Origin of the sequence: Collimonas sp. NPDC087041 (assembly GCF_044745265.1) — a bacterium.
In the GTDB taxonomy this organism is placed as follows: Bacteria; Pseudomonadota; Gammaproteobacteria; order Burkholderiales; family Burkholderiaceae_D; genus Collimonas.
Map to the genome: position 1 here is coordinate 1 of NZ_JBIUZX010000005.1, position 53,979 is coordinate 53,979.

65 protein-coding genes and 2 pseudogenes are annotated in these 53,979 nt (G+C 55.8%); 38 read left to right on the forward strand and 29 right to left on the reverse strand.

Going from position 1 to position 53,979, the window contains the following annotated elements:
- The 3 genes and pseudogenes from ACIPF8_RS10465 to ACIPF8_RS10475 form a co-directional block, all read left to right on the forward strand.
- Positions 1 to 711: pseudogene (locus tag ACIPF8_RS10465) on the forward strand (glycosyltransferase); the annotation flags it as partial.
- On the forward strand, positions 708 to 1,835 hold the full coding sequence (gene vioA, locus ACIPF8_RS10470; RefSeq protein ID WP_400420565.1) for a dTDP-4-amino-4,6-dideoxy-D-glucose aminotransferase VioA: 1,128 nt from the start codon (positions 708 to 710) through the stop codon (positions 1,833 to 1,835). The pseudogene ACIPF8_RS10465 and the gene vioA, both read left to right, overlap by 4 nt.
- A 154-nt stretch (positions 1,836 to 1,989) precedes the next feature.
- Positions 1,990 to 3,120 carry a class I SAM-dependent methyltransferase gene (locus tag ACIPF8_RS10475; protein ID WP_400420568.1) on the forward strand — a complete coding sequence of 377 codons (1,131 nt, stop codon included), beginning with the start codon at positions 1,990 to 1,992 and terminating at the stop codon, positions 3,118 to 3,120.
- Positions 3,121 to 3,279: 159 nt separating this feature from the next.
- On the opposite strand, the gene ACIPF8_RS10480 is transcribed toward ACIPF8_RS10475, so the two are convergent.
- From ACIPF8_RS10480 to nadA, 8 genes are all read right to left on the reverse strand, one after another.
- Positions 3,280 to 3,972: a class I SAM-dependent methyltransferase gene (locus ACIPF8_RS10480; RefSeq protein ID WP_400420572.1), complete on the reverse strand. Its 693-nt coding sequence runs from the start codon at positions 3,970 to 3,972 to the stop codon at positions 3,280 to 3,282.
- Between the two features lie 53 nt (positions 3,973 to 4,025).
- The gene (locus ACIPF8_RS10485) at positions 4,026 to 4,775 is read right to left on the reverse strand and encodes a TylF/MycF/NovP-related O-methyltransferase (RefSeq protein ID WP_400420574.1); all 750 of its coding nucleotides are present in this window, start codon (positions 4,773 to 4,775) and stop codon (positions 4,026 to 4,028) included.
- Positions 4,776 to 4,787: 12 nt separating this feature from the next.
- Complete coding sequence (locus ACIPF8_RS10490; RefSeq protein ID WP_400420577.1) at positions 4,788 to 6,077, reverse strand: ATP-grasp domain-containing protein; 1,290 nt, start codon at positions 6,075 to 6,077, stop codon at positions 4,788 to 4,790.
- Positions 6,074 to 7,048, reverse strand: a complete 975-nt coding sequence (locus ACIPF8_RS10495) for a hypothetical protein (RefSeq protein ID WP_400420579.1) — start codon at positions 7,046 to 7,048, stop codon at positions 6,074 to 6,076. The genes ACIPF8_RS10490 and ACIPF8_RS10495 overlap by 4 nt, the downstream gene beginning before the upstream one ends.
- Complete coding sequence (locus ACIPF8_RS10500; protein ID WP_400420582.1) at positions 7,045 to 7,743, reverse strand: WbqC family protein; 699 nt, start codon at positions 7,741 to 7,743, stop codon at positions 7,045 to 7,047. The genes ACIPF8_RS10495 and ACIPF8_RS10500 overlap by 4 nt, the downstream gene beginning before the upstream one ends.
- A complete protein-coding gene (locus tag ACIPF8_RS10505; RefSeq protein WP_400420584.1) occupies positions 7,740 to 7,976 on the reverse strand; it encodes a hypothetical protein in 237 nt (78 codons plus the stop codon). Before ACIPF8_RS10505 ends, ACIPF8_RS10500 begins: the two co-directional genes overlap by 4 nt.
- 224 nt (positions 7,977 to 8,200) lie before the next feature.
- Positions 8,201 to 9,079, reverse strand: a complete 879-nt coding sequence (gene nadC / locus ACIPF8_RS10510; protein WP_400420587.1) for a carboxylating nicotinate-nucleotide diphosphorylase — start codon at positions 9,077 to 9,079, stop codon at positions 8,201 to 8,203.
- Positions 9,076 to 10,215, reverse strand: coding sequence for a quinolinate synthase NadA (gene nadA, locus ACIPF8_RS10515; protein WP_400420590.1), 1,140 nt, complete (start codon positions 10,213 to 10,215; stop codon positions 9,076 to 9,078). Before nadA ends, nadC begins: the two co-directional genes overlap by 4 nt.
- Positions 10,216 to 10,530: 315 nt before the next feature.
- On the opposite strand from nadA, the gene ACIPF8_RS10520 reads away from it, so the two are divergent.
- Positions 10,531 to 11,094, forward strand: a complete 564-nt coding sequence (locus tag ACIPF8_RS10520) for a hypothetical protein (protein WP_400420592.1) — start codon at positions 10,531 to 10,533, stop codon at positions 11,092 to 11,094.
- A 119-nt stretch (positions 11,095 to 11,213) separates the two neighbouring features.
- Here ACIPF8_RS10520 and ACIPF8_RS10525 read toward each other — a convergent pair whose 3' ends face one another.
- A complete protein-coding gene (locus ACIPF8_RS10525) occupies positions 11,214 to 12,815 on the reverse strand; it encodes an ABC-F family ATPase (RefSeq protein WP_400420595.1) in 1,602 nt (533 codons plus the stop codon).
- Between the two features lie 232 nt (positions 12,816 to 13,047).
- The gene (bla, locus tag ACIPF8_RS10530; RefSeq protein WP_400420598.1) at positions 13,048 to 13,959 is read right to left on the reverse strand and encodes a class A beta-lactamase; all 912 of its coding nucleotides are present in this window, start codon (positions 13,957 to 13,959) and stop codon (positions 13,048 to 13,050) included.
- 116 nt (positions 13,960 to 14,075) lie between these two features.
- Between bla and ACIPF8_RS10535 the strand changes: the two genes are divergently transcribed.
- Positions 14,076 to 14,936: a LysR family transcriptional regulator gene (locus tag ACIPF8_RS10535; RefSeq protein WP_400420601.1), complete on the forward strand. Its 861-nt coding sequence runs from the start codon at positions 14,076 to 14,078 to the stop codon at positions 14,934 to 14,936.
- Between the two features lie 110 nt (positions 14,937 to 15,046).
- Here ACIPF8_RS10535 and ldcA read toward each other — a convergent pair whose 3' ends face one another.
- The 6 genes from ldcA to ACIPF8_RS10565 all read right to left on the reverse strand — a co-directional run bounded on the left by ldcA (position 15,047) and on the right by ACIPF8_RS10565 (position 19,531).
- On the reverse strand, positions 15,047 to 15,982 hold the full coding sequence (gene ldcA, locus ACIPF8_RS10540; RefSeq protein ID WP_400420604.1) for a muramoyltetrapeptide carboxypeptidase: 936 nt from the start codon (positions 15,980 to 15,982) through the stop codon (positions 15,047 to 15,049).
- Complete coding sequence (gene tadA / locus ACIPF8_RS10545) at positions 15,979 to 16,446, reverse strand: tRNA adenosine(34) deaminase TadA (protein WP_400420607.1); 468 nt, start codon at positions 16,444 to 16,446, stop codon at positions 15,979 to 15,981. The genes ldcA and tadA overlap by 4 nt, the downstream gene beginning before the upstream one ends.
- A 24-nt stretch (positions 16,447 to 16,470) precedes the next feature.
- Positions 16,471 to 16,920, reverse strand: coding sequence for a 6-carboxytetrahydropterin synthase QueD (gene queD / locus ACIPF8_RS10550; protein WP_400420610.1), 450 nt, complete (start codon positions 16,918 to 16,920; stop codon positions 16,471 to 16,473).
- Positions 16,921 to 16,953: 33 nt separating this feature from the next.
- A complete protein-coding gene (gene queE, locus ACIPF8_RS10555) occupies positions 16,954 to 17,589 on the reverse strand; it encodes a 7-carboxy-7-deazaguanine synthase (protein ID WP_400420613.1) in 636 nt (211 codons plus the stop codon).
- A 242-nt stretch (positions 17,590 to 17,831) separates the two neighbouring features.
- Positions 17,832 to 18,413, reverse strand: a complete 582-nt coding sequence (gene thpR / locus ACIPF8_RS10560) for an RNA 2',3'-cyclic phosphodiesterase (RefSeq protein WP_400420617.1) — start codon at positions 18,411 to 18,413, stop codon at positions 17,832 to 17,834.
- A gap of 86 nt (positions 18,414 to 18,499) precedes the next feature.
- The gene (locus tag ACIPF8_RS10565; RefSeq protein ID WP_400420619.1) at positions 18,500 to 19,531 is read right to left on the reverse strand and encodes a phospholipase A; all 1,032 of its coding nucleotides are present in this window, start codon (positions 19,529 to 19,531) and stop codon (positions 18,500 to 18,502) included.
- Positions 19,532 to 19,740: 209 nt separating this feature from the next.
- Here ACIPF8_RS10565 and ACIPF8_RS10570 point away from each other — a divergent pair, with 209 nt between their 5' ends.
- From ACIPF8_RS10570 to ACIPF8_RS10585, 4 genes and pseudogenes are all read left to right on the forward strand, one after another.
- On the forward strand, positions 19,741 to 20,313 hold the full coding sequence (locus ACIPF8_RS10570; RefSeq protein WP_400420621.1) for a TetR/AcrR family transcriptional regulator: 573 nt from the start codon (positions 19,741 to 19,743) through the stop codon (positions 20,311 to 20,313).
- Between the two features lie 452 nt (positions 20,314 to 20,765).
- The gene (locus tag ACIPF8_RS10575) at positions 20,766 to 21,332 is read left to right on the forward strand and encodes a DUF3313 domain-containing protein (protein WP_400421294.1); all 567 of its coding nucleotides are present in this window, start codon (positions 20,766 to 20,768) and stop codon (positions 21,330 to 21,332) included.
- 120 nt (positions 21,333 to 21,452) lie between these two features.
- Positions 21,453 to 21,641 (forward strand): annotated as a pseudogene (locus ACIPF8_RS10580) (DUF2145 domain-containing protein); the annotation flags it as partial.
- Positions 21,642 to 22,030: 389 nt separating this feature from the next.
- Positions 22,031 to 22,435 carry a VOC family protein gene (locus ACIPF8_RS10585; protein WP_400420624.1) on the forward strand — a complete coding sequence of 135 codons (405 nt, stop codon included), beginning with the start codon at positions 22,031 to 22,033 and terminating at the stop codon, positions 22,433 to 22,435.
- 530 nt (positions 22,436 to 22,965) lie between these two features.
- Here the strand turns inward: ACIPF8_RS10585 and ACIPF8_RS10590 are convergent.
- The 6 genes from ACIPF8_RS10590 to ACIPF8_RS10615 form a co-directional block, all read right to left on the reverse strand.
- Positions 22,966 to 23,814: an aldo/keto reductase gene (locus ACIPF8_RS10590; protein ID WP_400420627.1), complete on the reverse strand. Its 849-nt coding sequence runs from the start codon at positions 23,812 to 23,814 to the stop codon at positions 22,966 to 22,968.
- A 42-nt stretch (positions 23,815 to 23,856) separates the two neighbouring features.
- Positions 23,857 to 24,285, reverse strand: coding sequence for a cupin domain-containing protein (locus ACIPF8_RS10595; RefSeq protein ID WP_400420630.1), 429 nt, complete (start codon positions 24,283 to 24,285; stop codon positions 23,857 to 23,859).
- Positions 24,286 to 24,367: 82 nt separating this feature from the next.
- Positions 24,368 to 25,195, reverse strand: a complete 828-nt coding sequence (locus ACIPF8_RS10600; RefSeq protein ID WP_400420633.1) for an SDR family oxidoreductase — start codon at positions 25,193 to 25,195, stop codon at positions 24,368 to 24,370.
- A gap of 46 nt (positions 25,196 to 25,241) precedes the next feature.
- Positions 25,242 to 26,225, reverse strand: coding sequence for an aldo/keto reductase (locus tag ACIPF8_RS10605; protein WP_400420636.1), 984 nt, complete (start codon positions 26,223 to 26,225; stop codon positions 25,242 to 25,244).
- A gap of 33 nt (positions 26,226 to 26,258) precedes the next feature.
- Positions 26,259 to 26,840: an NAD(P)H-binding protein gene (locus ACIPF8_RS10610; RefSeq protein ID WP_400420639.1), complete on the reverse strand. Its 582-nt coding sequence runs from the start codon at positions 26,838 to 26,840 to the stop codon at positions 26,259 to 26,261.
- A 9-nt stretch (positions 26,841 to 26,849) separates the two neighbouring features.
- Positions 26,850 to 27,062, reverse strand: a complete 213-nt coding sequence (locus ACIPF8_RS10615) for a hypothetical protein (protein WP_400420641.1) — start codon at positions 27,060 to 27,062, stop codon at positions 26,850 to 26,852.
- 100 nt (positions 27,063 to 27,162) lie between these two features.
- Between ACIPF8_RS10615 and ACIPF8_RS10620 the strand changes: the two genes are divergently transcribed.
- From ACIPF8_RS10620 to ACIPF8_RS10630, 3 genes are all read left to right on the forward strand, one after another.
- Complete coding sequence (locus tag ACIPF8_RS10620; protein ID WP_400420643.1) at positions 27,163 to 28,053, forward strand: LysR family transcriptional regulator; 891 nt, start codon at positions 27,163 to 27,165, stop codon at positions 28,051 to 28,053.
- Positions 28,054 to 29,165: 1,112 nt separating this feature from the next.
- Positions 29,166 to 29,336 carry a hypothetical protein gene (locus ACIPF8_RS10625; RefSeq protein WP_400420645.1) on the forward strand — a complete coding sequence of 57 codons (171 nt, stop codon included), beginning with the start codon at positions 29,166 to 29,168 and terminating at the stop codon, positions 29,334 to 29,336.
- A 6-nt stretch (positions 29,337 to 29,342) separates the two neighbouring features.
- Entirely contained in the window at positions 29,343 to 30,296 is a 954-nt protein-coding gene (locus ACIPF8_RS10630) for a hypothetical protein (protein WP_400420647.1), read from the forward strand.
- Between the two features lie 269 nt (positions 30,297 to 30,565).
- Here the strand turns inward: ACIPF8_RS10630 and ACIPF8_RS10635 are convergent, their stop codons facing one another.
- The 3 genes from ACIPF8_RS10635 to ACIPF8_RS10645 form a co-directional block, all read right to left on the reverse strand.
- The gene (locus tag ACIPF8_RS10635; RefSeq protein ID WP_400420649.1) at positions 30,566 to 31,240 is read right to left on the reverse strand and encodes an SOS response-associated peptidase; all 675 of its coding nucleotides are present in this window, start codon (positions 31,238 to 31,240) and stop codon (positions 30,566 to 30,568) included.
- 29 nt (positions 31,241 to 31,269) lie between these two features.
- A complete protein-coding gene (locus ACIPF8_RS10640; RefSeq protein WP_400420652.1) occupies positions 31,270 to 31,614 on the reverse strand; it encodes a hypothetical protein in 345 nt (114 codons plus the stop codon).
- Between the two features lie 89 nt (positions 31,615 to 31,703).
- A complete protein-coding gene (locus ACIPF8_RS10645; RefSeq protein WP_400420654.1) occupies positions 31,704 to 32,012 on the reverse strand; it encodes a DUF2471 family protein in 309 nt (102 codons plus the stop codon).
- A 265-nt stretch (positions 32,013 to 32,277) separates the two neighbouring features.
- On the opposite strand from ACIPF8_RS10645, the gene ACIPF8_RS10650 reads away from it, so the two are divergent.
- Together ACIPF8_RS10650 and ACIPF8_RS10655 are read left to right on the forward strand one after the other, a co-directional pair.
- Positions 32,278 to 32,541, forward strand: a complete 264-nt coding sequence (locus ACIPF8_RS10650; protein WP_400420657.1) for a hypothetical protein — start codon at positions 32,278 to 32,280, stop codon at positions 32,539 to 32,541.
- A gap of 63 nt (positions 32,542 to 32,604) precedes the next feature.
- Positions 32,605 to 33,450, forward strand: a complete 846-nt coding sequence (locus tag ACIPF8_RS10655; RefSeq protein ID WP_400420660.1) for a hypothetical protein — start codon at positions 32,605 to 32,607, stop codon at positions 33,448 to 33,450.
- A gap of 448 nt (positions 33,451 to 33,898) precedes the next feature.
- On the opposite strand, the gene ACIPF8_RS10660 is transcribed toward ACIPF8_RS10655, so the two are convergent.
- Genes ACIPF8_RS10660 through ACIPF8_RS10670 form a run of 3 tightly spaced genes read right to left on the reverse strand, consistent with a single transcriptional unit; the run spans position 33,899 to position 36,998 of the window.
- Positions 33,899 to 34,108, reverse strand: coding sequence for a DUF2116 family Zn-ribbon domain-containing protein (locus ACIPF8_RS10660; protein ID WP_400420663.1), 210 nt, complete (start codon positions 34,106 to 34,108; stop codon positions 33,899 to 33,901).
- Positions 34,105 to 35,166 carry a phage portal protein gene (locus ACIPF8_RS10665; protein WP_400420666.1) on the reverse strand — a complete coding sequence of 354 codons (1,062 nt, stop codon included), beginning with the start codon at positions 35,164 to 35,166 and terminating at the stop codon, positions 34,105 to 34,107. The genes ACIPF8_RS10660 and ACIPF8_RS10665 overlap by 4 nt, the downstream gene beginning before the upstream one ends.
- Positions 35,163 to 36,998 carry a terminase ATPase subunit family protein gene (locus tag ACIPF8_RS10670; RefSeq protein ID WP_400420668.1) on the reverse strand — a complete coding sequence of 612 codons (1,836 nt, stop codon included), beginning with the start codon at positions 36,996 to 36,998 and terminating at the stop codon, positions 35,163 to 35,165. Before ACIPF8_RS10670 ends, ACIPF8_RS10665 begins: the two co-directional genes overlap by 4 nt.
- 103 nt (positions 36,999 to 37,101) lie before the next feature.
- Between ACIPF8_RS10670 and ACIPF8_RS10675 the strand changes: the two genes are divergently transcribed.
- From ACIPF8_RS10675 to ACIPF8_RS10725, 11 genes are all read left to right on the forward strand, one after another.
- Positions 37,102 to 37,986 (forward strand): GPO family capsid scaffolding protein, encoded by an 885-nt coding sequence (locus tag ACIPF8_RS10675; protein WP_400420671.1) that lies wholly within the window; start codon positions 37,102 to 37,104, stop codon positions 37,984 to 37,986.
- Between the two features lie 54 nt (positions 37,987 to 38,040).
- Positions 38,041 to 39,045 carry a phage major capsid protein, P2 family gene (locus tag ACIPF8_RS10680; RefSeq protein WP_400420674.1) on the forward strand — a complete coding sequence of 335 codons (1,005 nt, stop codon included), beginning with the start codon at positions 38,041 to 38,043 and terminating at the stop codon, positions 39,043 to 39,045.
- Between the two features lies 1 nt (position 39,046).
- Positions 39,047 to 39,760 (forward strand): phage terminase small subunit, encoded by a 714-nt coding sequence (gene gpM / locus ACIPF8_RS10685; protein WP_400420677.1) that lies wholly within the window; start codon positions 39,047 to 39,049, stop codon positions 39,758 to 39,760.
- Positions 39,761 to 39,876: 116 nt separating this feature from the next.
- Positions 39,877 to 40,371: a head completion/stabilization protein gene (locus ACIPF8_RS10690; RefSeq protein ID WP_400420680.1), complete on the forward strand. Its 495-nt coding sequence runs from the start codon at positions 39,877 to 39,879 to the stop codon at positions 40,369 to 40,371.
- Positions 40,371 to 40,580 (forward strand): tail protein X, encoded by a 210-nt coding sequence (locus tag ACIPF8_RS10695; RefSeq protein ID WP_400420683.1) that lies wholly within the window; start codon positions 40,371 to 40,373, stop codon positions 40,578 to 40,580. Before ACIPF8_RS10690 ends, ACIPF8_RS10695 begins: the two co-directional genes overlap by 1 nt.
- A 14-nt stretch (positions 40,581 to 40,594) precedes the next feature.
- A complete protein-coding gene (locus tag ACIPF8_RS10700; protein WP_400420685.1) occupies positions 40,595 to 40,951 on the forward strand; it encodes a putative holin in 357 nt (118 codons plus the stop codon).
- On the forward strand, positions 40,944 to 41,213 hold the full coding sequence (locus tag ACIPF8_RS10705; protein WP_400416810.1) for a phage holin family protein: 270 nt from the start codon (positions 40,944 to 40,946) through the stop codon (positions 41,211 to 41,213). Before ACIPF8_RS10700 ends, ACIPF8_RS10705 begins: the two co-directional genes overlap by 8 nt.
- Positions 41,210 to 41,665 carry a D-Ala-D-Ala carboxypeptidase family metallohydrolase gene (locus tag ACIPF8_RS10710; protein WP_400420687.1) on the forward strand — a complete coding sequence of 152 codons (456 nt, stop codon included), beginning with the start codon at positions 41,210 to 41,212 and terminating at the stop codon, positions 41,663 to 41,665. The genes ACIPF8_RS10705 and ACIPF8_RS10710 overlap by 4 nt, the downstream gene beginning before the upstream one ends.
- Positions 41,666 to 41,920: 255 nt before the next feature.
- Positions 41,921 to 42,196, forward strand: a complete 276-nt coding sequence (gene lysC / locus ACIPF8_RS10715) for an Rz1-like lysis system protein LysC (protein ID WP_400420689.1) — start codon at positions 41,921 to 41,923, stop codon at positions 42,194 to 42,196.
- The gene (locus ACIPF8_RS10720; RefSeq protein ID WP_400420692.1) at positions 42,174 to 42,662 is read left to right on the forward strand and encodes a phage tail protein; all 489 of its coding nucleotides are present in this window, start codon (positions 42,174 to 42,176) and stop codon (positions 42,660 to 42,662) included. Before lysC ends, ACIPF8_RS10720 begins: the two co-directional genes overlap by 23 nt.
- Complete coding sequence (locus ACIPF8_RS10725) at positions 42,659 to 43,126, forward strand: phage virion morphogenesis protein (RefSeq protein ID WP_400420693.1); 468 nt, start codon at positions 42,659 to 42,661, stop codon at positions 43,124 to 43,126. The genes ACIPF8_RS10720 and ACIPF8_RS10725 overlap by 4 nt, the downstream gene beginning before the upstream one ends.
- A gap of 8 nt (positions 43,127 to 43,134) precedes the next feature.
- Here the strand turns inward: ACIPF8_RS10725 and ACIPF8_RS10730 are convergent, their stop codons facing one another.
- Entirely contained in the window at positions 43,135 to 43,407 is a 273-nt protein-coding gene (locus tag ACIPF8_RS10730) for a hypothetical protein (RefSeq protein ID WP_400420696.1), read from the reverse strand.
- Positions 43,408 to 43,655: 248 nt separating this feature from the next.
- Here ACIPF8_RS10730 and ACIPF8_RS10735 point away from each other — a divergent pair, with 248 nt between their 5' ends.
- From ACIPF8_RS10735 to ACIPF8_RS10795, 13 genes are all read left to right on the forward strand, one after another.
- Positions 43,656 to 44,303, forward strand: coding sequence for a phage baseplate assembly protein V (locus ACIPF8_RS10735; RefSeq protein WP_400420699.1), 648 nt, complete (start codon positions 43,656 to 43,658; stop codon positions 44,301 to 44,303).
- Positions 44,304 to 44,326: 23 nt separating this feature from the next.
- Positions 44,327 to 44,638: a GPW/gp25 family protein gene (locus ACIPF8_RS10740; RefSeq protein ID WP_400420702.1), complete on the forward strand. Its 312-nt coding sequence runs from the start codon at positions 44,327 to 44,329 to the stop codon at positions 44,636 to 44,638.
- The gene (locus tag ACIPF8_RS10745; protein ID WP_400420705.1) at positions 44,635 to 45,525 is read left to right on the forward strand and encodes a baseplate J/gp47 family protein; all 891 of its coding nucleotides are present in this window, start codon (positions 44,635 to 44,637) and stop codon (positions 45,523 to 45,525) included. The genes ACIPF8_RS10740 and ACIPF8_RS10745 overlap by 4 nt, the downstream gene beginning before the upstream one ends.
- The gene (locus ACIPF8_RS10750) at positions 45,522 to 46,067 is read left to right on the forward strand and encodes a phage tail protein I (RefSeq protein WP_400420708.1); all 546 of its coding nucleotides are present in this window, start codon (positions 45,522 to 45,524) and stop codon (positions 46,065 to 46,067) included. The genes ACIPF8_RS10745 and ACIPF8_RS10750 overlap by 4 nt, the downstream gene beginning before the upstream one ends.
- A 4-nt stretch (positions 46,068 to 46,071) precedes the next feature.
- Positions 46,072 to 47,484: a hypothetical protein gene (locus tag ACIPF8_RS10755; RefSeq protein ID WP_400420711.1), complete on the forward strand. Its 1,413-nt coding sequence runs from the start codon at positions 46,072 to 46,074 to the stop codon at positions 47,482 to 47,484.
- A 44-nt stretch (positions 47,485 to 47,528) separates the two neighbouring features.
- Positions 47,529 to 48,056: a tail fiber assembly protein gene (locus ACIPF8_RS10760; RefSeq protein WP_400420714.1), complete on the forward strand. Its 528-nt coding sequence runs from the start codon at positions 47,529 to 47,531 to the stop codon at positions 48,054 to 48,056.
- 30 nt (positions 48,057 to 48,086) lie between these two features.
- Positions 48,087 to 49,259, forward strand: coding sequence for a phage tail sheath protein (locus ACIPF8_RS10765; protein ID WP_400420716.1), 1,173 nt, complete (start codon positions 48,087 to 48,089; stop codon positions 49,257 to 49,259).
- Between the two features lie 39 nt (positions 49,260 to 49,298).
- A complete protein-coding gene (locus tag ACIPF8_RS10770) occupies positions 49,299 to 49,808 on the forward strand; it encodes a phage major tail tube protein (protein ID WP_400420719.1) in 510 nt (169 codons plus the stop codon).
- Between the two features lie 62 nt (positions 49,809 to 49,870).
- Positions 49,871 to 50,200 carry a phage tail assembly protein gene (locus tag ACIPF8_RS10775; protein WP_400420722.1) on the forward strand — a complete coding sequence of 110 codons (330 nt, stop codon included), beginning with the start codon at positions 49,871 to 49,873 and terminating at the stop codon, positions 50,198 to 50,200.
- An 8-nt stretch (positions 50,201 to 50,208) separates the two neighbouring features.
- Positions 50,209 to 50,325, forward strand: coding sequence for a GpE family phage tail protein (locus tag ACIPF8_RS10780; protein WP_400420725.1), 117 nt, complete (start codon positions 50,209 to 50,211; stop codon positions 50,323 to 50,325).
- A 16-nt stretch (positions 50,326 to 50,341) separates the two neighbouring features.
- Entirely contained in the window at positions 50,342 to 53,062 is a 2,721-nt protein-coding gene (locus ACIPF8_RS10785; RefSeq protein WP_400420728.1) for a phage tail tape measure protein, read from the forward strand.
- A gap of 15 nt (positions 53,063 to 53,077) precedes the next feature.
- A complete protein-coding gene (locus ACIPF8_RS10790) occupies positions 53,078 to 53,602 on the forward strand; it encodes a phage tail protein (protein ID WP_400420730.1) in 525 nt (174 codons plus the stop codon).
- A 46-nt stretch (positions 53,603 to 53,648) separates the two neighbouring features.
- Entirely contained in the window at positions 53,649 to 53,915 is a 267-nt protein-coding gene (locus ACIPF8_RS10795; protein ID WP_400420732.1) for a hypothetical protein, read from the forward strand.
- Positions 53,916 to 53,979: the final 64 nt, after the last annotated feature.

The following is a 53,979-nucleotide window of genomic DNA, read 5'->3' on the forward strand; positions in this document are numbered from 1 at the left end:
CCGGCCAGCGCAACGTTTCTGCCCAATCCCGACGCACCACCGGTCAATGCCCTGCCCGCATTCGCCAACGGCTACCTGACCTTTGGCAGCTTCAATCGCCCCAGCAAACTCAATCCCGGCGTCATCGCCCTCTGGTCACAGTTGCTACGCGCAATACCGAATGCCCGCATGCTGCTGGGCGCCATGCCGACCGATGGCGATAACACGCAATTGATCTCCTGGTTCGCTGCTGAAGGGATTGCCGTTGACCGCCTCGATTTCCATCCACGCGCCGGCATGGCTGACTATCTGGCCTTACATCAACAAGTCGATTTCTGTCTCGACACCTTCCCCTATGCCGGCGGCACCACCACCCTGCACGCATTATGGATGGGTGTACCAACCTTGACGCTGGCCGGCAACACCGTAGCAGGACGGTCTGGCGCAGGCATCCTGGCACAGGTTGGACTTGATCAATTCATCGCACAAAGTGCAGAGGAATTCGTGCGCAAGGGCCTGACGTGGGCCGGCAATCCGGCAGCACTGGCCGAGATCCGCAGCAGTTTGCGTGAACGCTTCATCGGTTCACCATACAGTCAGCCAGCAACTGTCGCCGATGGCCTGGCCGCTGCTTTGCGCACCATGTGGCGGCGCTGGTGCAAGGATGAGGCAGCTACCGTGATTCCATCAATCCCGCCAGACAATCGTCATTCAACCGAGGGAAACCCATGAACAGCCTGACAAAGCCGCCACAGATATATGTAACGCAGCCGCTGCTGCCGCCTTTGGCAGAGTTCATGCCCTACCTGGAACGGATATGGGGCAACAAGATCCTGACCAACGGCGGCCCATTCCACAAGCAACTGGAACAAGCCCTATGTGAATACCTCGGCGTCAAGCATATTTCGCTGTTCACCAATGGCACACTGGCCCTGATCACGGCCTTGCAAGTACTGCGCATCACCGGAGAGGTCATTACCACTCCCTATTCATTCGTGGCAACCGCGCACTCGCTGCTTTGGAACGGCATCAAACCGGTATTTGTCGATATCGATCCGGTGACGCTGAATCTGGACCCGGCAAAAATCGAAGCTGCGATTACGCCGCAAACGACTGCAATCATGCCGGTGCATTGCTACGGCAATCCCTGTGATGTTGAGCGTATCCAAAACATCGCCGACATCTATGGCTTGAAAGTGATCTACGACGCCGCCCATGCCTTTGGCGTGAAATCAGGCGGTCAAAGCACGCTCAACCATGGCGATCTGTCGGTGCTGAGTTTCCATGCCACCAAGGTATTCAATACCTTCGAAGGCGGTGCCATCGTTTCACAGGACGCCAAAACCAAACAGCGCGTCGATCATTTGAAAAACTTCGGCTTTGTCGATGAAGTCACCGTGGTCGCACCAGGCATTAACGGCAAGATGAGCGAAATCAACGCGGCATTCGGCATGCTGCAATTGCAAGGCATCGACCTCGCCCTGCAGCAGCGTCGAGCAATCGACCACCGTTATCGGGACGGCCTGGCACGTGTGCCGGGCATCACTTGCCTGCCGCTGATGGAAAACCTGCAGCCGAATCACGCCTATTTCCCGATCTTCGTGCAGGATGATTTTCCGCAGAGTCGCGATGCCCTGTATCTCAAACTGAAAAACCACGACGTCTATGCGCGTCGCTATTTCTATCCGCTGATTACCGATTTTCCGATGTACCGCGGGCTGTCTTCGGCAGCACACGAAAATTTACCGGTCGCACGAAAAATATCGGGCCAGGTCATCTGCCTGCCCATCTATCCAGGATTGGCCGAAGAGCATGTCGATTTCATCGTTGAACTGATCGCGGGCGAGCGTGGCTGATGCGTAGCCTGGCAATCACGCCGCAAGCGGCTCATCGGCTACATCACGATACGCTTAATTTCCGGGCGGCTCGATGACATATTTCATCAACGATTATCGGCCACCAAAAAAAGCACATACAAACCAGAGTCAGCATTTACATGGAGTACCACTCATGACAATCACTGCAGTCAACACACATGTTGGCGCCAAACCCATTCTGATTTTCCCGGCCTGCATGCCGCGTTCGCTGGAGTATTTGCGCAAGGCATTGGCCGAAGGCCGCGACGTGATCGGTTCCTCCTCACTTGGCCTGGATCCGTCACGAGACAAGTATCCGGCGTGGCTGACGCTGCCCTACATCACTGATCCCGCCTTTGCCGCAGAACTGAAGCAAGCGATTGACGACTTCGATATCGGCGGCATTTATACGCCTAATCCGGTTGTCTGGTACTTCCTGAATCGGATGCTGAAAAATTTGGCGCCGGGAGTCGTGCTGGTGAACACATCGCCAGCGGATACCGAATTGCACGGTTATCGTGCAGCGCTTCAGCAGACAGAACAGCTATTGGAAACATCGTTGCCGCTGGCGTCTAACATAGCAGCGAAAGAAGCGGCGACCACGATAGAACTTGCAGCACTGCACCGTCACGCCGATGTCATCCCCGGCATGTGCGATCATGAGAAATTACGCGCCCTGTGTGAAATTGCCCGCCACAGCCGGAGCGGTGATATCGTCGAAATCGGTAGCTGGTGGGGTAAATCTGCCTTCATCCTGGCACGGCTCGCACGCTTGTACCAGATTGGCAAGCTGCTGTGCGTCGACCCGTGGTCGAACCAGCACATGGTGCAAAATGATGAACGAGGCATGGTCGATATCGTCTCGGCACAAGTCGATGCCGACGAAGCGCTGGTCGTATTCGAGATGAATCTGCTGCCATATAACGCCAATCACGTGAATTACCTGCGCCTGCCATCGGTGGATGCGGCAACTCGATATCGTTCCGACACCAACGTCAACACTCCTGCTTTTGGCAGCACCGACTACAGCGGCAGGATCGCCATCCTGCATATCGATGGCAATCACAGCTATCATGCCGCAAGCGCCGATATTGCATCATGGAGCGGTCTGGTGCTGGCCGGCGGCTGGATCGTCGTCGACGACTATGTCTGGCCTTACGGCGACGGTCCGCAGAGAGCCGGCGACGAATTCATGGCAGCGCATCAGGACAAGATCGATAGCGCTTTCGTCATGGGCAGCGCGCTGTTCATCCAATTGTCGGCGCCGCTGGACGGCAACGCCTAGGGCGTCAGGAGCTTGACCATCGGTCGATGGTCAAGCCTGCGTGACTCACTCGATGATCCGTGACGAATAATCGATGGCCCGGACATCCTTGGTCAAACTATCGATGGAAAACCGATCAAACCCGGCTTCCACGATGGCGCACGCAGCGTCCATATTGATTCAGCGCGCTCGCAATTCATAGACGCCGAGCCAGGATGCAACTACACCAATCCGTCCGCCGGAGCCACGCCACAGCAAATCCAGCAAGCGGTTATAGATGCGTGTGAACGCCCTCCTCGCACCACTGCCGACATAAAAGGAACGCCATTGGCGCGTGCGATAAGGATCTTTGAAAAAATAGATATCGACCAGCTCAATCAAGCCCGCCTCGCCAAACGAAATCGGCATGCCGGTCGCACCGAATGCGTGGCGGATACTTTGCGGAAGATAAGGCCGGATATGCGAGAAATCGTGATAGAAGCGCTCGCCAACGGTTGGACTGATGACGATCAGACGTCCATCTTTAGCTAAATTCGCGCAGAGCCGCGGCAGCAAATCAACCAAAGCATCAGGGGCGACGTGCTCGATCAGGTGGCTTAGAAACACCACGTCAAATGGTTCATGAGCGATACTAAAAAATTCATCGGGTGTATAGGCCGCATAGCCCTTTTCCTTGGCACGCGCGACATAATCTGCGTTGGTGTCCACGCCGGTTGCCTGAAGCCCCAAAGATGCAAAACAATCGAGAAATTTTCCCAGGCCGCAGCCGAAGTCAAGTACACGCAACGGAGTGTCGCTAGACCCTTGGAATCCTTGCATCATGGATATGATGCGGTCGTATTCCAGGGACTGGTAATGGGCAGGTTTTTTCATATTAAAAATTCCTTTTTTTATAATGAGCGTCCCTTGTCAGACAGCCGGATGTCTCAGGATTGTTTAACCAGCAACGCATGCCCGTTCAGATTGTGAATAAACAGGCCATCGTCGGTACCTGCCACAATTTCATTGATGGCAAGCATGGCGCCCTCGCAGCCGAACATTCCATAGTCGTCGAATACCACGATGCCATTGGGTTGCACCCGAGGCCAGATCGAAAGAAAGGATTGCTTCACCGATTGGTAGGTGTCCACATCGATATGGGCCAAGCAAATCTCTTTCGGCAGTGACGACAGGGTATCGTCCGGAAAAATTCCGCGATGAATCTGGCATGTGGCGCCTATTCGTCGAAACAGCCCGGCGACGATATGTTCGTCGGTATCGGCATGTTCGCCACCGGCATAGAATGTGTCGAACTCAGGATCATGCTTTGCAACCCCGCTGAATGTATCGAACAAATGCACTTCCTTACCCGGCAGCGCACATGCCATCAACGCTGCAGTACCGCCACGCCAGACGCCGACCTCGACAATCGCTCCCGCTACCCGGTGCATTTGCTGGGCCAGACGATAGAGCTCGTAGCATCGATAGATGTCGACCATCGTGCAAGCCTTGACGATATCGAACGTTGCCGTGAACGTTTCGTCATCCAGCCACGGCGAATAGCCGGCAAACGGAATCACCTGGGAATAGCTGTACCCATCCTTCAGAGATTCAAAGCGGGTCTGCCTCATCCTGTTGAGCAGATCCTTTCTTTCCGCACGCAAGACACGTAAAAAATCGGGAGAGGTCTTTTCCATGATGGCTGTTCTTTATTTAATGAAAAATTCGAGTGCGTCGACGTCCAGCACCGGGATCGCGAGCTTTCTTGCAACGTCAATCCGCTCGGGGAAATGATTGTCGATGAATATCGAGGTAGCAGTAATATGGTCGGCTTTGGATTCGCCGGCCCCGACCACAATGATCTGATCGAAAATACCAGCATCGATGTGGGCGTTTTTCAGGGTCGTGGCAACGTCGAACTGATGTCGCGTAATCAATTTGATCTTTTTTCCGGATGCCATCGATTGGTAAAGAAATGCCATCGTGACCGGAACCGCATAGCCGTCCAGGATCAAAGTGTCGTCAAGATCGACAAACACGGTGTCATACTGAAAATTGAACTCGCTGCGCGTCGCAATGTTACGTTCGACCAGCTCGACATGCGAATTGCTCAGGGCAATCAGGTCGCGTCCCAGATAATCCTGAACTGCCATCAACGGCAGGTTAATCCCGCGTGCGCGTTGCGCCACCATGGTGCCGGCAACCCGGCACGATATCTCCAGCAACTTCCATTGCCCGTTCCTGTCAGCCTTCAGCTGAAAGAACCATGGTCCTCTCAGCCGCAGTCCGCGATTGATTTCATTAGCGATGGCAGCGATCTCATCCGTCAGTTCGATTACCCGCGAACGCATCGTGATTCCGGCCCTGACCCGCTCCCGAGTGCGCGGCCCGACCCAGACCAGTCGCTCTTTTTTATCTGTGAAACAGTCGACAGTTATTTCGTCGCCGGGCAAATATTCGACAAGTACCGGATGATCGATTTGCGTCTCCGCGGCGATTGCCTGCTGTCGGTCATGCACAAGCGTCACGCCGTGCCCGCCCTGTCCGAGATCGGGCTTTACGATGACCGGCCATTCCGTAATTTGTTCAACAGAAGAGTAGACACGCGGAATCCATGACGCATCTGCAAAGTGGCGATACGTCATGCTCTTTTTGCGTGCGATTGCAGCGCTTTCCGGATCGCCGTTCACCAGCATCACACCCATTTGATGCGCGCGCGTCGATAAATATTCAAGCACTGTGTCGTGAGTTGCAAACACCATGTCGATGCCAAACTCCGAGAGAAGCGCAGAGAACGCGCGATCGAACCCCTCGGCGTCAATCTTCGGCAGATCGCCGACATAGCGAGCGAAACGAAAGCGTCCATGGTCATCGACGCTAGACGCACCAAAGAGCTCAACGTGTAACGAATATCGAAGCGCCTGATGGATTTCGGCCGCATTTTCCGAACCACAGGGAAAAACCAGGACCCTGACCTTTTTAACCATGCCTGTATTCATGAGTGAATTCCGTGGTCCAGGACCTGCTCCGCGATCCGGTCCAACTGCACGTTAGAGAGCCGCTGATCACACGGCAGGAAAAGTGTATTGCTGGCGATTTGCCTTTCGAATTCAGGCACGAGCTCAGAATTCGCTACTTCCGGCCAGTAGCAAGGCGTATAAATTCGGTGTGCCGCCAATTTCGCGCGTAACCCGATCGGCGCGCCGACATACGGATAACAAAGCGGTACGTCGCCATTATCAAATTCAAACCTGCGCGCGTTGGATGATCCCAGCCGATCGTGAAGATAAGAAAAATTGGCGATGCGACGGGCACCGACTTCGGCATAGTCGAGGCTCTCGAGCACGCGTTGAGTGAGCTTCGACATGACCCTGGGTTCCTGCAATTTCAGGCTTTCTTCAGCTGCGGCGTAATCGGCATAACCGGCCTCCGCATCCATATCGATACGTTTAAGCAGATGCGAACTGCGCTGCAGCGACCCATGATCTATCTGATCCGGTGTTGCTATGGCTTGACGCGTAATCAGATAGCCGCCGTCCGGAACACCGACAAATTTTCGCGGAGAATACAGCGTCGCCAAGCACTCTTCAGGTTTGGCGAAGAAAGCCTGGGCGTTATCGATCACTACCTGTTCACGCGGGAAGCGCTTGAGCACATCAGTAACCTGAGCAGTACAGAGACCGAAGTAATTGACATACAGCAGCCATTCACCAGCCCTGAGATCCGCTGTTTTGACGCGCAGTTGTGCATCGATCTCGTAACGTTTGATCGGGATTCCGCTCGTCGCCAGCGGCTCAAGCATGCTTTCACAGATATACCAGGGCATCCATACCGCAGTTGGCCGGTGAGCGCGCAACAACGCGAGAAACGCCGCCCGCGACGATTGATAGCGCAGCGCATCGCGATGATATTCGGCGCCCGCACGCGGGATTTCAAGCGACAGATAGCCGCCGATCGCGTCCGGCCTCATGCGCCTGGTCGCCGATGCAGCATGGCTTTGATTTGATCGACGCTATTGAACATCAGCACATCAATGATCGACAAGCCGGGATGAAACCTCTTGCCGAATTGCGGGTACGGCCCCAGGTTCGGTTCGATATACGACAGATCAATGCCGGCCGCAGCGAACTCCTCTGCGTCATATAGCGCGCGCCCTCCCGGCAGATTCAGGTAGGTACTGGCCCGTTCTTGCGCGCAGATGTCCAGCACTCGCTGCGCGCCCCTCAGTTCGCTATTCCGATAAACGGTCGACGTCATCGCAAACGTCGTGCCCAAATCAAGATACCTGGAAATTTCGATCACGCCACGCGACGCAATTTGTGAAACGTGCGTAGCGTCCACATGCAATATCTCGTGAATCAATTCGCTGACACGCTGGTAATGCGGAGCCTTGGCATATGCATGGCGAATCGATTCCAGCAGTTTTCTCAGCCAGCGTTCGCGAGGTTGCATCAGTACTTCATTGATTTTTTTTGCAGGACTGGCGCCTGCGAGCGGTACCGTTATATACCGGATGTCGCCATCCAGCATCAGGCGATTGCGATTGATCCAGCCGTTCTTGATGAAATTGACATCGTCGTAAAAAACGAACTTGTCCGCCGCAGCCACCAGCTGGAAATAGCCGATGTACGGAAACAGATAAGGCTGCATGAGAGCCAATTTCATCGCCGGCTATCCACAGCAACGTGAACAAGCAGATCAAGATAATCGGCGGATTCGCGATATTTGCGGGAAGGAGCAGAATGCACGATCGGCCGACTCAGCACCATGGCAGCTGCATGGATAACCGCGGGCAGGTCGGCTCGATCTGCGGAATGCAGGACAACGGCCAGCTCCTGCCCAAAGCGGCTTGCGATTGCTGTGGCAGTGGATGGCAGCTGTGCTGGCGGCGGGTTCATGGACGCGATCAATGAGATTGTTCGCGCCATTATCTGGCGGCTTGCGCCATTCCAAAGGATGGAAATGAGCCCTAAGTTGGCTTCTGTTATGAAATAACCTGAGCCGAGCTACTTATCAACTCGAAACAATTCCCAGGAAAAACCGGCTGGTTCTTCCTCTGCGGAACCGGGCACCTTAGATTGAGGCGTCTTCGGCGTTCCGGCGTCCGCTATTCTGGCAACAATTACTCGATAATCCGCAAAGAATAATCGGTAGCCCGGATATCTTTGGTCAAACTACCGATGGAAATTCGGTCAACTCCGGTTTCAGCAATGGCGCGCAAAGTGTCCATATTGATGCCGCCGGAAGCTTCCAGCAACGCCCTGCCCGCATTCAGGTCGACTGCGTCGCGCATGGCGTCGAGGCTGAAGTTGTCCAGCAAGATCGAGGTAGCGCCGGCACGCAGCGCTTCGTCGAGCTGCACCAGGCTTTCCACTTCGATCTGGATCGTGACGCCGGCATCGAGGCTGAGTGCGGCCTTCATGGCGGCAGAGATGCCGCCGGCTGCGGCGATATGGTTTTCCTTGATCAGGATGCCGTCGTACAAGGCCAGCCGCTGGTTATGACCGCCGCCGACACGCACCGCGTATTTCTGCGCCAGGCGCAAACCCGGCAAGGTCTTGCGGGTATCGAGGATATGCGCCTTGGTGTGGGCAATCGCATTGACGTAGACACGGGTAGCGCTGGCTACGCCGGACAACAGTTGCAGGAAATTCAATGCGCCGCGCTCGCCGGTCAGCAAAGCCCGGGCCGGGCCGTCGATGATGCAGACTTCACTGTCGGCGCTCATCAGGTCGCCTTCGGCATAACGCCAGGTAATGCGGATGCTAGCATCAAGCTGCTGCATCACCGCTTCAAACCACGGCGCGCCGCACAGCACGGCTTGTTCACGTACGATCACCCGGGCCCGCACCTGCTCCTGCGCCGGCACCAGTTTGCCGGTCAGGTCGCCGCTGCCGACATCTTCGGCCAATGCAGTACGGATATTGTTGTCGAAGGCCGCTTGCAGCGCAGCGTCAAAGGGGGCGAAACGATTTTCCAAGTTGCTGGTGTGAGTACTCATGCTGGGCCGATTCCTGAAAATAGTTTTTGTTCTTGCGCCAGATCGCTGGACGGGCGCACATTGGCTTTGCGTTGCGCGGCAAAGTCGAGCATGCGGTCGATGCAGACCACCGCCTTGCGGCCGATCTCTGCGTCGACATGAATTTCATTGTTGCCGGATTCCAGCACATCGGCCAGGTTCTGCAAGCCGTTCATCGCCATCCACGGGCAATGCGCGCAGCTTTTGCAGGTGGCGCTGTTGCCGGCGGTCGGTGCATCGATGAAGCGCTTGCCGGGTGCCGCCATCCGCATCTTGTGCAGGATGCCGTTGTCGGTGGCGACGATGAATTCGTCGGCATCGAGGTTCTGCGCGGCGGCGATCAATTGCGTGGTCGAGCCGACCACATCGGCCTGCGCCACCACCGCTTCCGGCGATTCCGGATGCACCAGGATCTTGGCATGTGGGTGCTGCTGACGCAGCAGTTCCAGCTCGACACCCTTGAATTCGTCATGCACCAGGCAGGAGCCTTGCCACAGCAGCATGTCGGCGCCGGTCTGTTTCTGGATGTAGCCGCCGAGGTGTTTATCCGGTGCCCACAGGATCTTCTTGCCCTGCGCGTGCAGGTGGGCGACGATGTCAAGCCCGATAGAAGACGTCACCATCCAGTCGGCGCGTGCTTTGACTGCAGCGCTGGTATTGGCGTACACCACCACGGTGCGATCCGGATGAGCATCGCAAAATGCAGAAAACTCATCGGCCGGGCAACCCAGGTCGAGCGAACAGGTGGCGTCCAGGTCGGGCATCAGCACGCGTTTGTGCGGGCTGAGGATTTTCGAGGTCTCGCCCATGAACTTGACGCCGGCCACCACCAGCGTCTTGGCTGGATGGTCACGGCCGAAACGCGCCATTTCCAGCGAATCGGAAACGCAACCGCCGGTCTCCTCCGCCAGGTCCTGCAGATCGGCATCGACATAATAGTGTGCCACCAGGACGGCTTGCTGTTCTTTCAACAAGCGCTTGATACGCTCTTTGAGGGCGATTTTCTGTTCTGAAGAAGGGACGTCAGGGACGCGAGCCCAGGCATGAGCGGTACAGCTATTGCCTAGGTCCATTTGCGGCCGCTCGAATTCAACGGTTTTGATGGCTTGGGTTTGCATGACAGTGATGGCTGCTGTAGGTAAATGAATGTAGTGCGTGAATGTGATGTGTGAATGTAGTGCGCTAAGAGCGCAATGATACGACAGAAGGCGCAACAAGATATTTGCGACGCGGTTTAGCAACTGAGCAATCGGACAGGAATTCTACCGCCATATTTTGGAAGCAGGTGCCGACATTACCTTATTGCAACCTTGAATGAACTCCCGTACTATCATTTAACAATTGTCATAAAAGGCAGTAACTGAAAAGCCGCCGGGCAATAAATTGGAGACCGTCCGGCATTTTCGGGGCAACGATAAGAACACAGGGACATCATGATCATTTTTGACAAGACCGAATTGGGCCGCACTGAAATCGCCACCCGTAGCCAAGCCGTCGGACCGCGCCTGCGCACCTTGCTGCTGCTGGTGGACGGCAAGACCGCCGATGATGAATTACTGAGGAAAGTGGCCGGCCTGGGCCTTGGACAAGAGCATCTGGATGAACTGCTGCAGGGTGGCCTGATCCAGATCAGCAGCAACAGCAGCACGACGGTCGCAACTGCCCCCGCGCCACCTGCCGCCGCAGCCACTGCAGCGCCAAAAGCTGCACCGGCGGTTGCGCCGCTCTCCGCAGAACAGATTTTGCCGGCCGGTCAAACCCAATTCGAAGCGATTTATCATTTTTATAACGACACGATCAAAAGCATGATCGGCCTGCGCGGCTACGGTCTGCAATTGAAAGTCGAGCGCGCCAGCAGCGTCCAGGATTTCCGCGAGCTGCGTCAGGCGTATCTGGAAGCCGTGCTCAAGGCCAAAGGTGAAGAAATCGCCCGCAGCCTGCGCGGCCGGCTAGATCAGTTGCTATATCTGGGTGAGCGCGGGCCAACCGGCGCGTAGGCTGAAGCCACCGAATACACAACCATCAGCAGCACCAGCGGATATAAAAAAAGCGTGGCGGATAAAATTCCGCCACGCTTTTTTTCACCGTGCGCTAACCTTTTGCGCCGTGCTTCTATTTATTCAATACCCTGGCTGCTCAGGTAATCCTCATAGCTGCCTTGGAAATCAACCACTTCGTTTTCCTTGACTTCCAGCACCCGGGTCGCCAGCGACGATACGAATTCGCGGTCATGCGAAACGAAGATCAGCGTGCCGGCATATTTTTCCAGCGCGATGTTGAGCGATTCGATCGATTCCATATCCATGTGGTTGGTCGGCTCGTCGAGCAGCAGCACGTTATGGCGGCCCAGCATCAGCTTGCCGTACATCATGCGGCCCTTCTCGCCACCGGACAGCACCTTGACCGACTTCTTGACATCGTCGCCGCTGAACAGCAGGCGGCCCAGGCTGGAACGCACGGCCTGGTCGTCGTCACCTTCCTGGGTCCACTGGCCCATCCAGTCGGTCAGTGTCTTGTCGGTTGCGAAATCCTCGGTTGGATCCTGCGGCATATAGCCAACGTTGGCGTTTTCCGCCCACTTGACCAAACCGCTGTCGGCTTCGAGGCCGGCGATATCGGCGCCGCCGATGCTGCGCAACAGCGTGGTCTTACCGGCACCGTTGGCGCCGATGATGGCGATCTTTTCGCCTGCTTCAACCATGATGTTGAAATTCTTGAAAATCGGCCGGTCGTAGGTCTTGCTAATGCTTTGCACTTCGACTGCCAGACGATGCAATTTCTTCTCGCCGTCGAAACGCACGAATGGATTGGCGCGGCTGGATGGCTTGACATCCTCGACCTTGATTTTTTCGATCTGCTTGGCACGCGAAGTCGCCTGGCGCGCCTTCGACTTGTTGGCCGAGAAGCGGCGCACGAAATCCTGCAGTTCCGCGACCTTGTCCTTGGCCTTGGCATTCGCCGACAACTGCTGCGCCCGCGCTTGCGAGGAAGCCAGCATGTAGTCGTCGTAATTGCCCGGATAAACCTTCAATGTGCCGTAGTCCATGTCGGCCATGTGGGTGCAGACCTGGTTCAGGAAGTGGCGATCATGGGAAATGATGATCATGGTGGAGTTGCGCTGATTCAGCACATCTTCCAGCCAGCGGATGGTGTTGATGTCGAGGTTGTTGGTCGGTTCGTCGAGCAGCAGGATATCCGGATTCGAGAACAGCGCCTGCGCCAGCAACACGCGCAGCTTCCAGCCTGGCGCAACATTGCTCATCGGCCCTTGGTGCTGTTCGATCGCCACGCCGACACCCAGCAGCAGCTCGCCAGCGCGCGCTTCCGCTGTATAGCCGTCGTACTCGGCGAAGCGCGCTTCCAGGTCGGCGGCCTTCATGTAGTCGTCGTCGGTCGCATCCGGATTGGCGTAGATCGCATCGCGCTCGGACATCGCAGCCCACATTTCGGTATGCCCCATCATCACCACATCAAGCACGCGCATTTCTTCGAACGCGAACTGATCCTGGCGCAATTTACCCAGGCGTTCGTTCGGATCGAGCATCACGTTGCCGGCCGACGGCTCCAGGTCGCCGCCCAGGATCTTCATGAACGTCGACTTGCCGCAGCCGTTCGCGCCGATCAAACCGTAGCGATTGCCGTCGCCAAATTTGACGGAAATGTTTTCAAACAGCGGCTTGGGGCCGAACTGCATCGTGATATTTGCGGTGGAGAGCATCTTAAAATTGAACTTTTCTTAATTAAATCAGTAGTTTATGGTGCAACCCAACATTATACACCACAGACAAATATCTACAGAATAGCTCTATATAAAACAACGACTTACCACCGCACATCCGACAAAATCAGTCATCCGGACGGTTGCTCAAAGTACCGGAATGCTGCCACCAAAGCAGGACGGGTCTCCAGCTCGCCATCCTGCCCGCGGGCTTTGCGCATCACTTAGCACGTCAATTTCCAGTGACCATCGACGCCGCCAGACGCCCTACTTCCGCCAGCGCCGCCTCTCGCGTCGCAGGGTTGGCCTTGGTTCCGGTCAGATAGCTGACCACCAGCACCGGCGCACGATTCGGCGGAAACAGGACGCCGATATCGTTGGTCGTGCCATAGGCGCCCGAACCAGTCTTGTCCGCCACGCGCCAGCCGGATGGCAGCAATGCGCGCAGGCGCTTGTCGCCGGTTTTATTGGCGAGCAGCCAGTTTGTCAGTTGTGCACGCGAGCCCGGGGTCAACGCCGTTCCCAGCACCAACTGGCGCATGGTGGATAGCATCGCCTTGGGCGACGTAGTGTCGCGCGGATCACCGGGAGTCGACTCGTTCAGCTCCGGCTCGATGCGGTCGAGACGGGTTACCTTATCGTCCAGCGAACGGAGGTAAGCCGTCAGCAGGGCCGGACCGCCAAAGCTGTGCAGCAACAGGTTGGCGGCCGTGTTGTCGCTCAGCGTGATGGCGGCCTCGCACAGTTCTGCCACCGACATGCCGTCGCCACCAACATGCTTCTCGGTGATCGGAGAATAAGACATCAGGTCAGCCGCTTTGAAGCGGATGCGCCGCGCCAGTTGTTCCTGGCCCAGATCTACGCGTTTTAGCGTGAACCCTGCCGCCAGCAACTTGAAAGTGCTGCACATCGGAAACCGTTCGTCGCCGCGATAGGAATGCGCCTGCCCAGTTTGGGTATCGAGGATGGCGACACCTAGCCGGCCACCGCTTTGCGCTTCTATCTGACGCAATTTTTTCATGAATGAATCGGAATCGAATTTGGACGGGACAGCCGAAGAGGCCCAGGATTTCTGTATATGACCACCTACGAACAATGCCCCGATGCCTGCTGCCAGGCTTCCCGCAAACTGACGTCTTTTCATGCTTTACCTCTGAATTTGATGAACAAGGCCTCGACAATATCGGTGTTAAAGTGATCCCTCAAGCTACAATATCCAAGTGTACCCATAAGAAAAACTATCTCACTTGGAGTAACTGCATGCACCTGCCCTTGAACGCATTGCGCGCTTTCGAAGTCTCGGCGCGCTTCCTCAGCTTTACCCGCGCCGCCGCCGAGTTGAATGTCACGCAGGCAGCAATCAGCCAACAGGTCAAGAATCTTGAGGACAGAATGGGTGTCCAGCTGTTCCGCAGGCTACCGCGCGGGCTGGTGCTGACTGATGAAGGAATCGCCCTGCTGCCAGTGCTGGCCGAATCGTTTGGCCGCATCGCCGCCGTGCTGCAGCAGTTCGAAGACGGCCGTTTCCGTGAAGTACTGACGGTGGGTGCGGTCGGCACATTTGCGGTTGGCTGGCTGATCCCGCGCCTGCGCGATTTTCAGCAAGCCCACCCGTTCGTCGACTTGCGCCTGTTGACCAACAACAACCGGGTCGACATTGCCGGCGAAGGCCTCGACTACGCGATCCGCTTCGGCGACGGCGCCTGGCACGGCACCGAAGCCGAAGCACTGATGGCTGCCCCGCTGTCGCCCATGTGCTCGCCGGCCATCGCCGCGTTCCTGCGCGATCCGGCCGACCTCGCCGGACAAGTGCTGCTGCGCTCCTACCGGGCCGACGAATGGGCCAGCTGGTTCGCCGCCGCCAACCTGCCTTGTCCCTTGCTGAGAGGCAGCGTATTCGACTCATCGCTGACCATGGCAGAAGCCGCCGCCCAAGGCGCCGGCGTAGCCCTGCTGCCAACCCAGATGCTCACCCGCGAACTCCAGCAAGACCGCCTGGTACAGCCATTCAACATCGAAATCGCCAGCGGCAACTACTGGCTAACTCGCCTCAAGTCAAAACAAATGACGCCAGCCATGCAGGTGTTCCGGGAATGGCTACTCAAGACGACCAGCATCTAACCCAAACCAGAAATTAGGGTCAGAGTCGAATTAATTAAATAAAAGAATTGGGGTCAGAGTCAAATTAATTGCAAGCTGCCGGCACGCGCGTAACCGGCAGAACAATGCAATCAGGATCTCAATGTAAGGGGATGCTGGAAGCTCAGCTGAAACCCGTTCGACTCCGAACGCAGTTCGGCCTGCACGCCAACCGGCAGCGTTACTTTGTCGCGGATATGGCCGAATGGCAGACCGGTCAGGATCGGCACCGACACATGGGCGCGCAAGAATGCCAACATGGCGTCGAAGTCGTAGCCGTTGTCATGCGGCGCCAAGCGATATTCGGAAAAGTCGCCCAGCACGATCGCCTGCTGGCGGCCCAGGATGCCGGCATATTGCAACTGCAGCATCATGCGCTCAATACGATAGGGATGCTCGCCGACATCTTCCAGGAACAAAATGCCGTCTTCGATTTGCGGCAAATAAGGCGTGCCGATCAGATGCGTCAGCATCGCCAGGTTGCCGCCCCAGAGCGTGCCGCTGACGCGCACATTCGGGTTGTTGGCGACAGCGAATTGCAATACCTGATCCGGCTGGCGCACGCACTGCCAGAAATGCGACATTGTGAACTCGCTCAGCTCGGCAACGCCGAAATCGCTGCACAGCATCGGTCCGGCCAGGCTGGGCGCGCCGGTCTGCGCCAGCAACGCCAGATGCAAGGCCGTGACATCGCTATGGCCGACGAAAATCTTCTTGCTGGCGGCAAGGCGGCGCATGTCCAGCAGCGGCAACAGCCGCGACATGCCGTAGCTGCCGCGCAAGGCCAGCACGATCTGTACTTGTGGATTGTCGATCGCCTCGTAGATCTGCGCTACCCGCGCCGCATCGGTGCCGCCGAAGCGCTGGTATTTTGCCGCCGGGTCGTAGTAGTCATAGACCACGCAACCCTGATGTTGCAGAGCCAGGATGCCGCGCGCCAGCGCCTGTTCGTCGGGGGCGAAACCGCCGGGGGCAATCAGCGCCACGCCGACGGATTGTTTGGGTTGTGCTTGGGTAGATTCGGTCACGATTGTTTTTGTTGAGCTTGCCGACGTTCGGCGAAAAATTCCTTGAGTAGTGTGCCACACTCATCGGCCAGCACGCCAGCGGTCAGCTCGGTGTGATGATTCAATTTTTCCTGCTCGAACAGATTGAGCACCGAGCCGCAGGCACCGGTTTTGGGATCGCTGGCGCCGTAGATCACACGCGCCAGGCGCGCATGCATCATGGCGCCGGCGCACATCGCGCAGGGCTCCAATGTCACGTACAGTTCACAGCCCGGCAGACGATAGTTGCCGAGGATGGCAGAAGCCGCGCGCAAGGCCATGATTTCCGCATGCGCGGTCGGATCATGGTTGCCGATCGGCTGATTGAAGCCGGTCGCGATGACCTGGCCATCTTTCACCACTAGTGCGCCTACCGGCACCTCCCCCAAGGCCCACGCATTGCGGGCTTGGGAAATGGCTTGTTGCATATAAATCGCGTCACGCATGGGCAATGTGAAAATAATCAGCTATCAACGGTCTTCGGAAATCTCGGCCCAGCAATTCGGGGTTTCATGCAGCACCAGTTTCTGCAGGTGCAAGCCGGTGCCGTAGTGATCCTTGTAAGCCGCCTTGAGGATGTCGTAAGCAATGCGCGCCAGGTTCTCGACGGTCGGAATGCGGTCGATGATGACGGTTTTGTGATTCGGCAGCGTCGCCAGGAAATCGCGCACTGCCGTGTCTTTTTCGTAGACCAGGAAAGCATGGTCCCAGACATCCACCAGATGTTGTTTGGCTAGTGTCTTGATGTCCGAAAAATCCATGATCATGCCGTTGTCGGAACTGCCCTCGACTTCGATGACGGCGCCGACCAGCGTGATTTCCAGCGTATAGCGATGGCCGTGCAGATTGCGGCACTGGCTCTTGTGGTCGGGAATCCGGTGGCCGGCGTCAAATTCGAGTTTGCGGGTGATGGTAAGCATAAATAATGGGTTCTCAATAAAATCTGAATCTGTTCAAGGAATCTGCAGCAGCTTATGGGTCTGCAAGCTCAACTTCCATTTCGGATTGCGCTTGCAGGTTTCGATCGCCAACTCCAGATTGTGCGCCAGTTGCGGGCCATCCATGGCCTGCACATAGAAATGTTCGAAATCAAGCGATTCGTATGCAGCCAGCGACTGGCCGATTTGCGGAATCACCACTTTCAACTCATTGCCCTTGCGCAGCTTCAACACCGAACCCATCTTCGGACTGACGCAAATCCAGTCGATACCCGGCGGCGGTTCCAGCGTGCCATTGGTCTCAATCGCAATCTCGAAACCTGCCGCATGCATGCTGTCGATCAGCGCAGCATCCAGTTGCAGCAACGGCTCGCCGCCGGTGAACACGACGAATTTGCTGGCGGCGTAGGTATCCGGCCACAGCGCATTGATGGTTTGCGCCAGCGATTCGCTATTCTTGAACTTGCCACCGCCCTCGCCGTCTGTGCCGACAAAATCGGTATCGCAGAATTGACACACCGCACTGCTGCGATCTTCTTCGCGGCCGGTCCACAGATTGCAGCCGCTGAAGCGGCAAAACACCGCAGGGCGGCCGGCATGGGTGCCTTCGCCTTGCAATGTGTAGAAAATTTCCTTGATGCTGTAGGTCACGGCGCTTCTCGCATAATTTCGTCAGCCTCGGCTATCCGCCTGGATATCGGGTCAGACACAGTCAATACTCGCAGTTTTTCGTCGTTTTCACTATCAAAAACGACGTTTTTTGCTGGTGTGGGGGATAGGTCGAGTAGCTGGAAAGCCGCTTTTTTGCCAAAAATCCTCGGCAATTTTCGACCCAACCCTCAATTTTAGCGCAAAACGGCCATTCCCGCGCTGCCGGGGCTACATCCACAACCTCAAGGCTGCAACGGCCAGCGCGCCAGCGTCACATGGCGGGTGCGGCCAAGCAGGCTGTGCACCAGGGCAAATTCCCGCACTGTCCAACTGATGGGCTCGATGTCGCGTGACGGAACATTGTATTTGTTGTACAACAAAGTTACGTGCGGCGTGTAATGCGAATTCGCGCTTCTGATGCCGGCTCTTTGCAAGGCTTTGGCCAGCGTCCGCTGGAACGCTGTCAACGCTGCAACACCATCGCCGCCCACCAGAACCAAAGGGCGATTGCGCGGCCGCCCATGGAAATTCAGCACACGTTCGAATGTCACGTCGAACGGCTCCGCCCTGACGCTTGCCGCTGCGTTCATCGCAGCAGTAACGACATCCTGGGGCAACTCCAGGTAATCACCCACATGGCTCAGGGTGACATGCGCGCGGTCGACTCCAATCAACCTGCTTTTGATCCCGAATTCCTCCTGCAGCAGCCGGCCCTGCCTGACGATGGCGGCCGCGGCTTCGGCAGCGGGAATCAGCGCAAAAAACAGACGGTCTGTCGGCCTCGGCGGCGCATCGAAGCCTGGCAAAAATAGCTGCTCATGCATAGGCGTACACCTTCGCGAGACAGAGAATGTCGAAGAGAAGGAGTATCAGTTTACGCTTTTCCCACACAGCGACAGCAAGCGGCGCACTAGAAATCAATCAAAAAGCCGGCGCCGATGGATTTTTGCGAATAGTTGTAATCGATCAGGCTTTCGCCATACCCCGAAAACAAGTGCAGGTAGCCCTTCAAGTTGGTCGTGACCGGAAACGCCCAACTGGCCTCAAGCGCGCCGTGTCCGGTCTGGAAATTACGTCGCGCAAGCAATGAATATTCGTAACCGTCCTGACGATACGTGGCCCGCACATCACCGTGTCCCATGTAATCGACGATATCGATGTTGTCGTTATTGGCTTTCGCGTTATCCAGCCGCTTCCAGATTCTTGCCGACAGCGCCAGGTTGCCGTATTCGGTGCCTAGCTCAGTATAGAAACGGTTCCAGCTGCGCGATAGCGTCGAGGATTGGCCGTTCGACTGATGCACCAATCCAAAATTGAGATAGCGCAAATTGAAATCGCCGATACTGGCATGCAATGGCAGCACCGCAATCAGTTCAGGCTGGTAATTGGTTTCGCGAAACGGGCTGGAATCGGCGCGGTTGTAGGCTTGCCAAAAGCTTTGCTGGGTATAGGCCAGCCACAGGTCAACCGGACTATTGGCGATATCTTCCGCCATCTTCATCTTGAAACTGAGCTGGTATGTCAGCTCAGTGCGCTGCGGTTTGAGCCCATTCGCCTCGCCATTGGCGAACGGCGCATCATTGGTCGATGTGCTGTAATTCGCCAGCAGTACATAATTGTTCAAGTAGGATTTGAGCGCGAACACGCCGCGCTTGGAATCGGGATCGAGCTCCCAACGTTGCACCGTCTGCGAAATCGGCGACTCGCCGGCCTTCGTCGCTACAGCTACCGGCGGCGCCACGATTGGCGCGGCGCTGGCAGCGGCAGCAGGGACCGGCGCTTCCGCCGTTGCCTTGGCCAAGGCATCAAAGCAGCCCAGGCGCGCGCTGGCGTCTGCCAATGCCGAACAATGCGCCAACTGCTGTTCCAGTTCGGCTGCGTGCGACAGTGCCGGAGAAACGCAGGCCAAAGAAAACATGATTTTTTTGATGTTGTTTGTCATGGTGAATTCTAAAAAAAGCGAAACAGCGCGGCCCCAGCCAGTTTTGCGCAATTGCCGAGGGCTATATATAGAAAGGGCTGAACGCCGGGTCAGCCCCACTTGACATCGATATCTCGACCGATCAAAAACAGACCAGAAAGATTGTTTTCATCGACATTCTAAGCTATCGTGATAGGTTTGGCAGGCAGTTATTTGCTTTGGGGATATACATGGACAACAATACGCGATCGGAACGAACACGCGACATCGTCATCCAGGCGGCGCTTGCCATCATTGCGCGCGACGGCCCGCGCCGGCTTACGCTTGACGCCATTGCGCGCGAAGCCGGGATCAGCAAGGGCGGGCTGATGCACCAGTTCCGCTCCAAAGAAGCGGTGCTAAAGGCCTTGCTGGATTACCAGGCCGAATATTTCGACAAATTTTCCCAGGAGTACATGGCACATACCGGAGCCAAGTCGCCAGAGGCCAATCTGTCGACACAAATCGCGGTCGCCCGGGAAGCCGTCACTACGCAAAAATCGGTTGCCTTCGCCATCCTCGGCGCCATCAGCGAAGAGCCCGGGCTCTTATCCAAATTCAAAGAGATTGATGCCAAGAAGATCGAAGCCATCAAGGCCGAGGCCGTTGATCCTGAATTGGCGACCCTGCGATGGTACGCCGCCAGGGGATTGCTTCTGAGCTCCCTGCTCGGGCAATGTTCGCTCGAAGAGGATGAGCGCCAGCGCTTGTTTGAGCGCCTGCTCGACGGCACGCAATGGCAACAAGCCCCCCATAAATCCTGAAAATCCCTTCCCTAAGCCAGCGGAAATGTCCCGCTGAGCGGGCCTAGGCTCGCCTCACCCCCACCGCAATAAATTTGTATGACGCTCCAGTGTAGCTGGGGCGCAACAAATTTTATAAGACAATACAAAACCGACCAGGCGGTTTGCAAATATCAAATTCGATGCTATATTCGCTCCCTGAGTTGGCGCGAAACGAGCGGACGAGGAAGTTGATCTCGATGTCATTTAGCCGCTCTAGCTCACTTATCCAAGACCGCCAGGCATTGATCCGCAACGCAACCATGCCGCGCTCGTCCACCAACCCAAACTAGGCGATGACAGTCATCCCATGGAAAATCTGAAGAGGAAATGAAATGTACATATCCATCAAGGCAAGCCGACTGGCGCTGATCGCAGCGTTCTGCATGGCACTTGCGGCATGCGCGACCACGCAACCGACTGCGTAATCGGGAATCGCCTCGTCATCCAAGCTGACGCCGAATCAGAACGACGATAGCGGACATATTCCCTACAGCTATTCAACCCCTGTGGAATGGCGAAAATACAGCGCGATCATCATTGATCCGGTTGCTATCTACAGCGGGCCAGATAATCAGTTTGGCGATTTGTCAAAAGCGGACAAACAGGAACTCGCCCGCTACATGGATACGACGTTCAACAAGGTATTAAGCCAGCGATTTCAAGTAAGCAGCAATCCCGGACCGAATACGCTCAAGCTCAAATTGACCTTGACCGGCGCGGGCACCAACACCGCCGTGGCATCGACGGTGACCCGCTTTGACCTGGCTGGAATGCCTTACAACGTTGTGCAATCCGTGCGTGGGAAAGAAGGGATTTTCATGGGCTCGGTCAGCTACTCGGTCGAAATCTATGATGCGTCGAACAACCAACTCCTGAAGGCGTTCGTGACAAAGCAGTATCCCAATGCAATGAATATTGCGGCGACCTTCGGTTCGCTCAATGCTGCCAAAACCGGCATCGAAAAAGGTGCGGATGCGTTGGTTGCCTCTCTGAAATGAGCAGCCTCCACACGTACAAATTACTGAGGAATAATCAATGACCTTCCCCTCCACCCTTCGTCACATCTGCCTGCTAGCAACCGTTACAGTCACTTTGCACGCACATGCCGAAAGTTTCACCTCTTCGCTATGAAGCTGAAGATCCGCCTGCCCTCAACGATAGAAACCTTCGTGCAAGAGCGCCTGCCCGGCAGCGAGCGCATCGAGCTGTGTCACGACGGCCGGCAGATCGTCGTTCACCGCGGATGGACACCAATCGTCGATGGTTGTCGGCCGAACGAGGGAGATTGTGTTATTCCGTTTAACTGATGCATTCCCTCGGATGATCCATGCGGCAGCGTCGCTCTAGTTACCTCGGTTCTAGACAATCGGAAAACGATATCTCGAATGTGCTGCATAGCGCTGGACACTGGAGTCCCCACCGAGATGCGCGTTGGCAGCATGCAGTAACAAGCATTAAGCACGAATTTCAGCTTGTATCGCGCCAAATGCCCGTGCTATATTTCAAACCGCTGCACCGCAGCCGTAAGCGTTTACGTCAACCAACGCCCATAGGACCATTCCCATTCACCAATGGAGGGATGCGTTCCGGGGCTTGCGTTCGTACTTCGCTTGCAACGGTTTTGCCGCAATCACCTCGCGGCGCGCTCCTCTCCAACATCGTTCGGGCATGGCTCCTCATTTATCAGGGGTCAATCATGTTTTCCGTAAATCAGACGATGAAATTCAATCACATCAGCTTCCCATCCTCGGACGTCGACGCGACTGCCGCATTCTTCGAACAGCATCTCGGCTGCACCATTTCTTCATTCGGCGGCTCCAGGATTGTCAAGCGACACGACTTCGACATCGTCGTTGACGGCAGTGGCAAACGCGCCGTCGAATGGCCCGAGAATTTCCACATCGGGTTCGAAGTGCCAACAGCACAGGACGTTATTGATCTTTACGAGCAGTTCAGCGCGGCAGGAGCGCAGCTCACAACCGGCGTGTTGCAGCACGCTCGAGGTTCGCGGTTCTTCTGCGAGATCCCCGGCGGCGTGCAGGTTGAAATCAATACGAGGGAGGATGCTGCCGAACAGTATCGTGCTTCGTTTGGGCGCTAGGCGGTGATGATTCGGTACGTAGGTCAAAATATCTAAAGGAAAGGTGGCATCGAGGCCGCGTGCAGGGTTTTACTCTGCACGCACTCGCCATAAGCAGACGACTTCAAACAACGTGTGATCTATCGTTTCAATGCTCCACGTCGGCGTCATTGCTAATGTCGAACAGAAGCAAAAAAGCCCGCATTTACGCGGGCTTTCAGGCATTTTTACTTTCGAGTAGTAGCGAGTGCTAGACATCAGATAATTCCCACTCGATGATCAATAACACCTAAAAACGCTATAAAATCAAACAACTAGCGTTTGCACTGCTTGTCGATACCATACAAAATACCATGTTAAGAAAAGCTGTAAGCAGTACAGCTCGCGCAGCCCGACGAAAAGCGTTTTTCGAGTGGCAGCTTGGTGCCCACAACGGACATCGAAGTCCCCACGAAGCAGACATTCAAAAATGCTGTGCAGAACATCTGCGCCATGTGACTAATCATTAATTTTCGACAAATATTGGCGGAGGAGATTTCCAGCTTGCTGGCTTAATCAAGTCTTCGCTCGCTCATCCACTTCACTATTGCGGGGTCACGGTGCGAAAAGAAACTACTTTTAGCTGCGTCTATTTTTGCAATCCGTAACATTTCGTCTTCGGAAAGCACAAAATCGAAAATATCTAGATTTTCCTCCATTCGGACTTTTCGAACAGACTTGGCCAGTGACACCACACCGCGCTGAAACAACCAGCGCAGCACGACTTGTCCAACTGATTTGCCGTACGTTTCGCCAATCGATGTCAACTCTTTATTTTGGAAAAGATTATTACGCCCTTCGGCAAACGGTGCCCAGGCTTCCGCCTGCACGCCGTTATCGCGCATAAAACTCACGCTTTCCTCCTGTTGATGGAAAGGGTTGATCTCAATTTGATTGACCGCAGGCGCAATTTCATTAAACGCGATGATATCCATCAGACGATCCGGTTGAAAGTTGCTGACGCCGATGGCGCGCAACTTACCTGCCTTGAAGGCTTCTTCCATGGCGCGCCAAGAACCGTGCACATCGCCATACGGTTGATGGATTAAGTAGAGGTCTAGATAGTCAAGCTGCAATCGGCGTAGTGATTTGTCGATGGCCGTCAACGTATTCTGGTAGCCAGTATCCCGCACCCAAAGCTTGGATGTGACGAACAGTTGATCACGCGGTACACCGCAGTTTTTCAGCCCTTTACCTACTGCCTCTTCGTTCATATAGGAGGTTGCCGTATCAATAAGCCGATACCCGGCTCCAATGGCATCGACAACACAGCGCTCGCATTCAGCCTGGTCCGGGATCTGAAAAACGCCATAGCCTACGATCGGCATCCGGAGCCCATTGTTCAAGGTGACATATTGCATTTAAATTCCTTTCAAAGTAATTCGATGATCGAGATTTATCCATTAAGCAGCGGGATTTGATTCTGATGTGGGCGTGCCTGAAAAATATTGTGCGTCGGTGACTTTGTCCATCCAGTTCACATTTTTACCATCGAGTGCTTCTTGAACTGCGATATGTGTCATCGAAGTTGTTGGCGTGGCACCGTGCCAGTGCTTATGACCCGGAGGACACCAGATCACATCACCCGCTCGGATCTCTACGATCGGTTCACCTTCACATTGCGTCCATCCGCATCCGGCGGTGACGATCAGTGTTTGTCCGAGCGGATGTGTATGCCACGCCGATCGGGCCCCAGGTTCAAATGTGACACTGGCACACGAGACACGGGACGGCTCGGGTGCGATATTGAGCATGTCAATTCGTACGTTCCCTGTGAAATATTCTTCAGGACCTTTTATTGATGGCTGCGAGCCTACGCGTTTGAGTTGCATAAGATATTTCCTTTAGGTTCATTGGATCTATTCATTATTGAGTACGAAAAATTGGCTCAATAACGCCAATTTTTTTAGTCGATCATTTTGCGGCAAGTTCGCCGTACCAATACGACGCTGTTACCCCGCCGTCCATGAGGAAGTCGCTGCCGGTAATGAAACAGCCATCCTCGCCCATGAGCAGTGCGCCAACGGCACCGACCTCATCGGGCGTGCCGCCGCGTTTGGCAGGAGACAGGTCGATCATGCGGCGATAGCCTTCGCCGCGAGGGCCGTTCAGCTCATCCCTAGCAAGGGGCGTGAAGATAATCCCCGGACTGATGGTATTGATCCGCGCGCCGTGTTTTCCCCAACGAACTGCTTCGGCCATAACCCGCAGGGAATTTCCCCGCTTCGAAAGCTGGTAGGCATGCAGAGAGTCTTTAATTTGATCCGATTGCAGCATCGGAAGCGCGAGTAATTGCTCGGTGGGAGTAGTGGCGAGCGCCGTGTTCTGCTCTGTACTAAGACCAGGCAAGCGGTGCCCGGATTGCGATGCAATAACGACTCCCGCGCCACCCTCGGCGATTACGTTACCGAACTCTTCCAGAATCAGGGCGGTGCCGTACAGATCGATCTTTAGGATAGTAGCTGGTGTGGCCTGGGACGGTGAAACACCGGCTGCATGAATCAGGCCCGTTACGTTTCCAAGCGCTGTAGCCGTTTCAACAAGCGCATGAACCGATGCACGTGAGCCCACATCGACAACAGCCGTTGTTACTTCGAATCCAGCATCAGCAAGAACCTTTGCGGCGGCGTCCGCATTGTCCTGCTTCAGGTCTGCCAGCAACACATGCTTTCCGGCACTTACACGGCGTGCGATAGCCTGTCCGATTGAACCGGCGCCTATGACAACAATCACTTTGTTCATAATCTAATCCTTCGTAGTTAAATTGAAATGGTTTAATTCGGCTAATTTACTTACCGACCAGCTTTTGACGATCCGCCGAATATCGCGCACCTTGAATGGGGACACCGGAAACTGCCGATTCGATTTCGCTCAGGTCTTCGGTTGACAGTTCGATTTCAGCGGCACCGGCATTTTCTTCAAGGCGATGCAGCTTGGTGGTGCCTGGAATAGGAACGATCCATGGTTTCTGTGCAAGCAGCCAAGCAAGGGCCAGTTGCGCCGGGGTTACGCCCCTGCGCTTTGCGATACCTGCCAGCACATCGACGAGAGCGTGGTTAGCCTGACGTGCCTCTGGTGCAAAACGCGGGACAGAATTGCGGAAGTCGTTCGCCCCAAACGTCGTTTCAGCGTTGATTGCGCCCGTCAGAAAACCCTTACCAAGCGGACTGAACGGTACGAAGCCTATACCTAGCTCTTCCAGCAGTGGAAGAATCTCTCGCTCAGGTTCACGCCACCACAGTGAATATTCGCTTTGTAACGCTGTGATGGGTTGAATTGCATGAGCGCGCCGAATAGTGTCAACGCCAGCTTCGGACATACCAAAATGCTTCACCTTTCCTTCACGAATGAGTTCCTTGACTGTGCCAGCCACATCTTCGATCGGCACAGCAGGATCAACGCGATGCTGGTAGAACAGATCGATGCGGTCTGTGCGCAGGCGCTTTAAGGCGTCCTCAGCAACCTCACGAATGCGTTCCGGCCTGCTGTCGAGCCCTTTGCTAATATCGCCATCCCGAAAACCGAACTTGGTTGCAATCACAACCTGATCACGCATTGGCGCAAGTGCTTGACCAACTACGCTCTCGTTGATGAATGGACCGTACGCTTCCGCAGTATCAAAGAAGGTGATGCCGCGTTCGAACCCTGCACGGATCAGCTTGATCGCCTCTCCCGTGTCAGTCGCCGGCCCATAGCCGTAGCTCAAGCCCATACAGCCAAGCCCCAGAGCGGACACGTGTAATCCACTTTTACCTAATTCTCGCTTTTGCATATTAATTTCTCCGATGATGGTTTTAACTGCGAATTACTGACTTACGCCGATACTGCAGCCGACATACAGCTTTGAATCCAGCGACAGCTTGACGATCAAATCTGACAGACTATTTAACGATATGTCGTGTCCGAGGAATGGCTCGCCCTTTTGCGTGATTTGGTAATCGATTTTCGGGTTTTGCGTAAACCAGCCGGGACGCAGAACCGTGTAGTCTAGATTTGATAGCTCGATGACGGCAGCGGCGTCACGGTATGGATCCAGTATGCTGCGATATTTTTCTCCTGGTACTTCGCCATAGATACCCATTGAGCTGACGAAGATCAGCCGCTTCAAACCGGCTTTGTCCATCGCGGCCACGATGCTTTGTGCCTGATTGTTCAAATCCCCGGCAAGACTGGCAAACACCACGTCCTGATCGCGCATTGCGCTGATCAAAGCTGACATATCAAGAACATCACCCTCGACCACCGTCACGCGTTTTGGATCTGGGTTCTTTAGTCGGCTCGCACGACGCAGATAAAGAGTAAGTTTTGCATTCGAGTTTGCAAGAAAGCGTGCCGTTGTGTGGCGAGCGACTTGACCGTTTGCGCCGAGGATAAGAACACGGGTCATTTCTCTGTCCTATCGATCAGCAAGTGAGTTAAGGCCTTCCGAGAACGGTCCGTACACTTCTGCCATGTCGACAGAGGTCACACCGCACTCAAAAGCGCCGCGAATCAAGGCGATACCTTCAGACTTACCCGAAGCAGGCCCAAGTCCAAAACTGAGGTCCATACAACCAAGACCAAGTTCAGAAACAATAAGATCGTTGCGACCTAATTGACGAGTTTTCATGACGTTTTCCTGTTATTTGTTGATGTCACGAAGCTTAGGCCTGTTGACATTCAGTGACTAGACTGTTAAAACGACATGCAGTTATTAGGAGAACTAATTAATGGCTGAATTTGATGACCTCGCGGCGTTTGCTGCCGTCGTGCGTGCAAAGAGTTTTACCCGGGCGGCCGCTCAGATGGGAGTTACCCAGTCTGCTCTGAGTCAAACTGTCCGTGCCCTAGAGCGCAGGCTTGATCTAAAACTGCTTAACCGGACGACACGCAGCGTTTCACCTACGGACGCGGGAGAGCGACTATTTCTCACTGTCGAACCCCGATTGGCCGAGATCGAAGCTGAACTGGCCGTCCTGGGCAACATGCGAGGCAGACCAGTCGGCAATGTTCGGATCACAGCGACTGAACACGCGGTCCGATCTATTGTTTGGCCAAGACTATTGCCGTGGCTACCAAATTTTCCGGAAATTAAGATCGAGATCAGCAGCGACAACCGTTTTGTCGATATTGTGGCGGAGCGTTTTGACATTGGTATTCGTCTTGGTGGCGACGTTGCAAAGAACATGATTGCGTTGCGAATTGCACCGGACATGCGCATGGTTGTGGTAGGGAGTCCGGCTTATTTGAAACGAAATCCGCCGCCGCAATCACTCCAGGAACTGAGTGACCACGACTGTATCGGCTTGCGATTACCGACCTACGGTGGCTTACTGGCGTGGGAATTCAAAAATGGTGGAAAAATTACTAACGTCCATGTCGAGGGACGTCTTTTGTTCAACCGCAGCGACCTCATGGCAGATGCCGCTGTCGCTGGACACGGACTGGCATGGCTTCCTGAGGACATGGTTCAGGAACATCTTGCAGCAGGTCGGCTGGTTACAGTTCTGGACGACTGGGGAATAACTTTCCCCGGATATCACCTTTACTACGCAAGTCGTCGTTCATCGCTAGCGCTTTCGCTTGTTATTGATGCCTTGCGAATTCCTAAATCGAGATGATATCCGTCAGTGAGAATAGTGCAATCTGTCAGCTTTGTGCCGAAAACGGACATCGATGGCATCAGCACAAGCGCTGCAATGCACCCGGTTGTCGATACCATGTCGTTTGCCGATACGGTCACATGGTATCTGCTATATCTTCGATTCAGCATCTTCCCTATGCCACGAAAAATGCCATTGATAATACAGTCAACATCATCAATGGCACTCACTAAACCCAATAAAATCAATAGGTTAAATAATAGCCTCACTCCCACTCAATTATTAATTAAACACTTAGACCTAGTATTTAATTGGCTTTCACAATCGCCTACTCTTTAAATACCATGAAAAATACCATTAAAAATATTTAAGGTGACTGTCGGCACTAACCAATTGTGGACACCCCTCCTCTTGGGCGCCAATCTCGTATCACTTTTTTTCAATCTTCCGGAAAAACGCAGTAGCTTGCACAAAGAATTTACCTACATTTTTTTCCAATTACCTACAACCTTAGCTTGCTGCGATGGTAGCGAACTTATTTCAAATGGACCAGCGACAAACCATTTGTTCTGCTCTGCAATGCTACAGAGTTCGAATGCCAGTGCACGAGCATTGGCTTTATCGCGAAACTTATCTCGTGCTATGTCACAATGATGAGGATTGGGATTGTGTAGTAGTTTTCACGCTAAATTGCTTAAGATGTACTCAAGCCGTTTGCATTGCTAAAAAATCATTGCATAAAATAGTTTCTTCTTTGAAGCCCATGTTATATTCTGGCAACACATTCCTCTAATTTTTAGCCCGTTCCTGTGCCAACACCAAGCCCAGTACTATACTCAACGAACGTATTCCTTAAGTTCCATATTTGCGAACGTTTTCTTGGTGACGTGCATTACATATGGTGCAGTGAGACGTTTGACAGCTCCAAGCACGGGCACTACTCAGGTAGTGCTTTAACGGCACCAAGTTCTGATCCGTGCGCCATCTATAAGCAGTTGGTCGGTGATGTAACGAAGTCGGATCGGCACAGTGCAAAAATTGGTGAGCAAAAAGCCTCCTTGCAAGCGTTAGCGATTAAATGGCGGGATAATGGACAAATAACGTCAGACGAGGCTGAGGAAATAGTTTACATGGCAGCGCACGCCGAATTTCCTCTATGGCGACCTTTGGTTTATGTGATTCCGAGGGCGTTGGTGGAAGCCAAACTTAGATTGGTCGCGCCTGCGAGCCGTGCATCTATCGGTAAGGAATACATAATTGAAAATCTTGGCCGGAACGAATTTGACATCATTGAGATGTAAAAAATCATGCTTGCAACTCTCAAAAATTTCGATCCTGTAGCTCGCGATGGCATTTTGGCCAGCTATGTGCACGCGCTACTGCCAAATCCGGCGTTGGAAGCTTCGCCGAAGAGCGAATTTCCCGATGATTTATACAAGAAATTAAGAGAAGAAATTGGCCGCGAACTTCGAATTGGCCCCGGAGACTCACCAGAAATTCGACAAAAGATACTTCGATTTCTATCGGACCAGATTCGTCAAAACATCATTGCCTCAAAAAAAATAGGTGAAATTAGAGATCGTGTCGCACACAAAGGCGACCTTCCTATCGGCTTATACCAAATAAAATACTCAGATAATTTCATTAAGTTGAGCGAAAGTATGGGTGTAAAGCGCACCGATATTAATGCAGCCATTAAAAACCCAGATCATGTAGAACATTTGAATTTTATCGACGGGATTAATGATTTTGGAACCGTGGTAACGCTTATTTCTAAAACCTTCCGTGGTAGCGACCCATATGTGCTGTTATTGATGGCGCTTAGAGAAAAAACATCACTCAAAATCGATGGCGCGTGGCTGATTTTTCACTCAGATGTAGACTTATCCGGCGCTCAAACAGCGTCCGAGGTATTGGAGCGCTTTCTGAACACTTTTGGTACTGATGTAAAAGTGATGAATGCGAACGAACAACTTTCTGCCGAGGGCGGTGAGGGTAAGCTGATCCTTAATAAAACGTTTCCCATGCGTCCAGGGGCACCAGCGGGCATACAAACAACTAATCCTGAGAAAACGGAGTCTGATATCAAATTCTGTTGGAAGCAGAGCATAAGTACGCTGTCGATCGTATGTGCTTTTTCGGTAGATATTACAAAGTACTCTGCAACCTTACGGAAGCACGGAATTAATATCACTCGCACCAATGCAGTTCATGGCCGCGTTCATTCCGAGAGATACGTGATAAATCCAGCTAACTTGTAGCGCCTCCTATGGCCATTCGAGGATTTCGCGCTCACGAATCGCCCCCCCTGTTACTAAAATGGCCCCCAGCTCATATCCTCCCAGCCGCAGGTCAATAAAAGCCTGAGATTGCATCTCAGCGCTAGCACCACAATTAGGCCTTCAGGGGTGTTTCTCCGCATGCGCACCATTTTTGGAAATTTGAATCAAAACCGACTAATTTAGTGGGCAGGCGTGGTGGGGGTGACCACTACGCGCTCCAGCTTATAGCGTCGCTTCTGTTGTTGCAGTCAGAACAGAGAGCCGTTAGATTCGGGCATTTTCTGCTTCTTTGGCTTCGGCTCTGGATGCGCAATCATTATTTCAGCTGAACAGAGTTGTAGATATGATCTGGCACGCTCTGGATCTCGGCATTCTAGCCAGTCGTCGTACTCGGACGGTGGAACAATCACAAGTGACCGTTTTTCTTCGCCAGGTTTGTGGAATCGATTCATCAGCGGATGGTCGTCGGCGTTTACCGTAATCTGCGTGAACGAATGCGTCGTCGATCCGTCTGGCTCATGCCATGTACGCCACAGGCCGGCGACTGCAAACGATGCTTGGTTAGCCATTCCAATGCTCCAGCGAACGGCTGCGCCAGTCTCGTAGCACGGCTCGTAAAACGATTCCATCGGGATCAAACACAACTGACATTCCCGCCAAGGCTTGGCGTAACTGCGCTTCTCGCCGATTGTTTCGGCGCGTGCATTCATGGTGGAGAATTTTTTGACGCCAGGAGGAATATGCCGCTTCGGCACCATGGCGTAACTGGCCAGGATCACTTCGTTGCCGTCGACGCCGCGGCGAATTATCGGCGCATTGTAGTCGTTGTAAATTTCGTGCGGCCAGTCCAAGTCTTTGGGTACCATGGTCTTGGCAATCGACGGCAGCCGGTCGCGAGGTGTTGCATTGTAGTTTGTGCACATAATTCGGACCTCGGTAGTACAGATCCAATCTAGTCTACCAACACTGGTGCTTTTTGTTGCGCCGTCAATTCCAATATCTCTACCCGCCAACTCTGTGCAAACGTCCGATGCAATACCTCGTCTGCCTCAAGGCCAGTGATCAGCATGTGATCCCGATAAACCCATGTGATCGCAGCATCCTGAAGTGGTGACAGCGAATCAAATCCCCCATTCAGCAACCGCGCCACAAAAGTCGGTCGGTAGGCCAAGCCTACATTCTTTTTAGAACTTTCAAGGCGAAGTTCACCGCACACACAATTCATCTTGCGCATGGCCAGCACTTCGCGCTCAAGCCTACGCCCCTCGTCCCAAAGACATTCCACGCGGACAAACATTTTCGACCTCAAATATTTGATTTATAGGAATAAGGAAAAGTTGGCCCGACGACAGCGAACTGCGCAGGCCCGACAATACGTTGAGTGAATTAATGGACCCTGTGGAACGCGTCATAGATCATCGAAAACGCGCAGGCAATCGCACTTGATCCGCCAAAATCCACGGGATCATCATTCAGCGGGTAATTGAACACGCCAGAATGCTTAATCAGGTTGACATAGGCCGGCTGCAGATCATTGGATCGGTTCAACTCGTCCAGGACTTCCGTTTCTATCGAGTGCATAAGCCGCCAGGTGAGTGGCACTCCTGCAGAGCGATGGCGCACTACTATCGTGTTGATAATTGGTTGCGCACGTGCAATTACTGCGTCAAATTCGTTCATGTCGGTGAGGCGCATAATATTCTCCAAGTTGCAAAATACTGTATGTATGTACAGTATAAACGCATTTTTGGATTTTGCTAAATTCTGCGCAAAGTGCGTCATTTTGCGTCAAACCGCTCCCACATTCCCCTCGTATCTTGGGAATCCAAGATAGTGCAATTAATAGAGCGTGGGGATACTCCCCCCAGCAAGTGCCGCTGCGTCTACCGCCAACGGACAAGCACATGTCAATTGGGCAAATTCCCTAAGTTACAATGACAACAACAATAGGAGAATCAGAATGGATTTAAAAATCAGCAACCCTGAATGGGTTCATGTCGGGAGCGCGCCACTTAATGGCCCAGCTCAGCAAATAAAGGGAGACATCCTCGCACTTACTTTCAAATGCTCATGTGGTCACGAATGGCGAGCAAGAGCGACACACGGCGGAACATTGGGGAGAGGACAGTTTGTCAGAACATATTCGGGATTAACTGTAAATTGCCCTGGACAAGGATGTGATCTTCAGTGGAAGGTTTCGAAAGATGAATACGAAAATCTTTGAGAAATCTAGGTCCGCCACATGCTGCCAACTGACTAAACGTGCCCCCTATGAGCGAGTATATTGATGGGTGAACATAGTAAAAACCTGCGATCAAGGGCCAATATACTAGGGGCCAATAGGATCGGCTTCTGCGTTATTTGCGGCACGCATGGAAAACTTACAGCCGACCACGTTCCGCCAAAGGGCTGCGGTGTACTCCCTGACGTAATTCTGCGACCGCTGATGTCCGCGGATGGCACCCTTCGAGGCCCAAAGATTCAAGGCGGCGTGAAATTCAGAACTATCTGTGGAGGATGTAATAACACGTTGCTCGGCACCCTATACGATCCTGAGTTAAAAGTCTTTGTCACAGATATGCTCACGCAAATCATGCAGACCGCCAACCAAGTATATGCGAGGTTCGTTCACATAAAAATTCGTACCCCTTTGGTCATTCGAGCGCTAATCGGTCACATGCTAGCCGCTCACGCGGTGCAAGAAACATTAGAAAAGCGAGAATCTTTGGGGGCTAACGATTCACTCCGCGATTACCTCCTCAATCCGACTGCAACTTTCCCCAAGGATTGGAGACTGTATTGCTGGCCTTATTTGTCGCGACAACAGGTCATCCTAAAGCATGCAGTACTTTCCGACCTATCAAATTTTAATTTGCGCACGAACCCACTGTATGGGCATGTGATAAAGTTTTTACCATTGGGATTTTGGTTCGTCCACGATCAACCAAGCGATTACCATATTTCAGCCTTTGAAATTACGCCGCCATATGACGCCGAGACAGACTTCATGGAAACGATCATATTTAATCTAAACGAACGCCCCCATTTTCTATTTCCAGAAACTCCACAGGGAAATCAAATGCTAGCGTTTGCCGATCATCAATCGTCCGTGGCGTCCCCCACTACCAAATAGTACTCAGGCGAGGCCCGTGGATTTGCCGTCTTATAGTCCTGCTCGTTTCTTAGCTGCGATTTGCTTTTCATAGTCGTCACGGCACTCGATATTGCAGAACAGCCATCCTACCAATTCGAGGCGGAATACGCATTACAGGCGACTTGATGCCCCCTGATCTGGTCGCAGGGGTTCACTCCAAAAATGCGTCATTTTGCGTCAAACCGTTGCAGGAGGTTTCCCCGCACGCCCCGCGTCGCCTGGGGGCTTAGGGGTTTTGCGAACTGCGTTAAAAGCGATGCATTTAACGGCGCGGGCAGGCGTGGGGGGGACTGCGATTGAAAGGTCGTAGCCAACAGCATTTTTTCATAGCAAGACAACAATGCCGGGGCGTAAAAAAAGCCGCGTAAAGCGGCTTGAGGCGATGCAGGCGCTGCCGTAACAACATGGCAGCGGGTCAGGTATACCGTCAGCGTCCGGCGCGCCTGAGCGCCTTCTGTTCGTTCTGGTAGTCGTCGCGGCAATCGGTATTGCAAAACAGCAGACCATGGTCGATATCCTCGTCGCAGTAATGGCAATGCCCATCGGCCACCAGTTGCGGCATCTTGCGTGCATGCGCCATGGCGTTTTCAATGTCCTTGGCAATGCGCCACTCGGCGCGGTCAGCTACGTCGCTCATGCTGGGCTCTTCCCTTCCATGCTGTCCAGTAGGTATTTGTCGAACTTCACGACCTCTTCTCCTATCCATTCGTTGATCATTAAAAATTGCGATTGCAGCGGCACCAGCTCATTGCGGGCGAACACGCGCGCTGCCGGCTCGACCGCGCCGAAGCCACCGGCATTGCTCGGCATGATGCCCAGCAGTTGCGGCGGCACCCGGTGCGCGGCCAGAAGGTCGTCACGGGTTACGCCCTTGATGTTGAAGAATTCGTCCTTGGCCGCTACTTCTGACACCGGCAGGATCTGGATGCCATCCTTCTTGCCGTTGGGTGCGTACATGAACACGTTGCGGAAGTTGCCCGGCCCTTTGCTTTCCTTCAATGCACGGCGCAGCTTGTCGACATCCTCGATGTTCTGCGCGGCGTCGGTCATGTAGAGGATGAAGCCGGCATGCGAGCCGTTCTGGTAATACTTGCGGCGGAACAGCGTGGCGGACTCGTTGAGCCACGCCGACTGCAAGGCCGATAAATACTGCGGCATGCCGTACACCTCCTGGTTCACATCCGGGTCCATCAAATGGAAGAGCGCACCCTTGGTGAATGCATACTCCTGCTGCCAGCCAGGCACAAAATAGTAGTTATCGAGTTCCTTGCCCCGCCGGGTGTATTTGGCTAACGCGTGCTTGATCTCGAGTAACCTGCCGGTGCGGCTCGTGCGCTTTTCTGGGTAGGCATTCCCAAAGGTCATGAAGTCCAACGCCAGGCGCTTAAACGTTGCCAGCGACAGATATTTATTCGGCACAAAGGTGGACGACAGGATGTTGACCTTGAAGTGAATGGCGCTGCTGTGGTGGACGCTGGCGTTAAACGATTTTGCCAAGCCCTGCCAGCTGATCGGCGGTTCATACCAGCGACCATTGAGCCAACATTCCAGGTTCTCCATGATGTCGGCGTGATCGAGCACTGGCGTCGGGTCGCCAAACGAGAACGCCTCCATCGACTGCGTTGCTGCTGACGGCGTACTTTCTGGCGGCGCGGCGGCGTGTTGCCGTGCGTGTTTAAAACGTTGTTTCTTCATGATGTAAAAATCTCCATAAATGAGGTCGTGGATTCGGAAATGCCCTCAATCGGTTCGTGATCGAGCGCGTGCATACATGCCCAAGCCAGGTCGGCGTGACCGGTATCGGCGGTACGGCCGGCGTCGTAGGTGACTTGCCTGCCGCTGGCGGTGATGGTTTTGCGAATCGCCATGAAGGCCGCCGACAGGTCGGTGGCGCCGGCGTCGAATTCCAGGCGTCCCTTGCTGATGACATCCTTGGCTTTTAAGACCATGCGGGTCTTCACTTCGGGGGAATAGTTGATGGCTGTGGCGCCAGGGAAGAACTGGCGCACAATCGGAAACACGCCGATGCCCATGCCGGTGGTGTCGATGCCGATGTATTCGACCTGGTAGCGCAAGGTCATTTGCCGGATGGCTTCGGCCTGCGCCGCGAAATCCATGCCGCGCCATTGGAAGCGCTCCAGGACGCGGAACTTGCCGCCAGCGACGACCGGCGGCGCCAGCACTACACAACCAGCGCTATCCCCACTCAATGACGGGTCGTAGCCAATCCACACCGGGCGATAACCAAACGGGCGCTCTGCAAATGGTTTAACGTCATCCCACGCGTCCCAGGCGTCGACCATGCAGCGCTGCAGTTCGGCCAGCGGAAATATCGACTTGTTGTCGTCGACAAAGTTACACATCAATAAATTGTCGAACTGGTCGGGGCTGTACTCGTAATCGCGCAACTGATCGAGGTCGAACAGGTTGCAGCCGCCGCGCTCGGCATCCAGAATGGTGACGATCTGGCGCCAGATCTTGTCTTCTCCCGTAAAGCCGCTCGACAATCTGGTGTGCGACACATCGATCTTGGCCTTACCTGCTTTCTGTAGACGCTTGCTGAAATCCTCGCCGATCCAGAACGGATACGCCTGGTGATTGACAGACGATGGTGTCGAAAAATAGGTTTTTCTCCACTTCTTCTGAATCGCCATGCCGGACGCCACCTTGTTCAGTTCCGTGAAATTGTGGGTCCAGAAGAATTCGTCGAAATAAAAATTGCCGTGGTAGCCCTGGGCGGTACGGGCGCTGGTGCCGAGGAAATACAGGTGCGCACCGTTCGGCAACACAATCGGGTCGCCCGACAGTTCGACGCCGGCGGCCTCTTTCGCAAACTGCACGATGTATTGCTTAAAAACGTGCGCTTGTGCCTTGGATGCCGACAGGAAGATCTGATTGCGACCAGTCGCCAAAGCGTCAGCCAGCGCCTCACGGGCGAAATACCAGGTCGCACCGATCTGGCGCGATTTCAGGATGACCCGTGTTCTCTCGTGGCCGTTGCGATACCACACCTTTTGGTAGTCGAACAGCGAATCGCGGAAGGCGTCCAGTAATTGACTTTGTTGCTCGTCGCTAAATTCGTTGCGGGTCGGCTTCTTCTTCGGGCCGGCGTTTCTCTTGTCCAGGTTCGGATTGAGATCGGCCTCGTTACCGCCGCCGTCATAGCGGCGCTTGCGCGACATTTGCACCAGAGAGCGCGTTAATAGGTCGATTTCCTTGAAGTCGCTGCCGCTTTTGACTTCCTTGCTGACCAGTTGCACCATGCGCGCTTCAATTTGTCCCTCGACGCGGTCGATGGCGGTCGACAAATGCCACTGATCGCGCTGCTTCCAGCTGGCAATCGTGCTGCGTTGCACCTTCAAATGCCGGGCGATGGACGAGATGCGCCAGCCCTGCCAGTACAGACTGCGGGCAGCGTCGCGTAGTGCGGCGGGATCATCGACGACAGCGGGCGCCAACGGCTTGCGCGTTCCTTGCGCACGCGAGGAAGAGCGCGGCGATAGTTTGAATGGAGTGGTTTCTGACATGCGGCAAGCGTAGGTGGCTTACGCGCTAAAAGCCCCTGTCGGGAAGTCGCTAATAGCGTTACCAACCCACTGCCGATTGTTGATTGGCGCAGGAATGATGACCATGGCGGTATTCCAACTTGCCCAACATCCAACCATGCCGACAAGTCAAGCTGCTGCCCCCAAATCCAAATTCTTCCGCGTTGCCGTGGAAGGTGCCACCACCGATGGCCGCGTCATTGATCGCGCCTTCATTGAACAAATGGCGGCCAATTTCGATCCGCAAGTCTATGGCGCCCGGATCTGGGTCGAACACCTGCGCAGCACCTGGGCAGACGGTGCCTTTAAAGCCTATGGCGATGTGACGGCAGTGAAGGCCGAAGAGGTCGAGCTGGGCGGTGTCAAGAAACTGGCGCTCTATGCACAAATCTCGCCGACGCCGGAACTGGTGGCGATGAACAAGGCACGCCAAAAGATTTACACCAGCATCGAAATCAATCCGAAGTTCTCCGACACCGGAGAGGCTTACCTGGTTGGCCTGGCCGTGACCGACAGTCCCGCCAGCCTCGGCACGGAAGTGCTGTCGTTTGCCGCCAAGAACCCTGACCAGAATCCCTACGCCAGCCGCAAACAAGATCCCAATAACTTGTTTACGGCGGCGGTGGAAACCGCACTCGAATTCGACGAACCCTCCCCTACTGCCTCCGAAGGAATCAAATTGTCCGACACCGTTAAAAATCTGTTGAAACGTTTCTCCAATAAAGCCACCGGTGACGATGCGCGCTTTAACGAGCTAGTCGACGCCGTCGAAACCTTGGCGACGCATGCGAATGTCAGCGCCGATCAATTCGCGCTTGAGAAGACCCGCGTGGACGCACTGGAAGCCGCCTTGAAGCAAACCACCGAAGATTTCGCGGCATTTCGCCAACAGGTCGACTCCACGGACGCGAACGCAACCCAACGCCCGGCTGCCACCGGCGGCGACGGCGTGGCGGAAACGGATTTCTAAGCGCTGCCTGCCCCAGCTTGACCACCGCCCCCACACATTAAGGAATCAACCGACATGAAAAAACTTACCCGCATCGCCTTTGACAAGTACACCGCTCGCCTGGCGCAATTGAACGACACCAGCAATGTCGCCAGCACCTTTGGCGTGGCGCCCAGCGTGCAGCAAAAGCTGGAAAGCAAGATCCAGGAGTCGAGCGAATTCCTCGGCAAGATCAATATCTATGGCGTGACCGAACAGGAAGGTGAAAAGATTGGCCTCGGCATTTCCGGCCCGATTGCCAGCCGCACCGACACCGACAAAGCCGACCGCAAGACGCGTGACCTGACCGCCTTGGACAACCGGGGCTATCGCTGCGAGAAGACCAATTTCGACACCCACATCAAATATCAAACCTTGGACGCCTGGGCCAAGTTTCCGGACTTCCAGCAGCGCATCGCCAATGCGATCCTGCAGCGCCAGGCGTTAGATCGCATGATGATCGGCTTCAATGGCCTGTCCATCGCTGCCGACACCGACATCGACAAGAATCCACTGCTGCAGGATGTGAACAAGGGTTGGCTGCAGCACTATCGGGAGCAAGCGCCGCAACGCGTGATGCACGAGGGTAAAACCGCCGGCAAGGTCGTCATTGGTGCCGGCGGCGATTATGCGAACCTGGACGCCACCGTGTTCGATGCCCTCACCTTGCTCGATCCCTGGTATCAGAAAGATGCTGGCCTGGTCGCCATCGTGGGTCGCAATCTGCTGCACGACAAATATTTCCCCTTGGTCAATACCAAGCAGGCGCCGACTGAAACTCTGGCCACCGACATCGTGATCAGCCAAAAGAGAATGGGCGGCCTGCAGGCGGTAGCAGTCCCCTTCTTCCCCGACAACACGATCCTGATCACCCGTTTCGACAATCTGTCGATCTACTGGCAGGAATCGGCACGCCGGCGCCGGGTGGTCGATGAAGCCAAGCGCGACCGTATCGAGAACTATGAGTCGTCCAATGACGCCTACGTGATCGAGGATCTGGGCCTGGGCGCCGTCATCGAAAACATCCACCTGGCAGATTGATATGAGTGATCTGTCTCCCGCCCAGCGCCATAAAGCACGTGTCTTGGCCGAGCGTGCCGCTGCCGACGCCGCGCCTGGCGGCGTCACTGCCGGCAGCGCCTATGAGCTGATGCTCTACAAATTGGCCAACGACCGCCGCACCTTAAGCAATATCCAATCGATGGAACGCAAGATCGTTATTAAGGCGGAACTGCTGCCGGAGTACCAGGACTGGATTGATGGCGTGCTGTCGAAAGGCCAAGGTGGTCAGGACGATGTCTTTACGTCACTGCTGGTATGGCATATCGACTGCGGCGAGTACGACCGGGCGGTCGAGATGGCGCGCTATGCGGTAGCCCACAAGCTGACTTTGCCGGACCAGTTCAACCGCGATATCCCGACGATGTTGCTGGATGAATTCTCGGCGGCTTACCTCAAAGGCAAGCTGGCCACTGACCCGGTGGCTGCCGTCGAGATCCTGATGCGCGTGCTGCAGTTGACGGACCACTGCGATGCGCCCGATCAGGCACGCGCCAAGCTGCTTAAAGCTGCCGCCTACGCGATGCTGGCTGTGCTGGACGCCGACGGCAACGAGCTGCTGCCGGCATCCAAGTTACCGCAGGCGGAAGCGGTATATCAGCTGATGGAGCGCGCTCTGACCTTGTTCCCTGGCGTTGGCGTGAAACAGACGATGGATCGCTTGCGCGCCCGAATAGTAAAAACCGTTCCTGGTTAAACGAGCACCCCCTGGCGCACGGCGGCGCGGGTCGATGACGGCTTCACTGCGATGTCTGTCTGACGCCCGCCCACCGCCGGTTTATCTACTCCCGAATATGACGAAAGTTTTACTTTATGAGTTTCATTGCCATTGCGCCGCCTTCCGGCGGCGGTACTGCCACGGTACCGGACGCCGGCTGCGTCGAGAACGACGGCTTTTACCCCGACATCTCGCTGCAGGATATGCGTGAGGCCATGCGTCTGGATGGCACCGTGACGGCGCCGCGCCTGATCCAGGCGATAGTGGCCGCCGTCATGCACGTCAACGCCGAGCTGCGTGACTGGAAGCGCCAACAGATTGCCGCCGGTTTCGCTGCGCTGGCGGCCGTGCCGGCGGATCGGGTCAACCGCGAAAGCGAGCTGCTTGCCCACTACCGGCGCGCGGTCTACTGCACCGCGAAGGCCGATCTGATCGAGCGCTATCGGGATTACGACAGCACGGCGTCCTCCCTGTCGGATAAGAAAACCATGGAGGCATTGGATAACGCACCAGGTGAACAACGCCGTAATGCACATTGGGCCATTGCCGACATCCTTGGCCGTCCGCATGTCACGGTCGAGCTGATTTGATGCAGGTACGCGCCCAGCAGCACGACACGCTTGATTTGCTGTGCTGGCGTCACCTGGGCGCCACTGCCAATGTCGTCGAGGCGGCTCTGGAACTGAATCCCGGCTTGGCCGATGTCGGGCCGATCCTGCCACACGGCTTGCTCGTCAAGCTGCCCGAACCGACCGCCACCCCTACTAAAACCGCCCAGGTCGTGAACCTCTGGGATTGATTGGAGCATTGTCTATGGCAGAACCCAGCACCACCACCCTCGTCGTGACCACCGCCGCCGGCATTGGACTGTCGTCGCTGTTTCCCGGCATCGACGGCAATGCGCTCATTGGCGCCTTTGCTGGCGCCACGCTGGTGGCCATTTCCAGCAAGAATTTAGCTGTGCTGCAGCGCCTGGCATATATGGCCATTTCTCTGGCGATTGGCTATCTGGCCGCGCCCGAGGTCATCAGCAATACGCCCCTGAAGCAATCCGGCGTCGCTGCCTTCTTCGCTTCGGCGGCCGCCATTGCGCTGACCTTGCACGGCATTGAACTCATTCACACCATCGAGCTGCCGGCCTGGCTGCGCAAGGGAGGCAGCAATGAGTAAAGCGCTCACGATGCTGGCACTGCTCAGTTACGCCAGCACTTGTCTGCGGCTGCTGTGCTACCGGCGCGGCCTCGCCAATCACCGCATGCACATTTCGCTGGTGGCGTGGCTGCTGATTGTGGCCACCGGCACCAGCGCGCTGGAGATCCTGCTGGGTCTACGTCATCCGTCCTTTGGTGAGACTGCTGTCGCCTTGATCTTGAGCTATCTCGCGCATCGCACCCAGGGCAATGTCGCCCAACTCATCAGGAGAATCCATTGACAGCATTGACAGATCATTTCACGTTGGAAGAATTCACGCGCAGCGACACCGCGCGCAGCCGGGGAATTGCCAACACGCCGCTACCTGCCATTGTGGCCAACTTGCGGCGCCTGGCACAATTTGCCGAGCTGGGCCGCATCGCGCTGGGCGGCGCGGCCATGGTCATTTCCAGCGGCTACCGCTGCGCCGAGCTCAACCGGGCAGTCGGCGGCGCTGCCAACAGTGCACACCAGGTCGGCCTGGCTTGTGATTTTACGGCGCCTGCGTTCGGCACCCCGCTGGCAGTCTGCCAGGCACTGAGTACATCGAACCTAGCGTTCGACCAGCTGATCTACGAACGCGCCGGCGGCGCTGTTTGGGTGCACCTAGGCATCGCCGCCGAAGGCGTGAAGCCGCGGCGCCAGGTGCTGACCATTGATGCCAAGGGTACGCGGGTCGGTCTATGGACTTGATCGTTAAAAGTGCCATTGCCGCGCTGGGCCTGACGGTATTGGTCTTGACCATTTGTGTACAGCGTGATGCCTTGACCGTCGCTAAGGATCGGGCCGAGCGCGCAGAACGGCAAATTAGCGACCGCGACATCACCATCGACACGCTGACCAAAACGGCGGCCAGGAACCGACAGGCTAGCGCCAAGCTGCAAGCCCGGACCGACAGCATCGCCGCCGCCTTAAACGAACGAGAACAACAAATTGAAAGCCTCCGCCATGCTAACCCTGCCATGCAAGCCTGGTTTGATACTCCTTTGCCTGACGCTCTTATCAAGCTGCGGGACAGCTCCGCCGCAACCGGCGCCGAGGCTGCTAGTGAAGGCCTGCCCGGCAGTGACGCGCTGCAGTCTGCAGGCGGCGACGCTGACAACTAACGGTAGCTTGCTGCTTGCGCTGGAACGCGCCAAGGCGGCTTGGGCAACGTGCGCGGCCAAGGTCGACACGGTGGTGAACTGTCAGGAGAGTGTCGATGTACAAACCGAAAAGCCTTAGAGCGCATTTGACGGCATCCAATGCCGAGCTGCAGCGCAATCCCGATAAACTGTTGATCTTCGCCGACAGCGGCAACACGGTGGCCACGGGCACCGCCTCGCTGTCGTTTGAGTATCGGTACAAGTTGAACATCATCATCACCGACTATGCTGGCAGCGAAGACGCGATCATGGTGCCGCTACTGGCCTGGGTGCAACTACATCAGCGCGACTTGCTCGATAACCCTGATCTACGCAAGAGCGGGATTGGCTTTGATGTCGACTACAACAATCACGAATCCATCGATATCGCTATCACGCTGGCGCTCACCGAACGGGTGGTGGTGAAACAGGCCGGCGCCGGTCGCCTGGAAGTGCAGCACCTGGCCGAGCCGCAAATGACGCCAGGCTACGCGGACGCGTTCTGGCAAGCCTATGCGGGCGAATCGTTACTGGCCGAATGGCATACGCCGGCTATTCCTGAGTGAGCGACGACCTCACCGCAATTGAAACATGGGCCGGCGCGTTGCTGGCACAACTGCAACCCGGTCAGCGTCGGGTTGTAACGCGCAAGATCGCGCAGGACTTGCGACGCTCCCAGGCACAACGCATTGCTGCCCAGCAGGCGCCAGACGGCACGCCCTACGAGAAACGGAAACAGCGCAAGAACCTGCGCGGTAAGAAAGGACGATTGAAACGGCAGAAGGCGGCGATGTTTAAAAAGATTCGAACGCAGAAGAATCTCAAAATCGAGCAAGACGAAAACCAACTATCGGTTGGCTTCCTTGGTCGTGTGGCGCGTATCGCTCGCGTGCACCAGGAGGGATTGACGGACAAGGTATCAAGGAAAGGACCAGAGTATCGGTATCCGGCCCGCCCCCTACTTGGTTTTAGTGCGACCGATCAAACGCTGATTTGCGATTCTTTACTGCGGCATTTGAGCGCGTTTTAAAAACCGCATTAAATCGTCTCGATGATTTTAATTATCGCGCCATCGATTCTCTCAATTTCTGCCATGCAAATAGAAATGAGAGCTTCTTGATTGGGCTTGATCAGCACACCATGACCAAATTCTTCCTTTACTAGGGTGCAGTGTTCGGTTTTCATTGGGACCAAATTCAATCTTGTTCCCCAATATTTTCCAATGAACCCAGTGCTACCGGGATTTTCGTAAATTTCGAGTTCAAAATATGCGGTGTCTGTTGCACATCGATAGCTTTTGATTAGTTTCATAAAGCTCCCCCCATGTTCAACCCATGCTGAACTCATTCAGTATGTTTTGAGCGCACACAAAGTCAAGTGAAATTGACGCATCGAAACGCGACGATCTCATTTTTCCATCGAAATATTTTTTTAGCAACCCCCCATTAGAAAATGGGGAATTGGATCAACGGCGTCACAACATCCCCAAAAAGTCAGTAACCAGAATACCAACCCGCTACCAGGTGCGGCAATTCGCACAACCCGGCAACATGCACCGCATGACTGCCGACCTCTCCGAACTGCTGCGCTTACTCTTGAATCTGATCCGATTCGGCACCATTGCCGATATCGATTACGACATCCAGCGCGTACGCGTCCGTGTTGGTGGCAATCTCACCACATGGCGCCCCTGGATCACTTTACGCGCCGGCGACGCGCAATCCTGGTTCCCACCTTCCCTGGGTGAACAGGTCATCGTCTTGTCGCCCGAAGGCGAGTTGACCAACGCCGTGATCCTTCTGGCGCTCTACTCCGACAAGTCTGGACCACCGTCAACCAATCCAGCGCACCACACCACGCGCTACGTCGACGGCACGGTCGTCCAGTACGACAGCACGACACATACGCTCTCCGCCACGCTGCCGGACGGCACCAGCATCACCGTCGCCCCCGGTAAAGTCACCTCCAACGCCGAGGACACCGAATGCACTGGCAATCTGCTGGTGCAAAAAAATCTGATCGTCAACGGCTCTGCTGCGTTGAATGGCGGCATGAACGTCAAGGCCGGCAAGGAAGGCGGACCGGCAGCTATGGTGCAAGGCGTCATCCAGGCCACCGTCGACATGATCGCCAACAGCATCAGCTTAGTGAAGCATCCGCACGGCGGTGTGAAGAAGGGCGACGACGATTCAGGTGGCCCGAAATGATGAACGCCCGTACAGGTCGCGCCATGACCCGCTTAGATCACATTCGCCAGTCTTCGACCGACATTCTGACTACCCCTATCGGTTCGCGCCTGATGCGCCGTCCCTACGGCTCCGAAGTGCCGGAGCTGATCGATCAGCCCTTGAACGGCGCCACCGTTCTGCGCATCTATGCCGCCACCGCCTATGCGGTACTGCGCTGGGAGCGCCGCATAGCACTCACCGGTGTGCAGTTGCAACGCGACGCCGATGGCGCCGCGACGTTGATCCTCGACGGCATCACCAATGAGCAAGGCGTGCAAATTGCCGTGCCAGTGAAATCGGGAGCAAGCGCATGAGCGCCGCTATCGACCTATCACAACTGCCTGCGCCCAATGTCATCGAGCCACTGGATTACGAGACCGTCCTGGCCGCCCACCTGGCCGAGCTGGAGGCCGCCGGCGTAGACCTGGATGAACTCACCGAGTCCGACCCCGCCATGAAGGTGCTACAGGTCAATAGCTATCGTGAACTCAAACTGCGTCAGCGCATCAATGAAGCCGCCCGCGCTTTGATGCTGGCCTATGCTCTGGACACCGATCTGGATCACATCGGCGCCAACATGGATGTGCCCCGCCTGCAAATCTGGCCGGCCAATCCCGACAAGGGCACTGCCGCCGTGATGGAAGCCGACGACGACTATCGCCGTCGCATCCAGTTGGCGCCGCAAGGCATGTCGGTTGCCGGTCCCGAAGGCGCGTATGTCTTCCATGCACTCTCCGCCGATGGTCGTGTCCGCAATGCGACCGCCACCAGCCCATCGCCCGGTCACGTGGTCGTCACCATCCTGTCGCATGAGGGGGACGGCACGCCCTCGCAGGCGTTGCTCGATATTGTCGCCGCCCGCCTTCTGGATGATGACGTGCGGCCCTTGACCGACTACGTGCAAGTGTGTGCCGCCCGCGTTGTCCATTACCAGGTAAGCGCAAAACTCTACAGCTTTACGGGGCCGGACCCGAGCGTGGTGCAGATTGAGGCCGTCAAACGCCTGCAGCGCTATGTCAGCGAGGCGCACCAGCTCGGACGCGTACCAACCCATTCCGGCATCGATGCAGCATTGCACGTCGCTGGCGTAGAACGCGTGACCCTGCTCACGCCAACCGTCGACCCTGACATCTCGAAGCTGGTTGCCTATTACTGCGACGACGTACAAGTTACCTATGCCGGTATCTGGGGCGAGGCATGAAAAAAATGACATCGCTGCTGCCGCCCAATTCGACACCATTCGAGCGCGCATTAGAGACGGCTACGGCGCCGATCTCGGCTATCCCGGTGCCGCTACGCACGCTGCACAACCCCGACACCATCGCGCTTTCCCTGTTGCCGTGGTTAGCCTGGCATCGATCAGTCGATAGCTGGAAGTCCTACTGGAGCGAAGAGGTACGGCGCGCACGGGTGCGTAATGCCATGAAGATCCACCGCCAGAAGGGAACCGCCAAGGCGGTCAAGGATGTGGTGGCGGCCTTTGGCGGGACGATTCTGCTGCGTGAATGGTGGCAGATGTCCCCCATGGGCGAACCCTACACCTTCGAGCTGGTGATGACCTTATCCGGTGGACAAGGCACCACGGCAGCCTTTGTCGACGATGTGATCAGCGAGGTGAACCGCACCAAGTCGGTCCGCAGCCACTTTACGTTTACCCAGGGCATCGCCACCGGCGCCGCCGTTGCCGTGGCAGCTTGCTCCCGCCCGGTGCTCTATGCCCGTTTGAACCTGACAGAAGTTTAATTCTATGACAGCCCTTTCCATGATCGTCACCAAGGCAGGCCGTGCCGCCCTGGTCAATGCCGAACACAACGGCACCGCCAAATTGCAGATTGCCGAGATCGGCATCACGGCCACCAGCTTTGTGCCTGGTGAGGATATGACCGCCTTGCCGGGTGAAATCAAGCGCATTGCCACCATTGCCGGCGAGGTCGTCGCGCCCGACACGCTGCACGTCACCATCCGCGACGATGGGCCGGATGTCTATACGGTGCGCGGTATCGGCTACTGGTTGAGCAACGGCGTGCTGTTCGCCGTCTACGGCCAGCTTGATCCGATCCTGCAGAAATCGGCGCAGGCCATGCTGTTGCTGTCCGCCGATACGGTCTTTACCTCCATTAAAGTCACCTCCTTGACCTTTGGTGACGCCAGCTTTACCAATCCTCCCGCCAGCACAGAACGCCAGGGCGTAGTTGAGCTGGCCACCGTTCTTGAGGCGCAAGCGGGTAAAGATGCGTCGCGGGCCGTCACGCCTGCCGGCCTGTCGGCCACCATCGCACAAGCAATTAGCACGCATAAGGCCGACGCCGATCCGCATGCTGCCTACGTCAAACGCAGTGGCGACAGCATGGGACCGCTCTCAAGTGCTGCCGACAAGCCGAATATCTCCTATACCGGCCCAGGCCTGGAGGTGCGCGAGGCGGGCCGTGTCGCCAATACCAAGGGCAATGACATCAGTTATGCCCCGAAGCTGGTGTTTAATTGGGAATCGACTACCGCCGTGCAGTTGCGCATGACCGATAAGGGGACGCTGGAGCTGGTCGACGGCAGCGGCACGGCGCACGGCACCTTCCAGAGCGGAACGATCAATGCTACCCAAGCACTGACGGTGGCAGGGCAGACCGTATGGCATGGCGGCAATTTCAATCCTGCCGACAAGGTCAACGGATCAGGCATACGTTTGAATTGGTCCGGCTATGGCGGACAGCCGAACTGGGTATTTGGCGGCAATTCGTCCGACAACGTCGTTGTCTACAATCCCTCCAATTTCAATGTCAATTACGCCAACAGTGCCAATTATGCGAGTACCGCCGGCAATGCCAATGCGCTATCGGGCGTGCCTCTGCGCTTTGCCGACAACGGCGCCGCACAACCGTATTACCTATGGGGCACGTATGTCGGCGATGGTCGGGTCAATGAATTTACGCTGTTTACTCGCTCCAACCTGGCTGTCGGCTCTGCGGTGTCCGCCATCTATGCATCCCAGCTGACCGGCCAAGGCCTGCAGGATGGCGGCGTCGGTTCCTACTGGCTCAATAAAAACCACACCACCTCAGAACGCGCCGGCGCCTGGCAATCACGCGGCTCAGCCTACGAATATGGTTCCGGCACCGATGGCAACATCGGCACCCGTGTTGCCTTGTGGCAGCGGGTGGCGTGATGGCAACCGATCACACCAGCGACAACACAACCAGGAACACGCTCATGCCAATTGCACCCGATCTAGCACTGCAGGAACTCCACGACCCGACCCCGATCCCGCCGGCGCCGCCGTTAGCACAGCCACCGGTGTTAGCACCAAGCGAGGAAGCAACGCCGGTCGATCCCTTTGCCTATACCGACATCAAGGGCATCGTGCGTCTGCCGGGGGGCTTTCAGTGCGAGGTCAAATTCACTGCCCACGACGACTATTTGTCCTTCTTCGCCTGCCCTGACGATGTCGAGGCCCACGGGCGGGCGATCCACGCCGCCTGCGCAGCGCGCCAGGCGCCCGATTATTTCCCCAACGATGCCGAGTATCTGGCGGCGGCGCAGGAGCGCATCGAATTGGCGTTACGGCGTGCCAACAGCGAAGTCGTCATCTATCAGGACCGCGTCGATGTTGACGAGGCAAGCGACGCCGACCGTGCGCAGCTGACGGCGTGGAAGAAATACCGCGTGGCCATCAATCGCGTCCCCGATCAACCGAGCTATCCGCATGCGATCACCTGGCCGGCAGTGCCAAACGCTTAATACGACCACCCACATATCACAGGAGAAATAATGCCCACTGATTACCACCATGGCGTGCGCGTCATCGAAAAAACCGAGGGTACGCGCCCCATCCGCACCATCAGCACTGCCGTCATCGGCTTGATCGCCACCGCCGAAGATGCCGACCCGGTCGTCTTCCCGCTCGACACGCCGGTCCTGCTGACCAACGTCATCGCCGCCCTGGGTAAAGCCGGCACCACCGGCACGCTGCGCCGCACCTTAGAGGCCATCGGCGCGCAGACAAAGCCGTTCACGATTGTCGTGCGCGTGGCCGAAGGTAAGGACGAAGCCGAGACTACTTCCAACGTGATCGGCACCACCACCGCATCGGGCAAGTACACCGGCATCAAGGCGCTGCTGGCGGCGCAGGCCCGGCTCGGCATCAAACCGCGCATCCTGGGCGCACCAGGCTTGGATACCAAGGCCGTTACCAACGCCCTGGTCAGCGTGGCCCAGCAACTTCGCGGCTTTGTCTATGCGGCAGCGCACGGCTGCTTGACCAAGGAAGACGCCGCCCTGTATCGCAAAGATTTCGGCCAACGCGAGCTGATGCTGATCTGGCCGGATTTCGTGAGCTGGGACACCGCCACCAACGCCGAGGCCAGTATCCCGGCGGTCGCCTACGCGCTGGGCCTGCGCGCAAAGCTGGACGAGGCAGTCGGTTGGCACAAGACCTTGTCGAATATCCCGGTCAATGGCCCGACCGGCATTTCGGCGGATGTGTTCTGGGATCTGCAAGATCCGGCCACCGATGCCGGCTACCTCAACGGTAAAGAAGTCACGACTTTGATCAACAGCGGCGGCTTCCGCTTCTGGGGTTCCCGCACCGCTGAGGTCGGCGGGTTCTTCTATTTCGAGAGCTATACCCGCACCGCCCAGGTCGTCGCCGACACCATTGCCGAGGTGCACATGGCCTATGTCGACGTGCCGATGCATCCGTCGTTGGTGAAAGACATGATCGAGAGCATCAATGCCAAATTCCGCGAGCTGGTCAAAAAGGGCTATTTGCTGGGTGGCAGCGCCTGGTTCGATCCCGAATTCAACGAAAAGGAGACGTTGAAGGCCGGTAGTCTGGCCATCGATTACGACTACACGCCGGCGCCGCCCCTGGAAAATTTACTGTTCCAGCAGCGCATCACCGACCGTTACCTGGCCGATTTCGCAGCTGCTGTTGCCGCGTAGTCGCCGACCTACCTATTTACATAGAAAGCACACCACAGCATGGGCATGCCAAAAAAACTCAAAGACTTTATGTTGTTCGATAGCGGTCAATCCTATCGCGGCGAGGTCGAGGAAGTCACCCTCCCCAAACTGTCCCGCAAGACCGAGGAATATATTGCCGGCGGCATGAGCGGCCCGATCCCCGTTGATCTGGGCAATGAGGCTATCACCCTCGAATGGACCGCCGGCGGCCTGTTGATCGACGCGCTGCTGCAGTATGGCGCTCGCAGCCACAACGCCACGCAACTGCGCTTTGCCGGCGGTTACGAAAGCGATGACGACGGCGTCGTCTCAGCCGTCGAGATCGTCGTGCGCGGTCGCCACAAGGAAATCGACATGGGCGGCGCCAAAGTCGGCGACGACACCAAGCAGAAATACACCACCGCCTGCAGCTATTACAAGCTGACCATCGACAACAAGCCGATCTATGAATTCGATTTCATCAACGGTGTTGAGAGAATCGGCGGCAAGGACACCAACGCGTCGATTCGTCGCGCGATTGGCCTGTAAGTCGGGCCAACGCCAAGAACAGCCCTCCCTTTTTTATTTTTTACTTTTAAAAACTCCATCTTATGAAAAAAATTGACATTGCCAACAGCACCGCCCCGACCACTTCCAAGACGATTACTTTGGATGAGCCGATTGTGCGCGGCGACACCGTCATCAGCGAGATCACCATTCGCCGCCCGAAGGCTGGCGCCTTGCGTGGCGTCTCCCTGATGGACCTGGGCAATCTGAGCGTAGCTGCCCTTCAGACTGTCTTGCCGCGCATCACACAACCAACCCTGACTGCCCAAGAAGTCGCCGGCATGGACCCGGCGGACTTGACCGAGATCGGTAGCGAGGTGGCGATTTTTTTGGTGAAGAAAGCGGATCGCCTGGCGGCCTTCCCCAATACGTAGAAGATCCCATGGCCGATATTGCGGTGGTGTTTCACTGGCCGCCGCAGGCCATGGATGATCTGGAACTGTCGGACTTGATGGCCTGGCGCGAACGCGCCAGGGTGCGTAGCGGCGCCGAAGAATAGAGAGGTTAATAAAAACATGAGCGACAAGCAATTGCGGCTGCAGGTAGTGTTTGCCGCGCTGGATAAACTGACCGGCCCTTTAAAAAAGATCACCGGCGAATCCTCCGCACTCGGCAAAGCCATCAAGGCCAATAACGACCGTTTGAAAGAACTGGGCGCCCAACAGAAGGACGTTGGGCGCTTCCGCGAATTGAATGCCGGTCTACATGAAAGCTCCAGCAAATTGCGCGAAACGCAGCAGCAAATCGCCATCCTTGCGCAAAAGATGAAACAGGCCGAACAGCCGACGCGGGAATTAACCCGCGAATTCAAGGCCGCCGTCAAATCCGCCGGCGCCTTGAAACTGGCCGGCCAGCAGCAAGGCGAGCAAATGCAGATCTTGCGCACCCGTTTATCGGGTGCCGGCATCGATACCCAGAAACTCCGGTCGGCGCAAACCTGGTTGAAAGACAGCATAGCCTTTACCAATGCCGAACTGACAACGCAGCAGAAAAAGCTGGCCGCAGTCGGCGCCCAGCAACAGAAAGTCGCCGGCGCCCGTCAACACGCCGACAAGCTGCGCGCCACCGCCGGCAACGTGGCCGCCGCCGGCATTGGTGCAACTGTCGCCGGCGCCGCCGTCGGCGCACCCATCGTCAAAGGACTACAGGAAGCGAAGCACTACCAGACTGAAAAAGGCCGCATTACTGCGTTGGGCCTAGGACCACAAGCCAGCTTTGATGCCGAGAAGTACGCGCGCAGCATGAAGACTTACGGCACCAGCCACGCCGAGAACCTGGAGCTAGTCAGGGACAGCATGTCAGTGTTCGGCGATCTGCCGCACGCGCAAATGGTCGCGCCCATGCTGGCCAAGATGAAATTTGCCAACAAGGCGTTTTACGGTGAAGAGGCCGGCGGCGAGAATGAGCGCAAATTCATGGACATGCTCAAGGTCATCGAGGTGCGCGGCGGCACCGCCAGCGCCGGCAAATTTAACGAGCAGGCCAACATGGTGCAAAAGGTCATTTCCGCGACCGGTGGCCGGGTCGGTCCAAGCGAATGGCTCAATCTCATCAAGACCGGCGGCATTGCCGCCAAGAGCATGGACGAGAAGGCGTTTTACTATGAGCTGGAACCGCTGGTGCAGGAGCTGGGTGGCTTTGGTGTCGGTAACGGCTTGATGTCGAGCTACAACAATCTGTATCAGGGCCGCACCAGCAAGCGCGCCGCGATGAACCTGGACAAATTGGGCTTGATTGGCGATCACACCAAAGTGAAACACGACACGGTCGGCCAAACCGCCCAGCTCGATCCCGGCGCCCTGCTGGGCGCCGATCTGTTCAAGAAAAGCCAATTCGAGTGGATGGAGCAAGTGCTGCTGCCGCAACTGGCCAAGCACGGTATCACCAAGAAATCGCAAGTGTTAGATACCATCGGCAGCCTGTACACCAACCGCAAGGCCGGCGACCTGATGGCCAATATGTATCTGCAGCGCGCCCAGATCCACAAGAACATGAAATTGAACGAAGGCTCCTACGATGTCGACCAGCTCGAACCGTTGGCGCGGGAGCAAGCTGCCGGCAAGGAAATGGAGGCGCACGCCAAGCTGGCAGACCTGCAGTTGACCATGGGTGAAAAGATCCTGCCGCTCTACTCCCGCGCCATTGAGACAGTCACCGCTGCCCTGGATGGATTAAATGGCTTCATGGAGCGTAATCCCACCCTGGCCAGAGTCATGATCGTCAGCTTTGGCAGCCTGGCGGCCATCCTGGTCGTGCTGGGGCCGCTGATGCTGGGTCTGGCTGCCTTGATTGGCCCCTACGCCATGTTGCATGTGTTGTTTGCCAAGATGGGCATTGCCGGCGGTGTGCTGACGCCTATCCTGCGTGGGCTGGGTTCGGCCTTCACCTGGTTAGGTCGCATCCTGTTGTTTGTTGGGCGCGCCTTCCTGATGAATCCGATTGGTCTGGCGGTGACCGCCATCGGGCTGGCCGCTTACCTGATCTATCAGTATTGGGGACCGATCAAGGAATTCTTTGTTTCTCTCTGGGATGGTGTCAGCAGCGTCTTTACCGCCGCCTGGGCCGGCATCAAGGCATTTGCGGGTGGCCTCTGGGCCGATGTGAAGCAGGCATTCGGCGGCGGCATTGTGGGCGTCAATGCGCTGGTGTTGAACTGGTCGCCGCTTGGTTTGTTCTACCAGGCGTTTGCCGGCGTGATGAGCTGGTTCGGCGTTGAGCTACCGAGTAAATTTAGCGACTTCGGCCTGAACATCATGCAAGGCCTGGCCAATGGCATCACCGGCGCGCTGTCGACCGTCAAAGCCGCCGTTACCGGCGCCGGCGACAACGTGGTCGGCTGGTTCAAGGACAAGCTGGGGATCCATAGCCCTAGCCGTGTGTTTGCCGAGTTGGGCGATTTCACCATGCAAGGGCTGTCCGTCGGCCTGCAACGCAGCCAGGATGATCCACTTGACCAGGTCAGCGGTCTCGCCAAGCGCTTGACCCAGCTCGGCGCCGGTATCGCCATCGGCGCGGCAGCCATGCCGGCGTTGGCCTTCGACACCCGGCCACCGATTGCGCCGCGCGCGGGCGGCGCCGGCATGGTGATCCAGGGCGACACGATCCAGATCACCGTGGCAGCTAGCCCTGCCATGGACGAACAAGCCATTGCCCGCGCCGTCGCCCAAGCGTTGGAACAACGCGACCGCCAGAAGGCGGTGCGGATGCGCTCCAGCCTGTCCGATTACGATTATTAAGGATCGCACACGATGATGATGGCTTTAGGAATGTTCGTCTTCAGCCTGCCGACCCTGGCCTACCAGGAGCTGCAGCGTAAAACCGACTGGAAGCACCCAACCACGGCACGGGTCGGCGCCCGTAACGCCCGCCAGTTCACCGGCAAAGGCGACGACACCATCACCCTGTCGGGCTGGTTCGCGCCAGAACTGACCGGCAGCATCTATTCGCTCGATGCGCTGCGGTTAATGGCCGACACCGGCAAGTCGTGGATTCTGATTCAGGGAACCGGTCGGATTCTGGGATCGTTCATCATCGCCAGCATGACCGAGGGGCGCACCGTCCTGGGCCAGGACGGTGACGCAGCGAAGATTGAATTCTCGATCACGCTAGAGCGTGTGGATGAGTCCGTGCTAGGCATACTCAACACGCTCGGAGACCTGGGCAGCATCAAGAACATGCTCAGTCTGGAGGGAATCAGCAACAGCGTAAGCAATGCGATCAATACCGGCGCATCAACGTTCAACAACGTTGCAAATAGCGTGCGGAGCCTGTTTTGAGTACTCCGCACATTTTGATATTTTTATTGACCATAGGTGCCACGACATGAAGCAACGCCCATCCATTGATTACAAGAAAAACGATTGGTTGAACACAACTGCCAATCAGGTATTTCGTCAGCCTCCAGATGAGGGCGAGGTGTCAGCATGGGCATGCAAAGTACTGCAAGCTTTGAATGGATTAACTCATGCGGAGATTCGCCATGTACTGCGGCAAGCCGATGTCCTACTCAGCAACGCCACAGTATTGGATTGTTCGTCTAACGAGATACAAAAAGTCTTCCGAGAATATATTCGCGACTCGAATCCATGAGCGTGACAGCTTCAACTACGCAGCGTTCTATTTTTGTGTTGTATCCGGCGGCAACTTTCGTCGA

Coding starts and splice junctions, on each gene's coding strand:
- ACIPF8_RS10785 (WP_400420728.1), top strand. CDS start 50,342: ATGAGCGACAAGCAATTGCGGCTGCAGGTAGTGTTTGCCGCGCTGGAT.
- ACIPF8_RS10640 (WP_400420652.1), bottom strand. CDS start 31,614: ATGTTTGTCCGCGTGGAATGTCTTTGGGACGAGGGGCGTAGGCTTGAG.
- ACIPF8_RS10740 (WP_400420702.1), top strand. CDS start 44,327: ATGACCCGCTTAGATCACATTCGCCAGTCTTCGACCGACATTCTGACT.
- ACIPF8_RS10565 (WP_400420619.1), bottom strand. CDS start 19,531: ATGACAAACAACATCAAAAAAATCATGTTTTCTTTGGCCTGCGTTTCT.
- ACIPF8_RS10570 (WP_400420621.1), top strand. CDS start 19,741: ATGGACAACAATACGCGATCGGAACGAACACGCGACATCGTCATCCAG.
- queD (WP_400420610.1), bottom strand. CDS start 16,920: ATGCTTACCATCACCCGCAAACTCGAATTTGACGCCGGCCACCGGATT.
- nadC (WP_400420587.1), bottom strand. CDS start 9,079: ATGAGTACTCACACCAGCAACTTGGAAAATCGTTTCGCCCCCTTTGAC.
- ACIPF8_RS10505 (WP_400420584.1), bottom strand. CDS start 7,976: ATGAACCCGCCGCCAGCACAGCTGCCATCCACTGCCACAGCAATCGCA.
- ACIPF8_RS10520 (WP_400420592.1), top strand. CDS start 10,531: ATGATCATTTTTGACAAGACCGAATTGGGCCGCACTGAAATCGCCACC.
- ACIPF8_RS10735 (WP_400420699.1), top strand. CDS start 43,656: ATGACTGCCGACCTCTCCGAACTGCTGCGCTTACTCTTGAATCTGATC.
- ACIPF8_RS10605 (WP_400420636.1), bottom strand. CDS start 26,225: ATGCAAAAGCGAGAATTAGGTAAAAGTGGATTACACGTGTCCGCTCTG.
- ACIPF8_RS10650 (WP_400420657.1), top strand. CDS start 32,278: ATGGATTTAAAAATCAGCAACCCTGAATGGGTTCATGTCGGGAGCGCG.
- ACIPF8_RS10660 (WP_400420663.1), bottom strand. CDS start 34,108: ATGAGCGACGTAGCTGACCGCGCCGAGTGGCGCATTGCCAAGGACATT.
- ACIPF8_RS10595 (WP_400420630.1), bottom strand. CDS start 24,285: ATGCAACTCAAACGCGTAGGCTCGCAGCCATCAATAAAAGGTCCTGAA.
- ACIPF8_RS10585 (WP_400420624.1), top strand. CDS start 22,031: ATGTTTTCCGTAAATCAGACGATGAAATTCAATCACATCAGCTTCCCA.
- ACIPF8_RS10745 (WP_400420705.1), top strand. CDS start 44,635: ATGAGCGCCGCTATCGACCTATCACAACTGCCTGCGCCCAATGTCATC.
- ACIPF8_RS10495 (WP_400420579.1), bottom strand. CDS start 7,048: ATGAGGCCGGACGCGATCGGCGGCTATCTGTCGCTTGAAATCCCGCGT.
- ACIPF8_RS10765 (WP_400420716.1), top strand. CDS start 48,087: ATGCCCACTGATTACCACCATGGCGTGCGCGTCATCGAAAAAACCGAG.
- ACIPF8_RS10590 (WP_400420627.1), bottom strand. CDS start 23,814: ATGCAATATGTCACCTTGAACAATGGGCTCCGGATGCCGATCGTAGGC.
- ACIPF8_RS10790 (WP_400420730.1), top strand. CDS start 53,078: ATGATGGCTTTAGGAATGTTCGTCTTCAGCCTGCCGACCCTGGCCTAC.
- ACIPF8_RS10625 (WP_400420645.1), top strand. CDS start 29,166: ATGGCAGCGCACGCCGAATTTCCTCTATGGCGACCTTTGGTTTATGTG.
- ACIPF8_RS10750 (WP_400420708.1), top strand. CDS start 45,522: ATGAAAAAAATGACATCGCTGCTGCCGCCCAATTCGACACCATTCGAG.
- ACIPF8_RS10620 (WP_400420643.1), top strand. CDS start 27,163: ATGGCTGAATTTGATGACCTCGCGGCGTTTGCTGCCGTCGTGCGTGCA.
- ACIPF8_RS10730 (WP_400420696.1), bottom strand. CDS start 43,407: ATGAAACTAATCAAAAGCTATCGATGTGCAACAGACACCGCATATTTT.
- ACIPF8_RS10475 (WP_400420568.1), top strand. CDS start 1,990: ATGACAATCACTGCAGTCAACACACATGTTGGCGCCAAACCCATTCTG.
- ACIPF8_RS10705 (WP_400416810.1), top strand. CDS start 40,944: ATGAGTAAAGCGCTCACGATGCTGGCACTGCTCAGTTACGCCAGCACT.
- ACIPF8_RS10610 (WP_400420639.1), bottom strand. CDS start 26,840: ATGACCCGTGTTCTTATCCTCGGCGCAAACGGTCAAGTCGCTCGCCAC.
- nadA (WP_400420590.1), bottom strand. CDS start 10,215: ATGCAAACCCAAGCCATCAAAACCGTTGAATTCGAGCGGCCGCAAATG.
- thpR (WP_400420617.1), bottom strand. CDS start 18,413: ATGCATGAGCAGCTATTTTTGCCAGGCTTCGATGCGCCGCCGAGGCCG.
- ACIPF8_RS10690 (WP_400420680.1), top strand. CDS start 39,877: ATGAGTTTCATTGCCATTGCGCCGCCTTCCGGCGGCGGTACTGCCACG.
- ACIPF8_RS10535 (WP_400420601.1), top strand. CDS start 14,076: ATGCACCTGCCCTTGAACGCATTGCGCGCTTTCGAAGTCTCGGCGCGC.
- bla (WP_400420598.1), bottom strand. CDS start 13,959: ATGAAAAGACGTCAGTTTGCGGGAAGCCTGGCAGCAGGCATCGGGGCA.
- ACIPF8_RS10485 (WP_400420574.1), bottom strand. CDS start 4,775: ATGGAAAAGACCTCTCCCGATTTTTTACGTGTCTTGCGTGCGGAAAGA.
- ACIPF8_RS10670 (WP_400420668.1), bottom strand. CDS start 36,998: ATGTCAGAAACCACTCCATTCAAACTATCGCCGCGCTCTTCCTCGCGT.
- tadA (WP_400420607.1), bottom strand. CDS start 16,446: ATGCGTGACGCGATTTATATGCAACAAGCCATTTCCCAAGCCCGCAAT.
- gpM (WP_400420677.1), top strand. CDS start 39,047: ATGAGTGATCTGTCTCCCGCCCAGCGCCATAAAGCACGTGTCTTGGCC.
- ACIPF8_RS10665 (WP_400420666.1), bottom strand. CDS start 35,166: ATGAAGAAACAACGTTTTAAACACGCACGGCAACACGCCGCCGCGCCG.
- ACIPF8_RS10600 (WP_400420633.1), bottom strand. CDS start 25,195: ATGAACAAAGTGATTGTTGTCATAGGCGCCGGTTCAATCGGACAGGCT.
- ACIPF8_RS10680 (WP_400420674.1), top strand. CDS start 38,041: ATGAAAAAACTTACCCGCATCGCCTTTGACAAGTACACCGCTCGCCTG.
- ACIPF8_RS10490 (WP_400420577.1), bottom strand. CDS start 6,077: ATGAATACAGGCATGGTTAAAAAGGTCAGGGTCCTGGTTTTTCCCTGT.
- ACIPF8_RS10700 (WP_400420685.1), top strand. CDS start 40,595: ATGGCAGAACCCAGCACCACCACCCTCGTCGTGACCACCGCCGCCGGC.
- ACIPF8_RS10525 (WP_400420595.1), bottom strand. CDS start 12,815: ATGCTCTCCACCGCAAATATCACGATGCAGTTCGGCCCCAAGCCGCTG.
- ACIPF8_RS10655 (WP_400420660.1), top strand. CDS start 32,605: ATGGGTGAACATAGTAAAAACCTGCGATCAAGGGCCAATATACTAGGG.
- ACIPF8_RS10480 (WP_400420572.1), bottom strand. CDS start 3,972: ATGAAAAAACCTGCCCATTACCAGTCCCTGGAATACGACCGCATCATA.
- ACIPF8_RS10675 (WP_400420671.1), top strand. CDS start 37,102: ATGGCGGTATTCCAACTTGCCCAACATCCAACCATGCCGACAAGTCAA.
- ACIPF8_RS10635 (WP_400420649.1), bottom strand. CDS start 31,240: ATGTGCACAAACTACAATGCAACACCTCGCGACCGGCTGCCGTCGATT.
- ACIPF8_RS10795 (WP_400420732.1), top strand. CDS start 53,649: ATGAAGCAACGCCCATCCATTGATTACAAGAAAAACGATTGGTTGAAC.
- ACIPF8_RS10755 (WP_400420711.1), top strand. CDS start 46,072: ATGACAGCCCTTTCCATGATCGTCACCAAGGCAGGCCGTGCCGCCCTG.
- ACIPF8_RS10770 (WP_400420719.1), top strand. CDS start 49,299: ATGGGCATGCCAAAAAAACTCAAAGACTTTATGTTGTTCGATAGCGGT.
- ACIPF8_RS10645 (WP_400420654.1), bottom strand. CDS start 32,012: ATGCGCCTCACCGACATGAACGAATTTGACGCAGTAATTGCACGTGCG.
- ACIPF8_RS10760 (WP_400420714.1), top strand. CDS start 47,529: ATGCCAATTGCACCCGATCTAGCACTGCAGGAACTCCACGACCCGACC.
- lysC (WP_400420689.1), top strand. CDS start 41,921: ATGCTAACCCTGCCATGCAAGCCTGGTTTGATACTCCTTTGCCTGACG.
- ACIPF8_RS10775 (WP_400420722.1), top strand. CDS start 49,871: ATGAAAAAAATTGACATTGCCAACAGCACCGCCCCGACCACTTCCAAG.
- ACIPF8_RS10500 (WP_400420582.1), bottom strand. CDS start 7,743: ATGAAATTGGCTCTCATGCAGCCTTATCTGTTTCCGTACATCGGCTAT.
- ACIPF8_RS10780 (WP_400420725.1), top strand. CDS start 50,209: ATGGCCGATATTGCGGTGGTGTTTCACTGGCCGCCGCAGGCCATGGAT.
- ACIPF8_RS10615 (WP_400420641.1), bottom strand. CDS start 27,062: ATGAAAACTCGTCAATTAGGTCGCAACGATCTTATTGTTTCTGAACTT.
- vioA (WP_400420565.1), top strand. CDS start 708: ATGAACAGCCTGACAAAGCCGCCACAGATATATGTAACGCAGCCGCTG.
- ACIPF8_RS10630 (WP_400420647.1), top strand. CDS start 29,343: ATGCTTGCAACTCTCAAAAATTTCGATCCTGTAGCTCGCGATGGCATT.
- ACIPF8_RS10720 (WP_400420692.1), top strand. CDS start 42,174: ATGTACAAACCGAAAAGCCTTAGAGCGCATTTGACGGCATCCAATGCC.
- ACIPF8_RS10695 (WP_400420683.1), top strand. CDS start 40,371: ATGCAGGTACGCGCCCAGCAGCACGACACGCTTGATTTGCTGTGCTGG.